Annotated in this window: 48 protein-coding genes and 1 riboswitch (2 of these 49 cut by a window edge); of the genes, 23 read left to right on the forward strand and 25 right to left on the reverse strand. The window is 69.7% G+C overall.

Features of this window, described 5'->3' with window-relative positions:
- The 3 genes from rsmA to AB8810_RS18990 form a co-directional block, all read left to right on the forward strand.
- A protein-coding gene (rsmA, locus tag AB8810_RS18980; protein WP_369914535.1) for a 16S rRNA (adenine(1518)-N(6)/adenine(1519)-N(6))-dimethyltransferase RsmA crosses the window boundary here: on the forward strand, positions 1-434 show its 3' portion. It extends 361 nt beyond the left edge of the window; only the last 434 of its 795 coding nucleotides appear in the window; the start codon falls outside the window, past its left edge; the stop codon is at positions 432-434.
- Between the two features lie 214 nt (positions 435-648).
- Positions 649-1,032, forward strand: coding sequence for a Co2+/Mg2+ efflux protein ApaG (gene apaG, locus AB8810_RS18985; RefSeq protein ID WP_145705570.1), 384 nt, complete (start codon positions 649-651; stop codon positions 1,030-1,032).
- A gap of 10 nt (positions 1,033-1,042) precedes the next feature.
- Complete coding sequence (locus AB8810_RS18990; protein ID WP_191826766.1) at positions 1,043-1,963, forward strand: symmetrical bis(5'-nucleosyl)-tetraphosphatase; 921 nt, start codon at positions 1,043-1,045, stop codon at positions 1,961-1,963.
- 133 nt (positions 1,964-2,096) lie between these two features.
- Here the strand turns inward: AB8810_RS18990 and AB8810_RS18995 are convergent, their stop codons facing one another.
- From AB8810_RS18995 to AB8810_RS19030, 8 genes are all read right to left on the reverse strand, one after another.
- Complete coding sequence (locus tag AB8810_RS18995; protein ID WP_179568270.1) at positions 2,097-2,639, reverse strand: dihydrofolate reductase; 543 nt, start codon at positions 2,637-2,639, stop codon at positions 2,097-2,099.
- A 17-nt stretch (positions 2,640-2,656) separates the two neighbouring features.
- Positions 2,657-3,451 (reverse strand): thymidylate synthase, encoded by a 795-nt coding sequence (locus tag AB8810_RS19000; RefSeq protein ID WP_179568272.1) that lies wholly within the window; start codon positions 3,449-3,451, stop codon positions 2,657-2,659.
- On the reverse strand, positions 3,448-4,329 hold the full coding sequence (lgt, locus tag AB8810_RS19005; RefSeq protein ID WP_369914536.1) for a prolipoprotein diacylglyceryl transferase: 882 nt from the start codon (positions 4,327-4,329) through the stop codon (positions 3,448-3,450). The genes AB8810_RS19000 and lgt overlap by 4 nt, the downstream gene beginning before the upstream one ends.
- A 304-nt stretch (positions 4,330-4,633) precedes the next feature.
- Positions 4,634-5,125 (reverse strand): TPM domain-containing protein, encoded by a 492-nt coding sequence (locus AB8810_RS19010; RefSeq protein ID WP_179568277.1) that lies wholly within the window; start codon positions 5,123-5,125, stop codon positions 4,634-4,636.
- Positions 5,125-6,060: a YgcG family protein gene (locus AB8810_RS19015; RefSeq protein WP_369914537.1), complete on the reverse strand. Its 936-nt coding sequence runs from the start codon at positions 6,058-6,060 to the stop codon at positions 5,125-5,127. The genes AB8810_RS19010 and AB8810_RS19015 overlap by 1 nt, the downstream gene beginning before the upstream one ends.
- Positions 6,061-6,244: 184 nt before the next feature.
- A complete protein-coding gene (locus AB8810_RS19020; RefSeq protein ID WP_369914539.1) occupies positions 6,245-6,886 on the reverse strand; it encodes a LemA family protein in 642 nt (213 codons plus the stop codon).
- Between the two features lie 76 nt (positions 6,887-6,962).
- Entirely contained in the window at positions 6,963-7,712 is a 750-nt protein-coding gene (locus tag AB8810_RS19025; RefSeq protein WP_179568283.1) for a TerC family protein, read from the reverse strand.
- 39 nt (positions 7,713-7,751) lie between these two features.
- A complete protein-coding gene (locus AB8810_RS19030) occupies positions 7,752-8,132 on the reverse strand; it encodes a diacylglycerol kinase (protein ID WP_179568285.1) in 381 nt (126 codons plus the stop codon).
- Positions 8,133-8,334: 202 nt separating this feature from the next.
- Between AB8810_RS19030 and AB8810_RS19035 the strand changes: the two genes are divergently transcribed.
- From AB8810_RS19035 to AB8810_RS19060, 6 genes are all read left to right on the forward strand, one after another.
- On the forward strand, positions 8,335-9,045 hold the full coding sequence (locus tag AB8810_RS19035; protein WP_369914540.1) for an SGNH/GDSL hydrolase family protein: 711 nt from the start codon (positions 8,335-8,337) through the stop codon (positions 9,043-9,045).
- 79 nt (positions 9,046-9,124) lie between these two features.
- A complete protein-coding gene (locus tag AB8810_RS19040) occupies positions 9,125-9,811 on the forward strand; it encodes a response regulator transcription factor (RefSeq protein WP_179568289.1) in 687 nt (228 codons plus the stop codon).
- A complete protein-coding gene (locus AB8810_RS19045; protein WP_369914541.1) occupies positions 9,789-11,261 on the forward strand; it encodes an ATP-binding protein in 1,473 nt (490 codons plus the stop codon). Before AB8810_RS19040 ends, AB8810_RS19045 begins: the two co-directional genes overlap by 23 nt.
- A 136-nt stretch (positions 11,262-11,397) precedes the next feature.
- On the forward strand, positions 11,398-14,610 hold the full coding sequence (locus AB8810_RS19050) for an efflux RND transporter permease subunit (protein ID WP_369914542.1): 3,213 nt from the start codon (positions 11,398-11,400) through the stop codon (positions 14,608-14,610).
- Entirely contained in the window at positions 14,600-15,772 is a 1,173-nt protein-coding gene (locus tag AB8810_RS19055; RefSeq protein WP_369914543.1) for an efflux RND transporter periplasmic adaptor subunit, read from the forward strand. The genes AB8810_RS19050 and AB8810_RS19055 overlap by 11 nt, the downstream gene beginning before the upstream one ends.
- Positions 15,702-17,198 (forward strand): efflux transporter outer membrane subunit, encoded by a 1,497-nt coding sequence (locus AB8810_RS19060; RefSeq protein WP_369914544.1) that lies wholly within the window; start codon positions 15,702-15,704, stop codon positions 17,196-17,198. Before AB8810_RS19055 ends, AB8810_RS19060 begins: the two co-directional genes overlap by 71 nt.
- 108 nt (positions 17,199-17,306) lie before the next feature.
- Here AB8810_RS19060 and AB8810_RS19065 read toward each other — a convergent pair whose 3' ends face one another.
- From AB8810_RS19065 to AB8810_RS19075, 3 genes are all read right to left on the reverse strand, one after another.
- Positions 17,307-18,587, reverse strand: coding sequence for a HAMP domain-containing sensor histidine kinase (locus tag AB8810_RS19065; protein ID WP_206259514.1), 1,281 nt, complete (start codon positions 18,585-18,587; stop codon positions 17,307-17,309).
- A gap of 125 nt (positions 18,588-18,712) precedes the next feature.
- Entirely contained in the window at positions 18,713-19,426 is a 714-nt protein-coding gene (locus AB8810_RS19070; RefSeq protein WP_003481607.1) for a response regulator transcription factor, read from the reverse strand.
- A 92-nt stretch (positions 19,427-19,518) separates the two neighbouring features.
- Entirely contained in the window at positions 19,519-20,184 is a 666-nt protein-coding gene (locus AB8810_RS19075; protein WP_185813826.1) for an arylesterase, read from the reverse strand.
- Between the two features lie 125 nt (positions 20,185-20,309).
- On the opposite strand from AB8810_RS19075, the gene AB8810_RS19080 reads away from it, so the two are divergent.
- The 7 genes from AB8810_RS19080 to AB8810_RS19110 all read left to right on the forward strand — a co-directional run bounded on the left by AB8810_RS19080 (position 20,310) and on the right by AB8810_RS19110 (position 27,980).
- Positions 20,310-20,912, forward strand: a complete 603-nt coding sequence (locus tag AB8810_RS19080; RefSeq protein ID WP_004426017.1) for an ABC transporter ATP-binding protein — start codon at positions 20,310-20,312, stop codon at positions 20,910-20,912.
- Positions 20,909-23,392, forward strand: coding sequence for an ABC transporter permease (locus AB8810_RS19085; RefSeq protein ID WP_369914547.1), 2,484 nt, complete (start codon positions 20,909-20,911; stop codon positions 23,390-23,392). The genes AB8810_RS19080 and AB8810_RS19085 overlap by 4 nt, the downstream gene beginning before the upstream one ends.
- Before the next feature lie 264 nt (positions 23,393-23,656).
- Complete coding sequence (locus AB8810_RS19090) at positions 23,657-24,550, forward strand: TauD/TfdA family dioxygenase (protein ID WP_179568305.1); 894 nt, start codon at positions 23,657-23,659, stop codon at positions 24,548-24,550.
- Between the two features lie 55 nt (positions 24,551-24,605).
- A complete protein-coding gene (locus AB8810_RS19095; RefSeq protein WP_369914549.1) occupies positions 24,606-25,670 on the forward strand; it encodes an ABC transporter substrate-binding protein in 1,065 nt (354 codons plus the stop codon).
- A 1-nt stretch (position 25,671) separates the two neighbouring features.
- Positions 25,672-26,535, forward strand: a complete 864-nt coding sequence (locus tag AB8810_RS19100; protein WP_369914550.1) for an ABC transporter ATP-binding protein — start codon at positions 25,672-25,674, stop codon at positions 26,533-26,535.
- Positions 26,532-27,401 carry an ABC transporter permease gene (locus AB8810_RS19105; protein WP_369914551.1) on the forward strand — a complete coding sequence of 290 codons (870 nt, stop codon included), beginning with the start codon at positions 26,532-26,534 and terminating at the stop codon, positions 27,399-27,401. Before AB8810_RS19100 ends, AB8810_RS19105 begins: the two co-directional genes overlap by 4 nt.
- Positions 27,402-27,638: 237 nt before the next feature.
- The gene (locus AB8810_RS19110; protein WP_225209910.1) at positions 27,639-27,980 is read left to right on the forward strand and encodes an endonuclease; all 342 of its coding nucleotides are present in this window, start codon (positions 27,639-27,641) and stop codon (positions 27,978-27,980) included.
- 95 nt (positions 27,981-28,075) lie between these two features.
- Here the strand turns inward: AB8810_RS19110 and AB8810_RS19115 are convergent, their stop codons facing one another.
- From AB8810_RS19115 to AB8810_RS19135, 5 genes are all read right to left on the reverse strand, one after another.
- Positions 28,076-29,005: a DUF6607 family protein gene (locus AB8810_RS19115; RefSeq protein WP_369914552.1), complete on the reverse strand. Its 930-nt coding sequence runs from the start codon at positions 29,003-29,005 to the stop codon at positions 28,076-28,078.
- Positions 29,006-29,051: 46 nt separating this feature from the next.
- Complete coding sequence (locus AB8810_RS19120) at positions 29,052-29,648, reverse strand: Hemin transport protein (protein ID WP_179568317.1); 597 nt, start codon at positions 29,646-29,648, stop codon at positions 29,052-29,054.
- A 6-nt stretch (positions 29,649-29,654) separates the two neighbouring features.
- On the reverse strand, positions 29,655-31,880 hold the full coding sequence (locus tag AB8810_RS19125) for a TonB-dependent hemoglobin/transferrin/lactoferrin family receptor (protein WP_206259523.1): 2,226 nt from the start codon (positions 31,878-31,880) through the stop codon (positions 29,655-29,657).
- Positions 31,881-32,053: 173 nt separating this feature from the next.
- Complete coding sequence (hemP, locus tag AB8810_RS19130; protein WP_179568321.1) at positions 32,054-32,254, reverse strand: hemin uptake protein HemP; 201 nt, start codon at positions 32,252-32,254, stop codon at positions 32,054-32,056.
- Between the two features lie 190 nt (positions 32,255-32,444).
- Entirely contained in the window at positions 32,445-33,416 is a 972-nt protein-coding gene (locus AB8810_RS19135) for an aldo/keto reductase (protein WP_206259524.1), read from the reverse strand.
- 201 nt (positions 33,417-33,617) lie between these two features.
- Here AB8810_RS19135 and AB8810_RS19140 point away from each other — a divergent pair, with 201 nt between their 5' ends.
- From AB8810_RS19140 to dusB, 4 genes are all read left to right on the forward strand, one after another.
- Positions 33,618-34,916, forward strand: a complete 1,299-nt coding sequence (locus AB8810_RS19140; RefSeq protein WP_191825516.1) for a NupC/NupG family nucleoside CNT transporter — start codon at positions 33,618-33,620, stop codon at positions 34,914-34,916.
- Between the two features lie 46 nt (positions 34,917-34,962).
- Positions 34,963-35,916, forward strand: a complete 954-nt coding sequence (locus AB8810_RS19145; protein WP_179569391.1) for a ribokinase — start codon at positions 34,963-34,965, stop codon at positions 35,914-35,916.
- Between the two features lie 98 nt (positions 35,917-36,014).
- Positions 36,015-36,620, forward strand: a complete 606-nt coding sequence (locus AB8810_RS19150; protein WP_369914554.1) for a DUF4893 domain-containing protein — start codon at positions 36,015-36,017, stop codon at positions 36,618-36,620.
- Between the two features lie 143 nt (positions 36,621-36,763).
- A complete protein-coding gene (dusB, locus tag AB8810_RS19155) occupies positions 36,764-37,762 on the forward strand; it encodes a tRNA dihydrouridine synthase DusB (protein ID WP_369916685.1) in 999 nt (332 codons plus the stop codon).
- Between the two features lie 203 nt (positions 37,763-37,965).
- Here the strand turns inward: dusB and AB8810_RS19160 are convergent, their stop codons facing one another.
- The 3 genes from AB8810_RS19160 to AB8810_RS19170 form a co-directional block, all read right to left on the reverse strand.
- Positions 37,966-39,039, reverse strand: a complete 1,074-nt coding sequence (locus AB8810_RS19160; protein ID WP_369914555.1) for a metal-dependent hydrolase — start codon at positions 39,037-39,039, stop codon at positions 37,966-37,968.
- Between the two features lie 582 nt (positions 39,040-39,621).
- Positions 39,622-40,431 carry a UDP-2,3-diacylglucosamine diphosphatase gene (locus AB8810_RS19165; RefSeq protein ID WP_206259888.1) on the reverse strand — a complete coding sequence of 270 codons (810 nt, stop codon included), beginning with the start codon at positions 40,429-40,431 and terminating at the stop codon, positions 39,622-39,624.
- Positions 40,428-42,146, reverse strand: coding sequence for a lysophospholipid acyltransferase family protein (locus tag AB8810_RS19170; protein ID WP_179568339.1), 1,719 nt, complete (start codon positions 42,144-42,146; stop codon positions 40,428-40,430). The genes AB8810_RS19165 and AB8810_RS19170 overlap by 4 nt, the downstream gene beginning before the upstream one ends.
- A gap of 205 nt (positions 42,147-42,351) precedes the next feature.
- Between AB8810_RS19170 and metK the strand changes: the two genes are divergently transcribed.
- Positions 42,352-43,563 (forward strand): methionine adenosyltransferase, encoded by a 1,212-nt coding sequence (metK, locus tag AB8810_RS19175; RefSeq protein WP_179568341.1) that lies wholly within the window; start codon positions 42,352-42,354, stop codon positions 43,561-43,563.
- A gap of 236 nt (positions 43,564-43,799) precedes the next feature.
- Here metK and AB8810_RS19180 read toward each other — a convergent pair whose 3' ends face one another.
- From AB8810_RS19180 to ppc, 6 genes are all read right to left on the reverse strand, one after another.
- Positions 43,800-45,041, reverse strand: a complete 1,242-nt coding sequence (locus AB8810_RS19180) for a histidine-type phosphatase (RefSeq protein WP_179568343.1) — start codon at positions 45,039-45,041, stop codon at positions 43,800-43,802.
- Between the two features lie 308 nt (positions 45,042-45,349).
- Complete coding sequence (locus AB8810_RS19185; protein WP_369914556.1) at positions 45,350-48,160, reverse strand: TonB-dependent receptor; 2,811 nt, start codon at positions 48,158-48,160, stop codon at positions 45,350-45,352.
- Positions 48,161-48,710: 550 nt separating this feature from the next.
- Positions 48,711-50,651, reverse strand: a complete 1,941-nt coding sequence (locus AB8810_RS19190; RefSeq protein ID WP_369914557.1) for an esterase/lipase family protein — start codon at positions 50,649-50,651, stop codon at positions 48,711-48,713.
- Positions 50,651-51,739, reverse strand: a complete 1,089-nt coding sequence (locus AB8810_RS19195) for a DUF4105 domain-containing protein (RefSeq protein ID WP_369914559.1) — start codon at positions 51,737-51,739, stop codon at positions 50,651-50,653. Before AB8810_RS19195 ends, AB8810_RS19190 begins: the two co-directional genes overlap by 1 nt.
- A complete protein-coding gene (locus AB8810_RS19200; RefSeq protein ID WP_179568349.1) occupies positions 51,736-52,302 on the reverse strand; it encodes a TetR/AcrR family transcriptional regulator in 567 nt (188 codons plus the stop codon). The genes AB8810_RS19195 and AB8810_RS19200 overlap by 4 nt, the downstream gene beginning before the upstream one ends.
- Before the next feature lie 114 nt (positions 52,303-52,416).
- Positions 52,417-55,134, reverse strand: a complete 2,718-nt coding sequence (ppc, locus tag AB8810_RS19205; RefSeq protein ID WP_369914560.1) for a phosphoenolpyruvate carboxylase — start codon at positions 55,132-55,134, stop codon at positions 52,417-52,419.
- Positions 55,135-55,501: 367 nt separating this feature from the next.
- Positions 55,502-55,600, forward strand: a riboswitch (S-adenosyl-L-homocysteine riboswitch).
- 35 nt (positions 55,601-55,635) lie between these two features.
- On the opposite strand from ppc, the gene ahcY reads away from it, so the two are divergent.
- Positions 55,636-57,081, forward strand: coding sequence for an adenosylhomocysteinase (gene ahcY, locus AB8810_RS19210; protein WP_145705491.1), 1,446 nt, complete (start codon positions 55,636-55,638; stop codon positions 57,079-57,081).
- Positions 57,082-57,349: 268 nt separating this feature from the next.
- Positions 57,350-57,671 carry the 5' portion of an MAPEG family protein gene (locus AB8810_RS19215; RefSeq protein ID WP_369914561.1) on the forward strand. Its footprint extends 92 nt past the window's final position, so only the first 322 of its 414 coding nucleotides appear in the window; it begins with the start codon at positions 57,350-57,352; its stop codon lies beyond the right edge, outside the window.

Below are 57,671 nucleotides of genomic sequence, written 5' to 3' on the forward strand. Positions count from 1 at the left end.
TGTTCCATGCGCTGGACCATGCCGCGGCGATCGCCGACATGCACTTCATGCTGCAGAAGGAAGTGGTCGACCGCATGGCCGCAGGGCCGGGCAGCAAGGTCTACGGCCGGCTCAGCGTGATGCTGCAGGCGTACTGCGAGGTGACCTCGCTGTTCGTGGTGCCGCCGGGCGCGTTCCGGCCGCCGCCGAAGGTGGATTCGGCGGTGGTGCGGTTGGTGCCGCATGCGCCGCAGGACATCGGCATCGCCGACCGGCGGCGTTTCGCCGACGTGGTGCGCGCGGCGTTCGGGCAGCGCCGCAAGACCTTGCGCAATGCGCTGGGCGGGGTCTGCGATGCGGCCCAGTTCGAGGCCGCCGGGGTACGCCCGGATGCCCGCGCCGAGCAGCTGGAAGTCGCCGACTTCGTGCGCCTGGCCAACGTGGCGCAGGCCTGAGCCCCGGGTCCGCGCGTCGCGGCGCGATCCGCGTCTCCGCTCCACGCGCACGCCACAGCGCAGACATCGCAACGGCGCGGGTCGCAGATCGCACTGCGCGGCCAGCCGGCGCCATGCCTCGCCACGCGCAGCGGCCGCAGCGCGCGCTGCCCGCAGTGCGCCGGTAGACGGCTCGCAGTCCATTCCTGCGCCGGCTTTGCTTACACTGTGAGGCATGAACGATGACGCCCCCTATCGGATCGAGGTCGAAGTGTCGCCCCGGTTCCTCGACGACCAATCGGCGCCGGAGGACGGACGCTACGCGTTCGCCTACACGATCCGCATCCACAACCGTGGCCGCGTCGCCGCGCGGCTGATCGCCCGGCACTGGGAAATCACCGACGGCAACGGCCGCGTGGAGCGCGTGGACGGCGACGGCGTGGTCGGCGAACAGCCGCGGCTGCGGCCCGGCGAGGACTTCCGCTACACCTCCGGGCTGATGCTGGAAACCGAGCACGGCACGATGCGCGGCCACTACGACATGGAAGCCGACGACGGCACCCATTTCGTCGCGCCGGTCGCGCCGTTCGTGCTGACCGTGCCGCGGACCCTGCACTGATGGCGCCCGCATGAGCGTGTGGGCCATCGGCGACCTGCAGGGTTGCTACGACATCACCCAGCGGCTGCTGGAAAAGATCCGCTTCGATCCGGCGGTGGACCGGCTGTGGTTCTGCGGCGACCTGGTCAACCGCGGCGGGCAGTCGCTGGAAACCCTGCGCCTGGTGCACTCGCTGCGCGCGCACAGCGAGGTGGTGCTGGGCAACCACGACCTGTCGCTGCTGGCGATCGGCGAGCGCAGCCCGGACGAGCAGCGCAAGGTCAACCCGGACCTGCAGCGCATCGTGCTGGCCGAGGACCGCGACGAACTGCTGACCTGGCTGCGCATGCAGAAGCTGCTGCACGCCGACCGCGAGCTGGGCTGGATGATGATCCACGCCGGCCTGGCGCCGAAGTGGACCACCACCCTGGCCGAGAAGCATGCGCGCGAAGTCGAGCAGCAGTTGCACGGCAGCGGCTACCGCAAGCTGTTCCGCAACATGTACGGCGACCGCCCGGCCTGGTCGCCGGGGCTGACCGGCTACGACCGCTCGCGCGCGATCATCAACCTGTTCACCCGCGCCCGCTATTGCACCCCGCGCGGGCGCATCGCGATCGAGGAGAAGGGCACCCCGGGCACCCAGGCGCAGGGCCTGTATCCGTGGTTCGAAGTGCCGGGCCGCGCCGAGCGCGACCTGAAGATCGTCTGCGGCCACTGGTCCACGCTGGGCCTGACCATCACCCAGGGCGTGCACGCGATCGACACCGGCGCGGTGTGGGGCGGCAAGCTCACCGCATTGCGCCTGGACAGCGAAGACCTGCAGGTGGTGCAGGTACCAGGGCGCCCGATCGAAGGGCCGCCACCGGTGCCGCGCGCACGGCCGCCGCGGCGCAGGTCCAGCGGTGGTCGCGGTGCGGGTGCTGCTGCGCCGCCGCCGCCCGATCAGGAATGACGATGGCTGGCGGCAGGCAAGCGGGTGACGGCCACGCAGGCTGCACGTGTAGGAGCGGCTTCAGCCGCGACAGGATCTCCCCGGTAACGTCCGGTCGCGGCTGAAGCCGCTCCTACAACACGCCGCGCCTACGCTATGGCGCGCTACGCCTGCGCCGGTAATCGACGAATTCGAACGCCAGCGCATGCTTCGCATCGGCCGCATGCGGCTGTCGCGCCACGACCTCCCACTGCGCCGGATCGAACGCCGGGAAATGCGCATCGGCGCGCTCGACCACGGTGTCCACATGGGTCAGGTACAGCATGTCGGCCTGCGGCAGGGCCAGCGCGAAGATGTCGCCGCCACCGATCACCGACAGTTCTTCCGCCCCGCTCGCCTGCGCCAGTTCGATCGCCGCCTGCAGCGAGGCGACCGCCTGCATGCCCTCGAACGGCACCTGCCCCGAGCGCGTCATCACCAGGTTCAAGCGCCCCGGCAGCGCGCGCCCCAGCGACTGCGCGGTCTTGCGCCCCATCAGCACCGGCTTGCCCAGGGTCAGCGCCTTGAAGCGCTTCAGATCGTCCGGCAGGCGCCACGGCAGGTCGTTGTCGCGGCCGATGGCGTTGGCGCGGTCGAGCGCGGCGATCAGGGTCAGTCGTGGCGCCGCAGTGGCGCTCGCCGATTCCCGATTTCCCATTCCCGATTCCCCGCCGCTCACACTGCCACCGGCGCCTTGATCGCCGGATGCGGGTCGTAGCCCTCGATCGCGATATCGTCGTAGGTGAACGCGAACAGGTCGCTGACCGCGGGATTCAGGCGCAGCGTCGGCAGCGGCCGCGGGGTGCGCGCCAGCTGTTCGCGCGCCTGCTCGTAGTGGTTCGAATACAGGTGCGCATCGCCCAGCGTGTGCACGAAATCGCCGACGCCCAGGCCGGTGGCCTGCGCCACCATGTGGGTCAGCAGCGCGTAGCTGGCGATGTTGAACGGCACGCCGAGGAAGATGTCGCCGCTGCGCTGGTACAGCTGGCAGCTGAGCTTGCCGTCGACCACGTAGAACTGGAACAGGCTGTGGCACGGCATCAGCGCCATCTGCGGCAGCTCGGCCACGTTCCAGGCGCTGATCACCAAGCGCCGCGAATCCGGATTGCGCCTGATCTCGTCCACCAGCCATTGCATCTGGTCGATCTCGCGGCCGTCGGCACCGGTCCAACGCCGCCACTGCTTGCCGTACACCGGGCCGAGTTCGCCCTGCGCGTCGGCCCACTCGTCCCAGATGCTGACCTTGTTGTCCTTGAGGTAGGCGATGTTGGTCTCGCCCTTCAGGAACCACAGCAGTTCGTGCACGATCGAGCGCAGGTGCAGCTTCTTGGTGGTCACCAGCGGGAAGCCGGCGTTGAGGTCGAAGCGCATCTGCCAGCCGAACACGCTGCGCGTGCCGGTGCCGGTGCGGTCGGATTTCTCCGCGCCGTGCTCAAGCACGTGGCGCAGCAGGTCCAGATAGGCCTTCATGGCTTGGCGTCCGCCGCCAGCGGCACCGGTTGCAGCACCGGCGCGCCGCGCGAGCGCCACAGCAGGAACAGGCCGAGCAGGATCAGCGGCGTGCTCAAGATCTGGCCCATGGTCAGCCAATGGAACGCCAGGTAGCCGATCGGCGCGTCGGGCACGCGTACGAACTCCACCGCGAAACGGAACACGCCGTACAGCAGCGCGAACATGCCGGACACCGCGTAGCGCGCGCGCGGCCGCAGCGAGAACGACCACAGCACCACGAACATCACCAGGCCCTCCAGCACCGCCTCGTACAGCTGCGACGGATGCCGCGCGAACTTGTCCAGCGCACCGCTGGCGTACTGCGCCTGGATCTGCGCCAGCGGCCAGTCCTGCAGCTCCGGCGCGCGCGGGAAGATCACGCCCCAGCCGGCGTCGGTGAACTTGCCCCACAGCTCGCCGCCGACGAAATTGCCGACGCGGCCGAAGCCCAGCCCCAGCGGCACCAGCGGCGCGACGAAATCCATGGTGTCGAAGAAATGCAGGCGCGCCTTGCGCGACCACCAGGCCGCGGCCACCAGCACGCCGATCAGGCCGCCGTGGAAGCTCATGCCGCCGTCCCAGACCTTGAAGATCAGCAGCGGGTTGGCGAGGAAATCGCCCAGCGCGTAGAACAGCATGTAGCCGATGCGCCCGCCGAGCACCACGCCGAGCATCGCGTAGAACAGCAGGTCGGAGAATCCCTCCATGTCCACGCCCGGCAGGCGGCCGGCGCGGATGCGCAGCCGGCCCAGCCACCACGCCGAGGCGAAGGCGGCCAGGTACATCAGCCCGTACCAGTGCACCTTCACCGGGCCGAGCGAGAAGGCGATGGGGTCGATCTGGTGGAGATAGGTCATGCGGGAACGTCGGCCGGAGGGCGGGGGTCGCCTATTCTGCCACTGGCGCCGGCCACCGCCGTGGTCTTGGTCGACTTGAACTGCGCCAGGCTTCATCTGCCGGCAGGCGCAAGCGTCTGCCATCGGCGCCGGCCACTGCCGTGGTCTTGGTCGACTTGGACCGCGCTAGGCTTCATCTGCCGGCAGGCGCAAGCGTCTGCCATCGGCTCCGGCCACTGCCGCGGCGCGGTCGACTCGGCGGCGCCGCGCTTCATCCGCGGATAGACGCGACCCGCACCGCAGCGGGGTCATGCCGCGGCAGCGCTCAATCCAGCAGGTGCGGCATATTCGGCAATTCATCGGGCTCGGCCTGGCCCGGCTGCGCGGGGAAATGCGTGGCCAGCAAGGCCGACACCGCCGCCACCCCGGCGATCACCGCCTGCTCGGGCTGGCCGGCGCGCATGTCGCGCTCGATCAGCGCGCAGACGTCGCGCCATTGCGCGGCGTCGACGCGCCCGCGCAGGCCACGGTCGGCCACGATCTCGATCCGGTGGTCGGCCAGCAGCAGATAGATCAGCACGCCGTTGTTGGCCTCGGTGTCCCAGGTACGCAACTGCGCGAAGGCCTGCTCGGCGCGCGTGCGCGGCGCCATACCGCGCAGCAGCGATGCCGGCGCCAGCGCCGATTCGACCGCGAACATCACCTGGCCGCGGTGCGTGCGCTCGCCGTCGGCGATCGCCGCGCCGATGCGCTCCAGGCTGGCGTTGGGAAACAACGTGCGCGCCGCCGGCGCGAACAGATGGCGCAACAGCCGCATCACCAACTCCCCGAGGCGCCACCGCCTCCCGAACTGCCGCCGCCTCCACCCCAGCCGCCTCCGCCGCCCCCTCCGAAACCACCGCCGCCGAAGCCGCCTCCGAAGCCGCCGCCGCCCCAACCACCGCCGCCACCGCCGCCGACCGAGCGGCCCGGCGAGATACCCGACAGCAGGCCCAGCACCAGCCCGATGGCCCCGGTCAGCGCGCCGACGAACAGCGACAGGCTCAGCAACAGGCCCACGCCGCCGCCGGCGAGCGCCGCCAGCACGCCGCGCAGCAGCCGCGGCGCGCGCGCGAACAGCAGTTGCGCGACGAAGGCGGCGAACAGCCCGGCGAAGAAACCCAACGGCAGCTTGCCGCCGGAGCGCCCTTCGGCCGCATGCGTGCTCACCGGCGGCGGCAACTGTTCGCCGTCGATCAGCTTGACCAGCATCGCGGTGGCCTCGGCGATGCCGCCGGCGTAGTCGCCGGCGCGGAAACGCGGCGCCAGGTACTCCTGGATGATGCGGTTGGCGGTGGCGTCGGGAATCGCGCCTTCCAGGCCATAACCGGGCTGGATGCGCACGCGCCGGTCGTCCTTGGCCACCACCAGCAGCACCCCGTCGTCCACGCCCTTGCGGCCGATCTGCCACTGGTCGAACACGCGCTGGGTGTACTGCTCGATCGTCTCCGGCGCAGTGGTCGCGACTACCAGCACCTGCAGCTGGCTGCCCTTGCGCTGCTGCAGTTGCACCGCCTGCTGCTCCAGCGCGAGGCGCTGGGTCGGCTGCAGGGTGCCGGTGGTATCGACCACCGGCGTGTCCAGCGGCGGGATCGGCGCCTCGCCGGTCGCCTGCGCCCAGGCCAGCAGCGGCAACAGCGCCAGCAGCAGCATCCCGAGCCAGGCATGCCGGCCGCGGCGCGCGGGGCGGTGGCGGGTGGTGGTATCGCGCATTGCGGACTCCTGCCGACGCAATCGCGCGGCGGCATCGAAGGGTGGACACCACAACGGTGGCGTGGCCCGGGAAGCGGCCGGCGGGCTCACGCCGCCGGCCCGGCTGCACATACCGGCTGCACGCCGCAGCGCGGGCCGGCGCGACGCGGCGCCAGCGTCGGCACCGCGATGCGCTGCAGTGCGCTTACTGCGCCGGTGCCGGCTGCGGCTGCGGCTGCGGCTGCGGCGCAGTCTGCGCCGGCTGGCCGCCGAAGTTCACCGCCGGCGCCTCGGAGATCTGCGCCTCGTTGGCCACGCTGAAGTTCGGCTTTTCCTTGTAGCCGAAGATCTTCGAGGTGATCACCTGCGGGAACGAGCGGATGTAGGTGTTGTAGTCCTGCACCGCCTGGATGTAGCGGCCGCGGGCCACGGTGATGCGGTTCTCGGTGCCTTCCAGCTGCGCCTGCAGATCGCGGAACGACTGGTCGGACTTGAGATTGGGGTAGTTCTCGGTGACCACCAGCAGCCGCGACAGGGCGCTGGACAGCTGGCCCTGCGCCTGCTGGAACTGCTGCAGCGAGGCCGCATCGTCGGCGTTGACCTGGACCTGGCCGACCCGCGCGCGCGCATTGGTCACGTCGGTCAGCACCTGGCGCTCCTGGTCGGCATAGCCCTTGACCGTGTTGACCAGGTTCGGGATCAGGTCGGCACGGCGCTTGTACTGGTTCAGCACCTCGGACCAGCCGGCCTTGACCGCCTCGTCCTTCTGCTGGATCGCGTTGTAGCCGCAACCGGACAACAGCGCCACCACGGCGGCGAGGAACAACGAGCGGGACAACAGGCGCATGGCGCTCTCCGGGGTAAAGACAAGGCGCAGCTTGCCACGCCCCCCGTGAAAACGCAGCCGCGGCGGCGTCAGCCGTTCACCACTGGCCGGCGCCGGGCACGTTGTGCGCGGCGGCGCGGCGGCGCATCAGCAGGTTCAGCCATTCCACCAGCACCGAGAAGCCCATCGCCGCGTAGATGTAGGGCTTGGGCACGTGCACGTCCAGGCCGTCCAGGATCAGCACCACGCCGATCATCAGGATGAACGCCAGCGCCAGCATCTTCACCGTCGGGTTGGCGTCGATGAAGCGGCCCAGCGGATTGGCCGCCAGCAGCATCACCGCCACCGCCAGCAGCACCGCCGCCACCATCACCGGGATGTGCTGGGCCATGCCGACCGCGGTGATCACCGAGTCCAGCGAGAACACGATGTCGATCACCGCGATCTGCGCGATCACCATCCAGAACACGCCCGAGGCCTTGCTGGTGGTCGGGTCGGCGTCTTCGCCGCCGGTGATCATCTCGCGGATCTCCATCGTGCCCTTCACCAGCAGGAACACGCCGCCGACGATCAGCACCAGGTCGCGCACCGAGATGCCCATGCCGGCGACGCTGAACAGCTCGCCCTGCATCCGCGCCAGGAACGCCAGCGACACCAGCAGCGCGATGCGGGTCAGGCACGCCACCGCGATACCGAACTTGCGCGCGGCCGGGCGTTGCGCTTCCGGCAGCTTGCCCACCGCGATGGAGATGAACACCAGGTTGTCGATGCCCAGCACGATTTCCAACGCGCTCAGCGTCAGCAGCGTCAGCCAGGTGTTGGGATCGGCGAGAAACTCGAAAGCCATGGGGTCGAATCCTTTAACGGTAAAAAAGACAGGCGGACGTCACAGCACGCGCGGCAGCAGGATCAGGCCCCAGCACAGCACGACATTGGCCAGCATCAGCAGCACCGCCGCCGAGCCCATGTCCTTGGCGCGACCGGCCAGTTCGTGGTGTTCCGGGCCATAGCGCTCGATCACCGCCTCGATCGCGGAATTGAGTAGTTCCACCGCCAGCACCAGCAGCAGCGAGCCGATCATCAGCGCCTGCTGCACCGCTCCGTCGCCCAGCCACAGCGCCAACGGCGCCAGCAGCACGAACAGGCACACTTCCAGCCGGAACGAGGATTCGTGCAGCCAGGCCGCGCGCAGACCCTGGTACGACCAGCGCAGCGCCATCAGCATCCGGCGCGGTCCGCGCGGCAGGTGCCCGAATTGGTCGGCCATGGCTCAGGCCCGGCCTGGGGAACGAAGACGCGACGGCGACGGCCGGAAGGGAACGGTCATGGGCGATGGCGAAGCGGGCTAGGCGCCAATTTTGCCACAAGCCCCCGTTCGCCGCTGAGCCGGGCCGCCGCCGGCGGCGGATTTGCCTGCGGCGCGGCGCCTGCGGCACCATCGCCGCTCCGTTGTCGTTAGGAGGTGCTTCATGCCCCGTTCGCCGCTGCGCACCGCGCTGCTCGCCACCTGCCTGTTCCTGCTGGGCCTGCAGTCGGCCCTGGCGCTCACCCTGATGCCCCCGCCGCAGATTCCGCAACAGGTCTCCAGCCCGGACTGGGAACAGGACATGCAGCGCTTCGCCCAGGCCGATGCCGCGCATCCGCCCAAGCCCGGCGGCGTGCTGTTCGTCGGCAGTTCCTCGATCCGCTTCTGGACCTCGCTGGCCAGCGATTTCCCCGGCGTGGACACGCTCAACCGCGGCTTCGGCGGCTCGGAGATCCGCGACAGCACCTGGTATGCCGACCGCATCGTGGTCCCGTACCGACCGCGCCTGGTGGTGTTCTACGCCGGCGACAACGACCTCAACAGCGGCCGCAGCCCGCAGCAGCTGCGCGACGACTTCCTGGCCTTCGTCGCGCGGGTGCGCCGCGACCTGCCCACCACCCGCATCGCCTACATCTCGATCAAGCCGAGCCCGGCGCGCGCGGCGCTGCTGCCGCAGGCGGCCGAAGCCAATGCGCTGATCCGCAAGGCCGCCGCCGGACTGAAGCGGGTGGACTTCATCGACGTGTCCACGCCGATGCTCGGCGCCGACGGGCAACCGCGCGGCGAACTGTTCGGCCCGGACCACCTGCACATGAACGCCGCCGGCTATGCGCTGTGGCGCGACACGGTGCGGCCGTACCTGCAGCGCAAATAGGAAATAGCGCCCGCCCGGCCGCCCGAAGGGCTACCCTTGGCGGGCGTTTTCCGTTATCCCCAGCGTGGAGTTGCACAGGATGCCCAGGGCCCTGGTCATCGAAGACGATGAAGTGACCGCCCGCGACATCGTCGCGGAACTCGGCGCGCATGGCTTCACCGCCGTGTGGATCGCCAACGGCCGCGACGGCCTGCAGCACGCGCTGGCCGACGGCTACGACATCATTACCCTGGACCGCATGCTGCCCGGCATGGACGGCATCGACGTCGTCTCCGAACTGCGCAAGCGCGCGGTGGAAACGCCGGTGCTGATGATCAGCGCGCTGTCGGAGGTGGACGAGCGCGTGCGCGGCCTGCGCGCCGGCGGCGACGACTACCTGACCAAGCCGTTCTCGCCCGACGAACTCGCCGCGCGCGCCGAAGTGCTGCTGCGCCGCCGTCGCAACGCGAGCGCCACGCCGGAAACCCGCCTGCGCGTGGCCGACCTCGAACTCGACCTGGTCCGCCACAACGCATTGCGCAACGGCCAGCCGCTCGCGCTGCTGCCCACCGAATTCCGCCTGCTCGAATTCCTGATGCGCAACGCCGGCCAGGTGGTGACGCGGCAGATGATCTTCGAGCACGTGTGGGGCTTCCATTTCGATCCGGGCACCAACGTGATCGACGTCCATCTCGGCCGCCTGCGCCGCAAGATCGACGGCAACGGCCAGCCGCCGCTCATCCGCACGATGCGCGGCTCGGGGTATGTGCTTGCGCCCGCTGAGTGACGCCTGGCGTTCGGCCACCTCGCGGCTGATCCTCATCTATGGGGCGCTGTTCGCGGTGTGGTGCATCGTGCTGCTCGGCGTGGTGCAGTGGGAGTCCTCGCGCTACCTGTCGAACGTGGTCGACCAGATGCTGGCCGCGCGCATCCATTACCTGGAGAACACCGATCCCAGGCGCCTGGCCGACACCGTGGCCGCGGCCAGCGCCATCGATATCCAGGGCTTCATGTGGGTGGGCCTGTTCGACGCGCAGGGGCGCCGCATCGCCGGCAACATCAACGCGGTGCCCAAGGGCATGGCCGAGGACGGGACGGTCAGCCCCATCGAGGCCAGCCTGATCGACGCCGGGCACGGCAGCCAGACCCGCGCGCGCGGCATCGCCCGGCAGCTGCCGGACGGCCGGCGCCTGGTGGTGGCCAAGGAAAGCACCGTCATCGACGGGCTCAGCGGGATCATCTGCCGCGGACTGCTGTGGGGACTGTCGTTGACCCTGCTGCCCGGCGTGCTCGGCGGCATCCTCATCGCGCGCGGCCCCGCGCGGCGCATCCGCGCCATCCAGCACGCCATGGACCCCATCCGCCAGGGCGACCTCAGCGTGCGCCTGCCGGTGTCGCGCGGCGGCGACGAGGTGGACCTGCTCGCGGCCACCGTGAACCAGACGCTCGGCGAGATCGAGCGCCTGCTCGGCGAAGTGAAGGGCGTCACCGACAACATCGCCCACGACCTGCGCACCCCGCTCACGCGCATGCGCACGCGCCTGTACCGCCTGCAGCAGCAGTTCGCCGGCCGCCCCGAAGGCGAGCAACTGGACGATTGCGTCGGCGAGATCGACACCGTGCTGACCCGGTTCCGCGCCCTGCTGCGGGTATCGGAGCTGGAAGACCGCCAGCGCAGCGCCTGCTTCGCGATGATGGACCTCGGCGCCCTGCTGAACGATGTCCATGACTTCTACGCACCGCTGGCCGAGGACCGCGGGCAGGCCTTCGAGCTGGCGCTGGAGCCATTGCCGGCCGTGCGCGGCGACCCCCATCTGCTGTTCGAGGCACTGGCCAACCTGGTCGGCAACGCCATCAAATTCACGCCAGACGGGGGAACGATCCGCCTGATCGCATTCACCGACCAGACCGGCAACGCCCGCATCGACGTCGCCGATACCGGACCCGGCATTCCGCCCGAGGAGCGCGAGGCCGTCTTCCGCCGGTTCTACCGGGGCGACCAGACGCGTGCCAAACCCGGCTGCGGACTGGGGCTGGCGATCGTCAGCGCCATCGTGCGCCTGCATGGCTATGCGCTGCGTGTGGGCGGCGACGCGCGCGGGGCGGTGTTCTCGGTGCTCTGCCCGGCCGCCGCCCCGCCGCCGGAAAGCCGCGCGGCCACCTCCTGCCGCGCGAAACCGGCCAGCCTCGACGCACTGGGCGAGAGCGTGCCGGATGCGCGCCCACTGGCGCCGTGATCGGCGGGCAAGCCCTTCAGCCATCGCGTTTTTTCGACCGCCGCCTGCGCGTCTAAATAAATCTTAACTACGCCCAGGGAAGGTCCGGGAGCAGAATCCGCCGCGACGCAACATTCGCGCACGGAACCCGCCCTCCATGATTGGCATCGTCCGGATCGCCCTGACGCGACCGTATACCTTCATCGTTCTCGCCCTGCTGATCCTGATCGTGGGACCGCTGGCCGCGTTGCGCACGCCCACGGACATCTTCCCCGACATCAGGATCCCGGTGATCGCCGTGGTCTGGCAGTACAACGGCCTGCCGCCCGAGCAGATGGCCGGGCGCGTGTCCTCGCCGTTCGAGCGCGTGCTCACCACCACGGTGAACGATGTCGAGCACATCGAGGCCAGCTCGATCCAGGGCTTCGGCATCGTCAAGATCTTCTTCCAGCCGGGCGCGGACATCCGCACCGCCAACGCACAGGTCACCGCCGTCGCGCAGACCATGCTGCGCCAGTTGCCGCAGGGCACCACGCCGCCGCTGATCCTCAACTACAACGCGTCCACGGTGCCGATCATCCAGCTGGCATTGTCGGGCGAAGGCCTCACCGAACAGAACCTGGCCGACCTCGGCCTCAACATCATCCGTCCGCAGCTCACCTCGGTGGCCGGCGCGGCGATCCCGTATCCGTTCGGCGGCAAGACCCGCCAGGTGCAGATCGATATCGATCCGCCGGCGCTGCTGGCGCGCGGGCTGTCGGCACAGGACGTGGCCAACGCCCTCGCCGCGCAGAACCTCATCACCCCGGTGGGGACGCAGAAGATCGGCAGGTACGAATACACGCTGCAATTGAACAACTCGCCGTCCGACATCGAGGAACTGGGCAATCTGCCGGTGAAGGTGGTCGACGGCGCCACGGTGTTCATCCGCGACGTGGCCCACGTCCGCGACGGTGCGCCGCCGCAGAGCAATATCGTGCACGTCGACGGCGACCGTTCGGTGCTGATGACGGTGCTGAAGAACGGTTCGGCGTCGACGCTGGCGATCATCGCCGGGGTCAAGGAGCGGGTCGCGGCGATGAAGGACGCGTTGCCGGCCGACCTCAAGATCGTCCCCATCGGCGACCAGTCGCTGTTCGTGAGCGGCGCCATCGAGGGGGTCGCGCGCGAAGGCGTGATCGCCGCAGCGCTGACCAGCCTGATGATCCTGCTGTTCCTCGGCAGCTGGCGTTCGACGCTGATCATCGCCACCTCGATCCCGCTGGCGATCCTCAGCTCGATCGCCGCGCTGTCGGCGATCGGCGAGACGCTGAACATCATGACGCTGGGCGGTCTGGCCCTGGCGGTCGGCATCCTGGTGGACGATGCCACGGTGACCATCGAGAACATCAACTGGCACCTGGAGCAGGGCAAGGACGTGGAGACGGCGATCCTGGACGGCGCGGCGCAGATCGTGACGCCCGCCTTCGTCTCGCTGCTGTGCATCTGCATCGTGTTCGTGCCGATGTTCTTCCTGCAGGGCGTGGCGCGCTTCCTATTCGTGCCGATGGCCGAGGCGGTGATGTTCGCGATGATCGCCTCGTTCGTGCTCTCGCGCACGCTGGTGCCGACGCTGGCGAAATACCTGCTGCGCCCGCATGCGCCGCATACCGACCTGCACGGCGACGGCCATGGCCAACCGCCTTCGCGCAATCCGCTGCTGCGCTTTCAGCGCGGTTTCGAGAAGCGCTTCGAGGCCCTGCGGGCCAGCTACCACGCATTGCTCGAAACCGCGTTGGTGCGACGCAGGATGTTCGTGCCCGGTTTCGTGGCCTGCGTGGCGCTGTCGTTCCTGCTGGTGCCGATGCTGGGCCGCAACTTCTTCCCGTCGGTGGATTCCGGCCAGATCCTGATGCACGTGCGTGCGCCGGTCGGCACCCGGGTGGAGGAGACGGCACGCCTGTTCGCCGACGTGACCGGCGCGGTGCGCGCGCTGATTCCGAAGGAGCAGCTCGGCAGCGTCGTCGACAACATCGGCCTGTCGTCTTCGGGCATCAACAACGCCTACAACAACACCGGCACCATCGGCTCGCAGGATGGCGACATCCAGATCGCGCTGAACGAAGGCCACGCGCCCACCGCCGACTACGTGCGCCGCTTGCGCCAGACCCTGCCGCGCCAGTTCCCCGGTGTCGTGTTCTCGTTCCCGCCGGCCGACATCATCAGCCAGATCCTGAACTTCGGTTCGCCGGCGCCGGTGGACCTGCAGATCCGCGGCCCGAACCTGGCGGCCAACTTCGGCTACGCCAACCGCCTGCTGCGCGAGATCCGCCGCGTGCCGGGCGTGGTGGACGCGCGCATCCAGCAATCGCAGGCCAGCCCCGGTTTCAACGTGAACGTGGACCGCAGTCTTGCGCAACAGGTCGGCATCACCGAGCGCGACGTCACCAGCAGCCTGGGGGTGAACCTGGCCGGTTCCAGCCAGATCGCGCCGACCTTCTGGCTGAATCCGCAGAACGGCGTGTCGTATCCGATCGTGATGCAGACGCCGCAGTACAGCCTCGACAGCCTGCCGGGCCTGGAGAACGTGCCGATCAGCCCCAGCTCGGGGAGCGGCGGCGCGCAGATCCTCGGCGGCCTGGCGACGGTGTCGCGGACCGCGACCAACGCGGTGGTCAGCCAGTACAACATCAATTCGATGGTGGAGATCTTCGCCGCCACCCAGGACCGCGACCTCGGCGCGGTCGCCGCCGACATCCAGAAGATCGTCGATGCCAACCAGAAATTCCTGCCCAAGGCGTCCAGCACCGCGCTGCTCGGCCAGGTGCAGACGATGAACAACGCGTTCTCCGGGCTCATCTTCGGCCTGCTCGGCGCGATCGTGCTGATCTACCTGTTGATCGTGGTGAACTTCCAGTCGTGGAGCGATCCGTTCGTGATCGTGACCGCGCTGCCCGCGGCGATCGCCGGCATCGTGTGGATGCTGTTCGCCACGCATACCAGCCTGTCGGTGCCGGCGCTGACCGGCGCCATCATGTGCATGGGCGTGGCCACGGCCAACGCGATCCTGGTGGTGAGCTTCTGCCGCGAGCGCCTGGCCGAGCACGGCGACGCGGCCAAGGCCGCGCTCGAGGGCGGCTTCGTCCGCTTCCGTCCGGTGCTCATGACCGCCCTGGCGATGATCATCGGCATGGCGCCGATGGCGCTGGGCATGGGCGAAGGCGGCGAGCAGAACGCGCCGCTGGGCCGCGCCGTCATCGGCGGCCTGATTTTCGCCACCACGGCCACGCTGTTCTTCGTGCCGATCGTCTTCAGCATGATCCACAGCCGTCGCGCCCATCCGTCTTCCCCCCCGGCGAACGCCTCCGGAGAGTCCCTGCATGTCGCCTGATACCCCGCACACCCGGCCACCGCGCCGCCTCCGCCTGGCCGGCATCATCGCGCTGATCGTGGTCCTGGCCATCGTCGTGGCCGGGGTCGCCACGCGCGCCAACGACGCACGCACGCTGCGCGTGTGGACCGACGACCAGGCCATGCCGACGGTGCAACTGGTGACCCCGGAGGCTGGCCAGGGCGACAGCGCGCTCAACCTCCCGGGCCGCCTGCAGGCGTATGCGCGCGCGCCGATCTACGCCCGCACCAGCGGCTACCTGAAATGGTGGAAGGCCGACATCGGCAGCAAGGTGAAGGCCGGCGACGTGCTCGCCGAGATCGAAACCCCCGACCTGGACCAGCAACTGCTCCAGGCCAGGGCCGACCTGGCCAGCGCCCGCGCCAACGCGGCACTGGCGCAGACCACCGCCAGGCGCTGGCAGGCCATGGGCAATTCCGACTCGGTTTCCAGGCAGGAAGTGGACGAGAAGAGCGGCGACTACGCGGCCAAGCGCGCGCTCGCGCAGGCCGCGCAGGCCAACGTCGAACGCATCCAGGCGCTGAAGGGCTTCGCCAAGCTGGTGGCGCCGTTCGACGGCACCGTCACCGCGCGCGAGACCGATGTCGGCGCGCTGGTCAACGCCGGCGGCAGCGGCCAGGAACTGTTCGTGGTGTCCGACACGCGCAAGCTGCGCATGTACGTGAACGTGCCGCAGAACTACGCGCCGTCGGTGCGTCCGGGCACCAGCGTGACCCTGACGGTGCCGGAGTATCCGGGCCAGACCTTCGCCGGTGTCGTCTACAGGTCGTCGGGGGCGATCAACGCCGCCTCCGGCACCACGCTGGTCCAGGTGGCCGTGGACAACCAGGACGGCAAGCTGCTTTCGGGCGGCTATGCCAGCGTCACCTTCGCGCTTGCCGCCAACGCCACGCTGCTGCGCGTGCCGGCCAGCGCGCTGGTGTTCGACGACAAGGGCCTGCGCGTGGCGGTGGTCGATGCGCACGACACCGTGGCGTTCAAGACCGTGACCATCGCCCGCGACTTCGGCAAGACCGTGCAGCTCGGCTCGGGCATCGCCGCCGGCGACCGCCTGATCGAGAGCCCGCCGGATGGCCTGGCGGAAGGCGATCGCGTGCGCATCGCTGCGCCCAAGCCGGCAGGCGAACATGCAAAGGTCTGATCGCGTCCGCGCACGGCTTGCCGCGACCGCGGTACTGGCGTCGCTGGGCCTGGCGGCCTGCTCGCTGGCGCCCACCTACCAGGCACCCGAGGTGCCGGTGGCGGCGCAGTACAGCGATTCCCGGTCGCCGTGGGTGGAAGCGCAGCCCGCCGACCGTCTCGACCGCGACGGCTGGTGGAAGGTCTACGGCGACGACCGGCTCGACCAGTTGCAGGCGCGCCTGCTGGCGAACAACGCCACGCTGGCTGCCGCGCTTGCCCATTACCAGCAGGCCGAGGCGTTCACCCAGCAGGCCCGCGCCGGGTACTTCCCGACCCTGGGCCTCGACGGCAGCGCCGCGCGCAACCGCCAATCGGATACGCGCCCGCTGCGCGGCGCCACTTCACCGGCCTACTACGACGCGTACACCGTCGGCGCCCAGCTCGACTACGAAGTGGACCTGTGGGGCCGCGTGCGCGACACCGTCGCCGCTGGCGAAGCGCAGCAGGCCGCCTCCGCCGCCGATCTCGCACAGGCGCGCCTGAGCCTGCAGGCGCAGCTCGCCGACAGCTACCTGCAACTCAACGGCTACGACCGCCAGATCCAGGTGTTGAGCGAGAGCATCGACGCGTTCGGCAAGGCCTTGCAGCTCACCCAGTCGCGTCATGCCGGGGGCATCGCCTCGGCCCTGGACGTGGCGCGCGCGCAGACGCAGTTGTCCAACGCCAAGTCGCAGCGCACGCAGGCGCAAGCGCAACGCGCGCTGGTGCTGCACGGCATCGCGGCGCTCGTCGGCGATTCCGCGTCCAGCTTCCAGCTCGCGGCCAACACCGTGCAGGTGCCGGTGCCGACAATCCCGCTGCAGGTGCCTTCGACGCTGTTGCAGCGTCGCCCGGACATCGCCGCCGCGGAGCGGCGTACCGCAGCGGCGAACGCCCAGGTGGGCATCGCGCGCGCCGCGTTCTTCCCGCAACTGACCATCGACGGGCAAGGCGGGTGGCAGAGCGATCGCTGGGGCAGCATCGCCACCGCGCCCAACCGGTTCTGGGCCATCGGCCCCAGCCTGCTGCTGAACGTGTTCGATGGTGGTCGCCGCAAGGCAGGCGTGAAAGCGGCGCAGGCCGCGACCGCCGAGGCCGGCGCGAAATACCGCGACGTGGTGCTCACTGCCTTCGCCCAGGTCGAGGACAACCTCAGCTTGCTGCACGACCTGGGCACGGCGTTGACCGATCAGCGCGCGGCGGCCGATGCCGCGCAGCGCTCGGTCGACCTGTCGCTCAATCATTACCGCGAGGGAGCGGTCGGCTACCTCGAGGTGGTGCAGGCGCAGACAGCCGAACTCGATGCGCGGCGCAGCGTCATCGATCTGGAAACCCGGCAGTTGCGGGCCAGCGTCGCCTTGATCCGCGCGCTGGGTGGCGGCTGGGAGGCAGGCGAAAAAACCTGACGTGGCGTCGATCGCGCCCGGGAACATCCTGCCTTGTCGCCGGCGTGGGCCTGCAATGGCGATCGTCCCGGCAAACGCCCCGCCGAAGGCGAGTCACGCCAGCGCCGGTCACTTGGCCGGATCGAACCTGACCGTGGCGGTGGTACCGCCGCCTTCCGTGCTTTCCAGCCCGATCCGCCAGCCGAAGCGCTCGCACAGCCGGCGCACGATCGACAGCCCCAGCCCGGTGCCCTGCGGGCGGTCGGGCTCGGCACGGAAAAACGGCTCGAACGCGCGCTGCAGCGCTTCGTGCGACATGCCGATGCCGGTATCGCGGATGCTGATCCGGTCGCTGCCGATCTCGACCACGATGCTGCCGGCATCGGTATAGCTGCAGGCGTTGCGCAGCAGGTTGCTGACCACCACGTGCAGCACCCGCGGCGGCGCGTGCAGGCGCGTGGCGGCCAGCACGCTGACGCTCAGCGTCACCGGCTTGCCGGTCAACAGCTCGCGCGCGTTCTCTGCCTCGTACTCGACCACGTCGGCGACCTCGAAGGTCTCGCTCTGCGGCACCACGTCCGCCTCGCGCGCCAGGATCAGGAACGCGTCGATCACCGCCTCCATGTCGCGGCCGGCGCGCTGGATGCGCTGCAGGCTGCGGCCCAGCCGCGGCGGCAGGTCGGGATCGGTCATCGCGATGTCGCTGGCGACGCGGATCACGGTCAGCGGCGTGCGCAATTCGTGGCTGGCGTCGCGGGTGAAGTTGCGCTCGCGCGACACGTGGTCGGTCACGCGCAGGGCCAGCGCATGCAGCGCGGCGGCCAGTTGCCGCGATTCGCCCTGCACGTCGGCCGGCAGGTTTTCCGGCGCCAGGTCGGCGGTGGACGGATGCCGCGGGTCCCATTGCGACACGCGCCGCGCCAGCCAGTTCACCGGCGACAGCAGGCGCCGCGAGGCGCGATGGGTCAGCCACCCCACCACCACCACCGCGACCAGGGTCAGCAGCGCCGGCACGATGCCGAACCAGAACGCCAGGCGCTGCGCCTGCGCGCGCAGGAACACCAGGTACAGGCGCCCGGCCTTGGTGTCGTCGACCAGGACCATCTCGCCGCCGGGGCGGTTCTCGTGCAGGCCGGGCTCCAGGCCGCGCAGATTCGCCGGCACCGCCGCATCCGATTGCCCGGCGGGCACCAGGTAGCCGTGCAAGGTGTGGCTGTTCGGCGGCGGCTGCGAGGGAGACTGCGCGTACAGGCGCCAATAGTGCGCGGCTTCCTGCCGCATCACCGACCCCACCAGCGAGTGCTGCACGACCGCCACCACCAGGTAACTGCCCAACGCGACGATGCAGCCAGCGAACAGGATCCGGGCGATCAGGGCAAGGCGGATTTTGCGCGGCAAACCGTGCGGCATTACAGCTTCCGTGTGACGTCGCCGCGATTATAAGAGGGCGAATGGTGAATCCGCCGTGCAAGCAGGCCCCGTTGTCGGGGCCTGCTGCGTAACGAACGCCGGCTCTTAACGAAAGCCGGCGCTGCTCAGCTCATCGGCTGGGCGATGTCGGCGATGCGGTAGCCGGCGCTCTGCACGGTGTGCAGCAACGGCCGGTCGAACGGCTTGTCGATGATCTTGCGCAGGTTGTACAGATGGCTGCGCAGCGTGTCCGAATCGGGCAGGCCGTTGCCCCAGATCTCGCGCTCGATCTCCTGGCGGGTGACCACGCGCGGCGATTCGCGCATCAGGATGGTCAGCAGGCGCAGGCCGATCGGCGACAGCTGCAGCTCGGTGCCGGCACGGGTCGCCCGCATGCTCACCGGATCCAGCACCAGATCGGCCACCTTCAGCACTTCCGAACCCACCTGGCGGCGCTCGCGGCGGATCAACGCACGCAGCCGCGCTTCCAGTTCCTGGATCGCGAACGGCTTGGTCAGATAATCGTCGGCGCCGAAGCCCAGGCCGGTGAGCTTGTCGTCGAGCGTGTCGCGCGCGGTCAGCATCAGCACCGGCGTGGACTTGCGCGCGTCGTTGCGCAAACGGCGACACACCTCGATGCCGTCCAGGCGCGGCAGCATCAGGTCCAGCACCACCACGTCGTAGCTGTTCTCCGCCGCCAGGCGATAGCCGTCCAGGCCATCGCAGGCGTAATCCACTTCGAATCCGCGGCCTTCCAGGTATTCGCCGATCATTTCGGAGATGTTGCGGTTGTCCTCGACGACCAGAACGAGTCCGGAGGTTTCCTTGGTCTGACGCATAGAGCTTCCTCAGTCTTCAGCTTTGTGAAACATGCCGGAAGCGAAGTGGTGATGGCGTGAAGAGCGCTTCATCTGCCTGACCGGCGCAAGAATCACCCCCCGATCAAGGGTTTGAGCTTGGGCCACACATTGTCCAGCACCTTCGGCTGGCCGGCGGCGGTGGGATGCAGGCCGTCGTCCTGCATCAGCGCCGGGTTCAGCGCCACGCCCTCCAGCAGGAACGGCAGCAACCCGGTCTGGTACTGTTTGGCCAGGTCGGCGTAGACCGCACGCAGCCGCTGCCGGTAGGCCGGTCCGTAGTTCGGCGGCACATCGATCCCCAGCAACAAGACCTTCGCGCCGGCATTACGGCTGAGCACGATCATCTTCTCCAGATTGCCGCGCAGCTCCGCCGGGGTCAGCCCGCGCAGCGCGTCGTTGCCGCCGAGCTCGATCACCACCACCGCCGGCCGGTGCTTCTGCAGCAGCGCCGGCAGCCGGGTCAGCGCGCCGGAAGAGGTCTCGCCGCTGATGCTGGCATTGACTACGGCCGGTGGCGCCTGCATCTGTTGTTGCAGGCGGCGCTCCAGCAGCGCCACCCAGCCGGACTGGACCGGGATGTTGTGCGCAGCGCTGAGGCTGTCGCCGACCACCAGCACCGGCCCCGTCGCACCTTTGGCACAGGCGATGGCGGGCAGCAGCAGACACCATGCCAGACAGGCCAGGAGCCAGGCGCTGCGCGTCCAGGCAGGCGTTCCTTTCGTATCGTTGCCACGCATCCGGAGATTTCCTCATCGACAGTCTGGCCCCCACTCCCCGCACCGGCATCGCGATCGACGTGCGCAATGTCGGCAAATCCGTCAGCGGACCGGAGGGCACGGTCCACATTCTCGACAACGTCGGATTGACCATCGGTGAAGGCGACAGCGTCGCCATCGTCGGCGCTTCCGGTTCCGGCAAGACTACCCTGCTCGGCCTGCTCGCCGGCCTGGACCTGCCGACGCGCGGCGAGATCGTGCTCGCCGGGCAGTCGCTCAACGCGCTGGACGAGGAAGCGCGCGCCGCGCTGCGCGCGCGCGAGGTCGGCTTCGTGTTCCAGAGCTTCCACCTGCTGCCGTCGCTGACCGCCGCCGAAAACATCGCATTGCCGCTGGAACTGGCCGGGCGCGAGGACCCGGCGCGGGTGCGCGAGGTGCTGGAGGCGGTCGGCCTGACTGCGCGGGCGCGGCACTACCCGCGGCAGCTGTCCGGCGGCGAGCAGCAGCGCGTGGCGCTGGCGCGCGCGTTCGTGGCGCGGCCGCGGATCCTGTTCGCCGACGAACCCACCGGCAGCCTCGACCAGGCCACCGGCCAGCAGATCAGCGACCTGCTGTTCGCGCTCAACGCCGGCAGCGACACCACCCTGGTCCTGGTCACCCACGACCTGCGCCTGGCGCAACGTTGCGAACACCGCTACCGGCTCGACCGCGGGCGCCTGCGCCAGGCCGAAGCGGTGGCCGACGCATGAACGTGCTGCGCCACGCCGCACGCGCGCTGCGCCGCGAGCTGTTCGCCGGCGACCTGCTGACCGTGTTCGCCGCGCTGGTATTGGGCGTGGCGGTGATGACCGCGGTCGGCACCCTGGTCGATCGCGTCACCCTGGCGCTGACCGGCAGCGCCGCCGAGGTGATCGGCGGCGACCTCGGCGTGACCGGGCGCCAGGACATCCCCGCCGCGTTCGCCGAACAGGCGCAGCGCCGCGGCGTGCGCCACACGCGCCTGGTCAGCTTTCCCAGCGTGCTGTTCCATGGCGATGCCAGCCAGATGGCCAACATCAAGGCGGTCGACGTCGGCTATCCGTTGCGTGGCGAGTTGCTGGTCGCACGCGACACCGCCGGCGCCGGCAGCGAGCGCGCCGGCCCGCCGCCGCGCGGCCAGGCCTACGCCGATCCGCGCCTGCTCGAAGCGCTGGGGCTGAAGCTCGGCGACGACCTGGAATTCGGTGCCGGCACGCTGCGCGTGACCCGGGTGCTGCGCGCCGAGCCGGACGCTTCCGGCGAACTGATGCAGCTGTCGCCGCCGCTGCTGGTCAACCGCGCCGACGTCGATGCCGCCGGCCTGCTCGGCCCCGGCAGCCGCGCCTCGTACCGGCTGATGTTCGCCGGCGCGCCGGGCGAGATCGCCGCGTTGCGCGAATGGCTGCAGCCGCGCGCCAAGGCGTTCCGCCTGGTCGGCATCGAGGACACCCAACGCGGGGTGCGCGGCGCGTTCGACCGCGCCGGCCGCTTCCTCGCCCTGACCGCGCTGCTGGCGGTGCTGCTGGCCGGCGTCGCCACCGCGCTGGCGGCCAACCGCTTCGCGCTGCGCCGTATCGACAGCGTGGCGGTGCTGCGCTGCCTGGGCGCGCGCCAGCGCGACATCCTCGGCGCGCTGGCGCTGCAGTTGCTGCTGCTGGCGATCCCGGCCTGCGCGCTCGGCGTGGGCCTGGGCATGCTGGCGCAGATCGGCCTGGTCGAAGCGTTGGGCAGCCTGATCCCGAACCGGCTGCCGCTGCCGCAGGCGACCCCGGCGCTGGCCGGCGCCGGCATCGGCCTGTTGCTGCTGCTCGGCTTCGGCCTGCCGCCGCTGCTGCGGCTGCGCGACGTGCCGCCGATGCGCGTGCTCAACCGCAGCTTCGCCGCGCTGCCGCCGACCTCGCTGCTGGTCTACGCCGCCGCGCTGGTCGCCACTGTGGTGCTGGCGGTGTACGCCACCGGCGATGGCGTGCTCGCGGCCTGGGTGCTGGGCGGGCTGACCCTGCTGGCCGCGCTCGCCGCAGCGGTCGGCGGCCTGTTGCTGGCCCTGCTGCGGCGGCTGCAGTCGCGCCTGCGCGGGCCGTGGAAGCTGGGCCTGGCGGCGCTGACCCGGCGCCGCGCGCTGAGCGTGGTGCAGCTGGTCGGGCTGTCGCTGTCGCTGTGCGCGCTGCTGCTGCTGGCAGTGATCGGCCCGGGCCTGCTCGGCCAATGGCGCGACCGGCTGCCGGCGGACACGCCGAACTACTTCCTGATGAACATCCAGCCCGACCAGGCCGAGCACGTGCTCGGCACGCTGCGCGGACTCGGCGTCACCGACGCGGCGGTGGAGCCGTTCAGCACCGGCAAGCTGGTGGCGATCAACGGCAAGCCGCCGCAGCGCCAGGAGCAGGGCCCGGAGGATGACGGCGATGGTGTCGATCGCCCGATCAACTTCTCCTGGCGGCACGCATTCCCCGCCGCCAATCGCCTGCTGTCGGGCCGTTTCTGGGCCGCCGACAGCACCGCGGCGGAAGCGTCGGTGGAGGAAGCCTGGGCGCAGCGCTACGGCCTCAAGCTCGGCGACCGCATCACCCTGCTGCTCGGCGAGCAGCAGCGCAGCTTCACCGTCACCAGCGTGCGCAAGGCCGACTGGGATTCGTTCCGGGTCAATTTCTTCCTGTTGCTCAACGCCGGTGCGGTGCAGGACGCGCCGTACAACCTGATCTCCGCGTTCCACCTGCCGCGCGGTTCCGCAGCGCAGTTGAGCGGCCTCAGCCGCACCTATCCGAACGTGTCGCTGCTGGACATCGACGCGATCCTGGGGCGGGTGCGCGAGGTGATCGACCAGGTGGCGCAGGCGGTGCAACTGGTGATGGGCTTCAGCCTGCTGGCGGGCGTGCTGGTGTTGCTGGCGGCGCTGCAGGCCACCGCCGGCGAGCGCCGCTACGACAGTGCGGTGCTGCGCACGCTGGGCGCGCGCCGTGGCCAATTGCGCGGCGCGGTGCTGGTGGAATTCGGCGCGCTCGGCCTGCTCGCGGCGATCCTGGCGGTCGGCGCGGCGGCGGGGATCGGCGTGGTGGTGGCGAAACAGGCGTTCCAGCTGACGCTGTCGCCGCCGTGGCCGGCGCTGCTGCTGGGCGGGGTCGGCGGCGTGCTGCTGAGCCTGCTCGCCGGCTGGTCGGGCACGCGCCGCATCCTGCGCACGCCGCCGGCGCTGGCGCTGCGCGAGAACTGAGCGCAGCGCGACCCGGCATGCGTGTGCGTGGCAAGGACCCAGGCGTCGGCTAACGCGCGCTCGCGGCCGACGGCGACGATGTGCACCGCCGATCGAGATCGGCGGTGCACTACGAATCCCCAATCCCGCGCAAGCAACATATGCCGGTTGCGTATAAGCACCATCCGAATCGTTGCTTCAGCGCACGCCTGACCCTGCCTACAGTGCAATCGATGCCGCGTGCCGTGCGCGCGGCGCTGCATCTTTCGCAGACGAGGTCAGACGATGGCACGCGCCTCCACCGCAACACGGCCTGCCCCCGCGACATCGGCAGTCCGCATCGAACCGTTCGCTGCGCCGCTGGGCGCGCAGGTGCTGGGCCTGGACCTGTCGCAGCCGCTGGACGCGGCCACGTTCGCGCTGCTGCATCGCGCGCATCTGCACTATCACGTGCTGGTGTTCCGCGATCAGCGCATCACCCCGGCACAGCAAGTGGCCTTCAGCCGCCGCTTCGGCCCGTTGCAGATCCATGTGCTGCGCCAGTTCCAGCTGCGCGAGCAGCCGGAAGTGCTGGTGGTGTCCAACATCAAGGAGAACGGCCAGCCGATCGGGCTGGGCGACGCCGGGCACTACTGGCACTCGGACCTGTCGTACAAGCCGACCCCGAGCCTGGGCTCGATGCTGCTGGCGCAGGAGTTGCCGGCCGAGGGCGGCGACACCCTGTTCGCCAACCAGCACCTGGCCTGGGACACGCTGCCGCCGGAACTGCAGCGCGCGGTCGACGGCCGCCTGGCCGAGCACAGCTACCTGGCCAAGTACGAAGCGCTGCGTGCGCGCAATCCGTGGCGGCCGCCGCTGACCCAGGCGCAGATCGACGAGGTGGCGCCGGTGCGCCATCCGATCGTGCGCACCCATCCGGAAACCGGGCGCCGCGCGCTGTTCGTCAGCGAACACTTCACCACCCGCATCGTCGGCCTGCCGCAGGACGAAAGCGACGCGCTGCTGCAGGCCCTGTTCGCCCATAGCAGCGCCGATCCGCTGGTCTACCGGCATCGCTGGCAGGCGCACGACATGGTGTTCTGGGACAACCGCGCGGTCACCCACCTGGCCGGCGGCACCCCGGACCATCTGCGCCGGCGCCTGCACCGCACCACCATCGAAGGCGACGTGCCGTTCTAGCCCGGCAACAGCGCATTGCCCCGCCACTCCGCCCTTCCCCGCAACGGAGCGACGCATGACCGCTTTCGATTCACCTGCTGTTTCCCTGGCCGCAGCGCGGTCCGCTGCCGCGCCGCAGCGCAGGCCGCTCTGGTGCGCCGCCGCGCTGCTGGCGATCGCACTGCTGCACAGTCTGCCGGCGCACGCCGAAGGCCGGCTGCGCATCGCCAAGCAGTACGGCATCGTCTACCTGCTGCTGGACGTGGCCCAGCAGCAGAAGCTGATCGAGAAGCACGGCAAGGCCGCCGGCATCGACATCGCGGTGGAAACCGTGCAGCTGTCCGGCGGCGCCGCCGCCAACGATGCGTTGCTGTCCGGCTCGATCGACGTGGCCGGCGCCGGGGTCGGCCCGCTGTTCACGCTGTGGGACCGCACCCGCGGGCGCCAGAACGTGCGCGGCGTGGCCTCGCTGGGCAACTTTCCCTACTACCTGATCAGCAACGATCCGCGGATCAGGACCCTGGACGACTTCGGCCCGCGCGACCGCATCGCGGTGCCGGCGGTCGGCGTGTCGGTGCAATCGCGGCTGCTGCAGCACGCCTCGGCGCAGCGCTGGGGCGAGAAGGCCTACAACCGGCTGGATACGCAGCAGGTGGCGTTGCCGCATCCCGACGCGGCCGCGGCGATCATCCGCGGCGGCACCGAGATCACCGCGCACTTCGCCAGCCCGCCGTTCCAGGAGCAGGAACTGGCGCGCAATCCGAAGGCGCACATCGTGCTGGACTCGTACGCGATCGAAGGCGGCCCGACCTCGGCCACGGTGCTGTACGCCACCGAGAAATTCCGCCGCGACAATCCCAAGACCTACCAGGCCTTCGTCGCCGCGCTGGCCGAGGCCGCCAGCTTCGTGCAGCGCCAGCCGGAACAGGCGGCGGACCTGTTCGTGCGCGCCAACGGCGGCAAGATCGACCGCGCGCTGGTGCTGCGCATCCTCAAGGACCCGAAGGTGCAGTTCAAGACCGCACCGCAGAACACGCTTAAGCTCGGCCAGTTCCTGTACCGGATCGGCGCGATCAAGCAGGCGCCCGGCGCGGTCAATGAGTATTTCTTCGACAGCGCGCAGGTCGCCGGAGGCAGCTGAGATGAGCGCATTCGCACTGACGCCGGCGCCGCTGCTGCAGGTCGAGCGGGTCAGCCTGGAATACGCCACGGGACAGCGTGTGGTGCGTGCCACGCACCAGGTCAGCTTCGACGTGTACGCCGGCGACCGCCTGGTCCTGCTAGGCCCGTCCGGATGCGGCAAATCGACCCTGCTCAAGGCCATCGCCGGCTTCGTCGCACCGAGCGAGGGGCAGATCCGCCTGGACGGACAGACGCTGCGCGCGCCGGGACCGGACCGGGTGGTGGTGTTCCAGGAGTTCGACCAGTTGGCGCCATGGAAGACGGTGCGCCAGAACGTCGCCTTCGGCCTGCGCGCGGCGCGCAAGCTGGGGCGTCGCGAAGCGGCCGAGCGCGCGGACCACTACCTGCAGAAGGTCGGGTTGTCCGCGTTCGCCGATGCCTATCCGCACACCTTGTCCGGCGGCATGAAGCAGCGCGTGGCGATCGCGCGGGCGCTGGCGATGCAGCCGCGCGTGCTGCTGATGGACGAGCCGTTCGCCGCGCTCGACGCGCTGACCCGCCAGCGCATGCAGGAACAGGTGCTGGAACTGTGGGACGAGTTGCGCTTCACCCTGCTGTTCGTGACCCATTCGATCGACGAGGCCTTGCTGGTCGGCAACCGCGTGGTGCTGCTGTCGCCGCATCCGGGCCAAGTCCGCGCCGAACTCAATAGCCATGGCTTCGGCCCGGCCAGTCTCGGCAGTGCGCCGTTCCAGCAGGCCGCGCAACGCATTCACCGGCTGCTGTTCGACCCGCCCGGCGGCGACGCCTCTGCCTCCGAGGCGGCCGCCGGCAACGTGGCGCCGTTGCGCCGGCGCGCGCCGCTGCGCGAGGTCGCGCCGTGAGCGCCGCCGCGCCGCTGCGGCCGCCGATCCGCGCCGAGTACGAGCGCCCGGTCGTTGCCTACGTCGCGACCGCATCGCCGTTGGCGCTGCCGCAGCGGCGGCTGCCGGACTGGCTGCGCCAGGCGCTGATCCTGCTCGCGCTGGCCGGATTGTGGGAAGCGGCCGCGTACTGGCTCGACGACGACCTGCTGCTGCCGGGCTTCGTGCAGACCGCACGCGCATTCGCCGACGGGCTGTGGTCGGGCGAACTGCCGGGCCGCGTCGGCGCCTCGCTGCGCCTGCTGGCGCAAGGCTATGCGCTGGGCGTGGTGCTGGCCTTCGCGCTGACCGCGCTGGCGGTCTCGACCCGGATCGGCCGCGACCTGCTGGGCACGCTGACCGCGATGTTCAATCCGCTGCCGGCGATCGCCCTGCTGCCGCTGGCGCTGCTGTGGTTCGGCCTGGGCAACGGCAGCCTGGTGTTCGTGCTGGTGCACGCGGTGGTGTGGCCGCTGGCGCTGAACACCTACGCCGGCTTCCAGGGCGTGCCGGAGACATTGCGCATGGCCGGGCGCAATTATGGATTGCGCGGGCTGCGCTACGTCGTCGCGATCCTGGTGCCGGCCGCGCTGCCGGCGATCCTGTCCGGCCTGAAGATCGCCTGGGCCTTCGCCTGGCGCACGCTGATCGCCGCCGAACTGGTGTTCGGCGCCACCTCCGGCCAGGGCGGCCTGGGCTGGTACATCTTCCAGAACCGCAACGAGCTGTACACCGACCGCGTGTTCGCCGGGCTGGCGATGGTGATTCTGCTCGGCCTGCTGGTGGAAGGCGCCGGCTTCCGCGTGCTGGAGCGGCTCACCGTGCGCCGCTGGGGCATGCAGCGCTGAGACGCTGGGCGGCACATGCCCGCTGCGCGCAGCGGGCGCGGAACTTGACGGCCGCCCCTCGCCTTCGCCGAGCATCGCGGCGACTGCCACTGCCGCTTCGTGCACAGATCGGCCCGCGCCCGGTCAGCATCGGCGAGCACGAGCACCATGCCGGCAAGCGACAGTCCATCGCACAGCGCGTCCGCCCCAGCGAACGCGGTCGTCGCACGCAACGGCGTGCCGTACCTGGCCTGCATCATGGCCGAGACCCGCAGCGGCCCGTACTACATCGCCACCGCACCGACGCCGCAGGCGCTCGATGGCTTGGGCAAGACCCTGCGCGAGCGCAACAGCGTGCGCGGGCAAACCGAAGATCCGGTCGCGATCCTTGCGGTGTGGTACGAGGAGTGCGAGAACGAAGTGGCCGCCTTGCTCCGCGCCGCGGAGATCTCCCGGCTAAGCCATTGCTGGCAGCGCGGCCTGATCGAGTCGTTCAACCCGCAGTGGCTCGACCTCAGCGGGCTATCGGTCGGTTTTCCATGGATCTTCACCCTGCCCGAGCGCAAGGGGTTGAGCTACCACCTGGTGACCGACCTGTAGCCCGGCGCCGCGGCGCGCTGCCTGCGCCTGGCAAAAAAAGGGAAGGCGCCAGTCCCGGCCGCCTTCCCACCCTGGCGCTGCGCCGGCAGCGGCGTTCAACGCTCGGCGGGCGCCGGCTCCACCCACTGCGCGAACACCGCGGCGATTTTGGCATCGGCCACCGGCTTGCCCTGCTGCACCGCCTCGGCCTGCTCGAACAGCGGCATGATCATCGCCATGCCGTCGAGCTTGGTCTTCAGGTGCACGCCCGGCGGCTTGCCGAGGAAGGCGTCCCAGTGCGCGCGCACCTTGGCCCAGTAGCCTTGCGTCGCCTTCCAGTAGGCGTAGGCCGGCGTGAAGTCGACCTCGTCGGTCTTGACGTAGTCGTTGAAGCCGAATTCGCGCGCGATCGGCTGCTGGCTGCCGTCGGGCTTGCGCAGCACCTTGGTGTTGAACTGCTCGTGGGTCCAGCCGGCCGGGGTCAGCGTGTGCCGGTTGATCACCGCCAGCGCGTTGTAGTCGCTGCGCTTGGTGTATTCGCGGCGCGGCAACGGACGCCAGCTCAGGTCGCTGGTCCAGGTCGGGTGGCCGTCGGCGTAGTCCCAGCGGCCGGTGCCGCAGTAGCGCGGCGCGTCGCTGACTTCGTACACGCATTGGGTCCAGGCGCCGCGGGTCGCGGCAGCGGCGAGCGGGCGCACCTGCCAGGTCTGGTCGGCGCTGAATTCGAAACGCTGCGGCGCCTCGTAGCTCCAGTCCTGGCGCCAGTGCTTGGTCACGTGGCCGCTCTTGGTGTCGACCAGCAGATGCTGCAGCACCACCTTGCGCGGGCTGTCCTCGACCACGATCACCACTTCGTTGGCGCCGCTGCGCATCGCCGGCGCGCGCTCGTACCCGGGCTTGAGCAGGACGGTCTCGTCGAAGGCGAAATCCACCATGTACTCGCCTTGCATCGCCAGGATGCTGGTGCGGTCGCGTTGCGGATCGGCGTCCTGGGCGTGGGCCAGGCCGGTAGCGGCGAGCAGGAGCAGCAGAAGCGGTGATTTCATCGTCGTGGTCGGTCGCGGTAGCTGAGGAAGAAAGGAGAACTGCGCCCTACAGACGCAGCAGCGGCCACGGCCGTTGCGGATCGTGGCGCGCGGCCGCCAGGCCGGCGCGGGCGCAGCAGCAGTCGTCGACCAGCACTTCGCCCTCGGCCGCCTCCAGCCGCGCGATGCGCCGGGCGATGCTGGCGCCCAGCGGCGACACGCTGGCGACGCTGGCCGCCAGTTCGCCGTCGCTGGCGTGCAGGCGCAGCGCCCGCGCGCGCCAGCTGTCGCCGCTCAGGCGGCCGGCCACGCGTCGCCACAGGCGTTCGGCGACGCCGGCATCGGCGCTGCCGCTGTGCACCGCGGGCAACGCGGACAGCAAGGCGTCCCAGGCGACGAAATCGCTGTCCGGCAGCAGGTACAGGCGCCAGCAGCAGCGTTCCTGGCGATCGTAGAAACACAGGCTTTCGAGCAATCCGTCGCTGTCCACGCCGAGCTGCGCGCCGACGCGCAGCGCATGGTTCCAGCCCATCAGTTCCGTGCCCAGCTGCGCGCGGTACAGGCACAGCACGGTGCCCAGCGCCGCCAGCTGCGCCGGGCGCGGCAGCGGCGCGGATGCGGCGATCCGGGTCGCGTCGGTGGTCGCTGGCGCCGCCTTGCCCATGCGCCGCTACCAGTCCAGCGCCAGGCTGACCGAGACGTTGCGTCCGGCGCCGGTGTAGCGGTCCAGCACCGCGCTGCTGGCCAGGGTCGCGCTGGGCAGGGTGTTCCAGTCGATGTAGCGGCGATCGGCCAGGTTGAACACGCCGACGTTGAGCCGCGCGCCGGGGGTGAAGTTCCAGTGCGCCAGCAGGTCCAGCGTCGCATAGCCGGACGGCGTGTAGTACGTCGCCGACGCCGGGCGTTTCTTCTTCGCCACGAAGGTGCCGACCAGTTGCGCGCCCCAGGTCTCGCGGTCGTAGGCCAGGCCGAGCACGCCGCGCAGCGGATCGATCGAGTTCAGCGGCGTGGCGTCGGTCTTGTTGTCGCCACGCGCATAGGCGGCGCTGGAATGCAGCGACCAACCGGCCCAGCGCGCGGACAGCGCGCCGAAATCGACGCCGGCCTTGGCCTCCACGCCCTTGATCACCACGTGGTCGACGTTGCGCGACTGGTACAGCATCAGGCCGTCGGCGTTGTAGCCGACGAAGCTGTAGGACTCGATGAAGTCGCGATAGTCGTTGTAGTAGCCGCTCAGGCCGAAATACCCGGCTGCCGCGGTGTAGCGCAGGCCCAGCTCGGCGCCCTTGCTGGTCTCCGGCTTCAGGTCCGGATTGGCGATGGCGGTATAGCCGAACTGCAGGTTGGTGAAGCCGATGTTGACGTCGTTGTAGGGCGGCGCGCGGAAGCCGTGCGCGTAGTTGGCGTACAGCGACCACGCATCGTCGATGCGCCAGATCGCGCCGAGCTTGGGCGAGACGTTGCTGTCGGTGACCTTCTCCGCGGCCACGCCGGGGTTGTCGACCGCGAAGATCGCATCGACCTGCGGCGACAGCCGGTAGTAGTCCACGCGCAGGCCCGGAATCAGGCTGAAGCGGCCGTCGGCCAGGCGCATCTCGTCCTGCAGGTAGGCGCCGGCCTTGGTGGTCTCGGTGACCGGGAAATCGCGCACCGGGAACGTCTCCACGCCCACGGTCTTGCTGATCGCGCCGGTGGTCAGGTTCTGCGCGTAGCCATCGCGCTTTTCGTGGGTGTCGCTCCACGACAGGTCGATGCCGTAGCTGAAATCGTGGACCACGCGGCCCTGGTCCACCTGCTTGTGCAGGTTGGCCTGCAGCCCGTACAGGCGCTGGTCGAAGTCGTGCTCCATGTGCCGCAGGGTGTTGTTGCTGCGCCGCTCGTCGGTGCGTTGCAGGCTTTCGCTGTCCTGCCGGTACAGCTGCCACTGCAGGTCGTCGGCGAGCAGCGTGTCGAGCTGGTCCACTTCGTGGGTCAGCGACACGCGGGCGCGGGTCTGGTGGTCGCGGCCGCGCTGCGACAGGATGCTGGAGGTGACGTTGCTCAGCGCATCGATGCTGGAGTAGTCCTCGTTGCCCTCCACGGTCAGCTTGAAGCGCTGGTTCGCGCTCGGCGCGTACACCAGCTTGCTGAGCAGGCTGCGGCCGTCGCTGCTGAGCGGATTGGGCGCGGTGCGCGCCGCGCCGGTGCTGCGGTTGTCGCCCTGGGTCTCGCTTTCCTGGCCCTGGCGGTGGCTGACCGCGGCCATGCCGCTCCAGCGCTCGCCGCCGAACGCGACCAGCGCGCCGGCGAACAGGCCGTTCCATTCGCTTTCGTAGCCGAATTTCAGGCCCACGTAGCTGTTCTTGCCCGGCGCCAGGTAGTCGGCCGGGTCCTTGGTCACGTAGGCGACCACGCCGCCGAGCGCATCGGAGCCGTACAGCGAGCTGGCCGGGCCGCGCACGATCTCGACGCGCTTGAGCGTTTCCATATCGACGAAGTTGCGGTTGGCGTTGAGATAGCTGCCGAAGCTGAAGGTGTCCGCGACCGGGATGCCGTCGGTCAGCATCAGCACGCGGTTGCCGTCCAGGCCGCGGATGCGGATGCCGCCGATGCCGCTGAAGCGGCCACTGTTGCCGGTGACCGAGACGCCGGGGCTGTAGCGCAGCAGGTCTTTCAGGTCGTAGACCAGTTCCTGGTCCATCTGCTCGCGATCGATGACATCGACGCTGCTGGGGACATCGACGATGGCGCGCTGGGTGCGCGTGGCGGTGACCTGCAGGCGGTCGAAGTCGCGCGGCGTGGCGGAACTGGATGCATCGACGGCATCGACGGCATCGGTGGCGTCGACGGGTGCGGCATGCGCGCAGGCGGCCAGGGCCAGCCACAGCGCGCCGGTGAGCGGAGCGGTACGGATCATGGAAGTCATCGGTGGGTCGCGAAAAAGTCCCGGCCACGCCGGCGCGAGCCGGCGCAAGGGCCGAGGAGAGAAACGGTCGCGACTGCGGGCGGCCGCAGCGGACCCATCGGGTCCGGCCAGGTGGCGGCAGTGTCGAGCGGGTGGCCTGGCCGCGCGCTGCGCGGCCGGCCGGCTTACTTGGTCAGGATCAGCTTGTCGTTGCTGGTATGGCGCAGGCGATACACGCGGTCGCCATGCTGGATCAGCACTTCGCGGCGCCCCTTGAGCAGCGCTTCGCTGCCGATCGTCTCTTCGACCGGGACCGCGCGCGGCAGCGCACGCTCGCGCAGGCTCAGGGTTTCGGGGTGACGCAACAGGACGGGTTGAGCGGTCATGGTCGGGCTCCGTACACAGGGGTCGATACGGATGATAATGATTCTCAATAATTAAGCAAGAGCTGTTCTCGTTTGCGGCGATTCAAGCTGCAAATAGGAAATCGAACTTCGACAGTCCCGACGAATCGACCATTGCGCACGGCTCTCGCGAGCCGTGCGCACACGCACTTCGCGCCGAAGCGGCGCCGGCTCAGGCCACCGCCGCCTCGACCTGCGCCCACCACGCCGGATCCTCGCGCGCGGCCAACGGCAGCGCCTCGAAGTTCTGCAGCAACTGGGCGACGCGGCTGGCGCCGAGGATCACCGTGGACACGTGCGGGTTGCGCAGGCACCAGGCGATCGCCAGCGCCGCCGGCGCCACGCCTTCGGCGGCCGCCAGGGCGGTGAAACGGCGTGCGCGCTCCACGCGGCGCTGCGCGGGCGGCCCGATCACCTCCTCGTGCAGCCAGGCATTGCCGGCCTGGCCCAGGCGCGAGGCCGGATCGATGCCGTCGTTGTACTTGCCGGTCAGCAGGCCCGAGGCCAGCGGCGACCAGATCGTGGTGCCCAGGCCGAGTTCGGCGTACAGCGGCGCGTATTCGTGCTCCACGCGCTGGCGGTGCAGCAGGTTGTACTGCGGCTGCTCCATCGACGGCCCCTGCAGGCCGAGCGCCTGCGCCACCTGCGCCGCTTCGCGGATGCGTTCGGCCGGCCATTCGGAGGTGCCCCAGTACAGCACCTTGCCCTGCCGGACCAGCGCGTCCATCGCGCGCACGGTTTCCTCCACCGGCGTGTCGGCGTCGGGACGATGGCAGTAGTACAGGTCCAGATAGTCCACCCGCAGCCGCTTCAGCGCGGCATGGCAGGCGTCGGTGACGTGCTTGCGCGACAGCCCGCGCTGGGTCGGGCGCGGTGCGTCGACCGCGCCGAAGTACACCTTGCTGGACACGCAATAGCCGTCGCGCGGCAGCCGCAGGTCGGCGATCACATCGCCCATCACCTGCTCGGCGCGGCCCCGCGCGTAGACCTCGGCGTTGTCGAAGAAGTTGACTCCGTGGTCCCAGGCGGCGGCGATCAGGTTGCGCGCTTCGTCGCGGCCGATCTGTCCGCCGAAGTTGATCCAGGCGCCGAACGACAGCGCCGACAGCTGCAGGCCGGTGGCGCCAAGGCGGCGGTAGTGCATGCGAATTCCTCCTGCGGTGCGAGCCGGCGAACGTGGCCGGCGGGCGGCCGCACAGTGTAGCGAGGCGAGCGGCACGCGCCCGCACTCCACGCATTGCCTTGATCGGCAACCGATTTCCGGCGCTGAACGGGGTTTGCCTTGCCGCCCGTCACCCCCTGCACTACGCTCCCTCTCTTTGGTCCGGCGATCCAGGGGAAGCAGATGGTCGAGGGTTTGGGGAGGATCGGCTTCGGCCTGTTCGGGTTGGCGGTGCTGATCGGGATCACCTGGTTGTTCTCGAACAACAAGCGCGCGGTGGATTGGAAGCTGGTCGCGACCGGCCTGATGCTGCAGATCGGCTTCGCCTCGCTGGTGCTGCTGGTGCCGGGCGGGCGCGAGGTCTTCAACTGGCTGGGACAGCTGTTCGTGAAGGTGCTGAGCTTCGTCAACGAAGGCTCCAACTTCATCTTCGGCAGCCTGATGGACACCACCAGCAACGGCTTCATCTTCGCCTTCCAGGTGCTGCCGACGATCATCTTCTTCTCCGCGCTGATGGGCGTGCTCTACCACCTGGGGGTGATGCAGGCGGTGGTGCGGGTGATGGCCTGGGCGATCACCAAGGTGATGCGCGTGTCCGGCGCGGAGACCACCAGCGTCTGCGCCAGCGTGTTCATCGGCCAGACCGAGGCGCCGCTGACGGTGCGCCCGTACATTCCGAAGATGACCGAGTCCGAATTGCTGACGATGATGATCGGCGGCATGGCCCACATCGCCGGCGGCGTGCTCGCCGCCTACGTGGGCATGCTCGGCGGCAGCGATCCGGAGCAGCAGGCGTTCTACGCCAAGCACCTGCTGGCGGCGAGCATCATGGCGGCGCCGGCGACGCTGGTGGTGGCCAAGCTGCTGATCCCGGAGACCGGCACGCCGCTGACCCGCGGCACGGTCAAGATGGAAGTGGAGAAGACCACCAGCAACATCATCGACGCGGCCGCCGCCGGCGCCGGCGACGGCCTGCGCCTGGCGCTGAACATCGGCGCGATGCTGCTGGCGTTCATCGCGCTGATCGCGCTGGTCAACGCGCCGCTGACCTGGTTCGGCGACGTCACCGGCCTGGCCGCGGCGATCGGCCGCCCGACCAACCTGTCCACCATCTTCGGCTACCTGCTGGCGCCGATCGCCTGGGTGATCGGCACGCCGTGGGCGGACGCGACCACGGTCGGCTCGCTGATCGGGCAGAAGGTCGTGATCAACGAGTTCGTCGCCTACAGCGAGCTGTCGAAAATCGTCAAGGGCGAGATCCCCGGCATGCAGCTGAGCGAGGAAGGCCGGCTGATCGCCACCTACGCGCTGTGCGGCTTCGCCAACTTCAGCTCGATCGCGATCCAGATCGGCGGCATCGGCGGGCTGGCCCCGGAGCGGCGCCAGGACCTGGCGCGGTTCGGCCTGCGCGCGGTGCTCGGCGGTTCGATCGCCACCTTCATGACCGCCACCATCGCCGGCGTGCTGTCGCACTTCGGCTGATGCGATTCCCCTTTCCCCAGTACTTGTTGAGAAGCAGCACATGCCTATGAGTTCGGTCATCGTCGTCGGTTCGTTCAATGTCGACCACGTCTGGCGCTGCGAGACCCTGCCCGCCCCCGGCGCGACCATCGCCGGCCGCTACAGCACCGGCCCCGGCGGCAAGGGCTTCAACCAGGCGGTGGCGGCGGCGCGCGCCGGCGCCCGCACCACCTTCGTGTGTGCGCTCGGCGACGATGCCGGCGGCGCGATGGCGCGCGCGCTGGCGGCGCAGGACGGCATCGATCTGGCCGCCGAGGCCAGCACCGAGCCGACCGGCACCGGCGGCATCTACGTCGACGGCCACGGCCGCAACACCATCGTCATCGGCGCCGGCGCCAACGCCGCGTTGAGCCTGGGCTTCGTGCAGGCGCAACGCGCGCTGCTGGGCTCGGCGCGGGTGCTGCTGGCGCAGCTGGAATCGCCGATCGAGACCATCGAGGCGACCCTGGCGCTGGCGCGCGAGACCGGCCTGACCACGGTCCTCAACGCGGCGCCGGCCAATGCGCAGACCAGCATCGGCCTGCTCAAGCTGGCCGACGTACTGACCCCGAACGAAACCGAGTTCGCCGCGCTGCTGACGCGCCATGTCGGCGAGCGCGTGGATGCCGACGACGTCGCCGCCACCGATGGCGGCAGCCTGCACGCGCTGTGCCGCAAGCTGCTGCCGGGCGGCACCGTGGTGGTGACGCTGGGCGCGGTGGGCGCGTTCATCTCGCACCCCGAAGAGCGCCAGCGCGGCGACACGCAGCCGTATTACCGCATCGGCGCCGAGGCCGCGCAGACCGTGGACACCACCGGTGCCGGCGATGCGTTCAACGGCGCGCTGGCGGCTTCGCTGGCGCAATCGCCGAACGCCAGCTTCGCCACCCATGTGCGCTTCGCCAACCACTACGCGGCGCGTTCGACCGAAGCCGAAGGCGCTGCCGCGTCGATGCCGCGACTGGTGCCCGACGCCGGCTGAGCCGTCCGCGCCGATCGCGGCCTCCGTTGCCGCGCACCCAGACCACCGACCCACCGCCCGGCGCCGCGCCGGGCCTGCATCCCGACAAGGAGTTTTCGATGCCGCGTTTTTCCGCCCTCTCGTTCGGCGCGCTGTGCGCGCTGCTTGCCCCGCTGTCCGCCCTCGCCGCGCAGCGCTGCGACTGGAACAGCACTGCCGCCGACGCCGACCGCGCCGCGGTGACCGTCTCCGCCGACAGCCTGCAACAGGCGATCGCGGCGCACTACGACGACGCCGACCAGGAAGACGGCGCGGCCCTGGCGCGCACGCTGCTGCAGCGCGCGCAGTCGCCGCAGCTGCCGGGCAAGCTGGAAGGCCGCTGGAAGGTGCGCTCGATCCAGGTCGACCAGCGCTTCGCCTATGCCTACCCCTACTTCAAGGCCGAGATCGCGCGCGATCCCTGCGGCTATCGCCTGAGCAAGACCAGCGGCTCGCAGCGCCGCAGCGGCACGCTGTATCCGCTGGCCAAGGACAGCCGCGAGTTCGCGTTCCTCGGCGCCAGCACGGTCAACGACGATCCGCAGGGCCATTACGCGCCCGGCAACGTCTCGGACGGCACCAATGGCAACAGCGTCGGACGCCTGGTGGCGCTGGGACCCGACGAACTGCTGCTGATCCTGGACGGCAACGCCAAGGGCTTCGAGCTGTACCAGCTGATCCGCTGAATCCGCGACCTGCGGCCGGGTCGCGCGCGCGCGATCCGGTCGGCGCACGCGCTCGGGCCTGTCCCAGCCAGGTCGCCGCGCTTGCCGCCGCCAACATGGCTGTCCGAGTTGGCAGCGGCCGCGGCGGCGGCGACAATGGCCGCATGCGCATCGGCCCCTACACGATCGAACCGAAGGTGATCCTGGCGCCGATGGCCGGGGTCACCGACAAGCCGTTCCGGCTGCTGTGCAAGCACCTGGGTGCCGGCCTGGCGGTGTCGGAGATGACCATTTCCGATCCGCGCTTGTGGCAGACCCGCAAATCGCTGCAGCGCATGGACCATGCCGGCGAACCGGACCCGGTCAGCGTGCAGATCGCCGGCACCGAGCCGCAGCGGCTGGCCGAGGCGGCGCGCTACAACGCCGACCACGGCGCGCAGCTGATCGACATCAACATGGGCTGCCCGGCGAAGAAGGTGTGCAACGCCTGGGCCGGCTCGGCGCTGATGCGCGACGAGGCGCTGGTGGCGCGCATCCTCAGCGCGGTGGTGAACGCCTCGCCGGTGCCGGTGACGCTGAAGATCCGCACCGGCTGGGACTGCGACCACCGCAACGGCCCAGCCATCGCGCGCATCGCCGAGGACTGCGGCATCGCCGCGCTGGCCGTGCACGGCCGCACCCGCGACCAGCACTACAGCGGCCAGGCCGAATACGCCACGATCGCGCAGATCAAGGCCGCATTGCGCATCCCGGTGATCGCCAACGGCGACATCGATTCGCCGCACAAGGCCGCGCAGGTGCTGGCCGCGACCGGCGCCGACGCGGTGATGGTCGGCCGCGCCGCGCAGGGCCGGCCGTGGATCTTCGGCGAGATCGCGCACTATCTGGCGACCGGCGAACTGCTGCCGGCGCCGGCGCTGCCGTTCGTACGCGACACCCTGCTCGGCCACCTGCGGGCGCTGCACGATTTCTACGGCGAAGCGCAGGGCGTGCGCATCGCGCGCAAGCACCTGGGCTGGTACGCCAAGGATCGTCCCGAGAACGCGGCGTTCCGCGCGGTGGTCAATCGCGCCGAGAGCGCCGATGCGCAACTGCGGCTGACGGCCGATTACTTCGATGCGCTCATCGCCGGCGTGTCGCCCGACTTGCCCGCCGCGGCCTGAGCGGCGCGACGCAGCACCACGCCAGGCGTTCGCAGCGGGTTCCTTTCCCAACTGTGCGGCTTTGCCCGCAACCACGCAGGCGCGGCGGCTGGAACTAGCGCGCCCGCGCGGCGGCGTGCCCGTTCGGCCAGATCGACCACAGCGCCACGCGGACAGCAGGCATCCGCACGCGGACCGGGAGGCGGCGGCGATCCCCTAGCCGCTCAGTGCAGCTCGGACTGTGCTGGCGCGCCGACCGGTGTCGTCGCTGCCGGCTCGGTCCAGATCCGCCGCCACATCCGCGCCAGCGCCGCGCCGATCTGCCCGCGCGCCACCGGGGCGCGATACGCGGCCTGCAGCTGGCGCGGCGCGATCGCCTGCCAGCCACCGCCGTGCTGCCGCGCCACCGCGAAGTTGAAGTTGTAGTCCGGCTCCAGGCCCATGCGCAGGTCGCTGAGCACCAGTTCGCCGTCCTTGACCTGGGCGCGCATGAAACCGCGGTTGAACCAGGCCAGCCGCTGCACCGCCGGCAAGGCGCGCACTTCGCCCAGCGCCTGGGTGTTGGACGGATAGCCCTGGAAGCGCATCGGCCCGCGGTCGGCGACCAGCGAGCGCTCGCCGATCACATAGCCGCTCGGCGTCATCGCCACCACCCGCCACAACAGCGTGTTGAACGGCATCGGCACCGAGAAGCGCGGCGCGTGCTGCAGGCCCATCGCCGCCAGCGCGCGATCGGCCTGGCGATCGACCAGGTGCTTGGCCAGCAGCGACCAGCCCAGGTAGGCGCTGCTCAGGATCAGCCCGGCCAGCAGCGCCTGCTGCGCCAAGCGCCGTGCGCGCGCCCACCAGGCGATGGCGCAGGCCAGGAGCAGCCACAGCGTGTAGCCCGGATCGATGATGAACACGCTGGACCACATCGTCGGCGGCGGCCGCAACGGCCACCACAGCTGCGTGCCGTAGACGGTGAACGCGTCGAGCAGCGGATGGGTGATCAGCGCCAGCTGGATCGCCCAGAACCAGCGCCGCGGCGCTGCGGCCACACGGCCATGGCCGAAGCGTCGGTACAGCCACCAGATCAGCCAGCCGAGCAGCGGCAGCACGAACAGCGAATGGCTGAAGCTGCGGTGCACGGTCATCAGCGTGACCGGGTCGCGAGTCAGCGGCAGCAGGAGCAGCGAATCGAGGTCGGGCGCGGTGCCGAGCGCGGCGCCGGCCAGCAGCGCGGCGCGGCGATGCGCCGCGGGGGCGATGGCGGCGGCGACGGCGGCGCCGAGCACGATCTGGGAGAGGGAATCCATCGGCCGATGCTAGCAGGCACGGCCGTCGCGGCCATGTGCGCGGGCTTGGTCGCCGCCGGTGGTCGCGCCGCAGGTCGCGCGGCGGCGGCATGGCGTGCCGGTGTTTGCAGGCGGGCTTCAGTCTCCGACGGTATCCGGACTCGGCAAATTCACTGCTTCGTTCGTCGCGACTGAAGTCGCTCCCACAGGGAATTGCTGCATACCGGCTGGGTGCACTGCAGGAGGGGCTTCAGCCCCGACAGACCGGTTCCGAAGCCGGCGGGTCCACGGCTTCGTTCGTCGCGGCTGAAGCCGCTCCTACAAGAGCGTGCATCGTGCCGGCTGGATGCACTGTAGGAGGGGCTTCAGCCCCGACAGATCGGTTCCGAAGCCGGCGGGTCTACGGCTTCGTTCGTCGCGGCTGAAGCCGCTCCTACAAGAGCGTGCATCGCCGTGCTGGCTGGATGCACTGCAGGAGGGGCTTCAGCCCCGACAGACCGGTTCCGAAGCCGGTAGGTCCGCTGGCTCCGTTCGTCGCGGCTGACGCCGCTCCTGCTGATGAAGCCGGCCTGCTTGGAGGGGATCCTCGCCGCAGGCCCGCGATCACGCCGCCTGCGGCAGGCGCAACACGCGCGGCGCCAAGGTCTCGAGCACCTGACCGGTATGCGACAGCAGCTGCAGCCGACCCTGGTGGTCTTCGCTCAGCGCGGTCAGGCTCTCGACCCAGTCACCGTCGTTGGCGTAGACCAGGCCGTCGCGCTCGAACAGGCCGGCGCGGTGCACATGGCCGCAGACCACGCCGTCCAGGCCGCGGCGGCGCGCATCGTCCAGCCCGGCGTCGACGAAGCGCTCGATGTAGCGCTCGGCGGCGCTGCTCTGCCGCTTCAGGTAGTCGGCCAGCGACCAGTAGCGCATGCCGAAACGGCGGCGCACGCGGTTGGTCAACTGGTTGCCGGTGAGGATGCGGTAGTACAGCCAGTCGCCGAACTTCTCCTGCAGGCCGCCGAACTGGGTGACCGCGTCGTAGTCGTCGCCATGCACCACCAGCAACCGGCGGCCATCGGCGGTCACGTGCACCGCGCGCCGGCGCACCTGCATCGCCGGCAGCGCCAGGCCGCAGAAGCGGCGGATCGGGCGATCGTGGTTGCCGGGCACGTAGATCAGTTCGGTGCCGCCGCGCGCCAGCGCGTGCAGCGCATCGATCACGCGCTGGTGCGCCGCGCCCCACACCGCGCGGCGCTGCGCCATCCACCAGAAATCGACGATGTCGCCGACCAGATACAGCTGCTTGCACTGCAGGCCGCCGAGGAAATCGGCCAGTTCGCGCGCATGGCAGTGCGGCGCGCCCAGGTGCACGTCGGACACGAACACCGCCCGACGCGGGGGCACAGACAAGCTGCTCACATTGTTCATGCCATCACCTCAGCTTCGCTACGTGGCCGTTCCAGGTAGCGCACGCGCTTCTTGCTGCGAATGCGCTGCAGATCCAGTTCGATCAGGCCATCGACCGCGTCGTTGAACGCCGGATCGACGCCGAAGGCGAGGAAGCGTGCGCCGCCCGGCTCGCACAGCTCGGTGTATTGCTTGTAGAGCATCGGCACCGCCGCGCCGAGCGCGTCCAGGTTGCCCTTGAGCACCTTGAACGCGGTGTCCGCGTCCAGCGCGTCGAACGCCGGCGGCGCCTGCGAATAGTCGAACGGCCGCGCCGAGGCGGCTTCGCCCAGCGCATCGCCGTAGTAGCGCGCGTAGTAGGCCACGATCTGCTCGCGCGCCTGCCGCGGCAGCGCCGCGCTGATCGAGACCGCGCCGTACAAATAGCGCACCTGCGGGTAGTCGCGCAGGTAGGCGCCGATGCCCTGCCACAGGTAGTCGATGCTGCGGCTGCCCCAGTAGTCGGGCACCACGAAGCTGCGGCCCAGCTCCATGCCGGCGGCGATGCGCGGCAGCAGCGCTTCGCCGTAGCGGAACAGCCCGGCGGTGTAGAAGCCGGCCAGGCCGCGCTCGGCCAGCACCGGCGCGCCGCGGGCCACGCGGTAGGCGCCGACCACGCGCGCGGCGGCGCCGTCCCACAGCACGATGTGCTCGTACCAGGTGTCGTAGTCGTCCAGGTCCAGGCGCCGGCCGGTGCCCTCGCCGACCGCGCGGAAGGTCAGCTCGCGCAGGCGGCCGATCTCGCGCAGCAGCGCCGAGCCGGCACGCAGCCGGCCCACGCGGATCTGCTTGCCGTCCACGGTCTGGCCCAGGCTGCGCAGCGTGGCGAGTTCCGCCGCCACCGCGGCCGGATCCTCCGCCGCGACCAAGGGTTCCTCGCTCGGCGCGGGCACGTCGGCGCCGGCACGGCCCAGCGCATACAGCTCGCGGCGCAGGCCGCGCATCAGTTCGGCGTCGGACTGCCCCTGCGGCAGCACGCGGGCGCGGCCCAGGCTCAGCGCGATGCGCCGCTCGCGGCGGGCGAACATCTCCCGCGCCAGCAACGCGGTGCCGGCCGGCTTGAACAGTGCCGAGGCGCCATAGAACAGCGCCGAGTTGCGCGCATGGATGCGCACCGGCAGCACTGGGGTGGCGGTGCGCAGCGCGAAGCGGGTGAAGCCGCGGCGCCAGCGCCCGTCGGCCACCCCGCCCCAGCCCAGCCGCGACACTTCGCCGGCCGGGAACACGATCACGCACTGCTCCTGCTCCAGCGCCTGCTCGATCGCGCGCACGCTGGCCGGCGACGGCGCGCCGCCGAGGATGCGCACCGGCAGCAGCAGCTCGCGCAGGCCTTCCAGCGCCCACAGGAAGTCGTTGGCGACGATCTTCACGTCGCGCCGCACCTGGCCCACGCAATCCAGCAGCGCCAGAGCGTCCAGCGCGCCGGACGGATGGTTGGCGACGATCAGCAGGCGCCCGCGTGCCGGAATGCACTCTGCTGGGGTCGGCGCGACCACGTAGCGCGCCTGCAGGAAATCCATCCCGGCCTGGACCAGGGCGAAGCCGCGCAGTTCGTGACTGGCGTCGAGGAACGCCTCCAGCGCGTCCAGGCCCGACCATTTCTGCAGGCCGCGCAACAGCGGCCGCACCAGCCGCGAGCGGCGCCCGGCGAACCAGTGCGGGTAGCGATCCTGCAGACGACGTTCGAGTGCGAGCACGGCAAGCCCCCTTGCTGACTGCGCACAGCTTCGGCCCCCGCGGCGACACCGATCTTGCAATATGACTACGGCAAAGTGACGCCCGCGGTCCCGCCGGCTGACCGGTTAACCTTGCCCAACGGCGGCGGGGCCACAATGCACAGCACCGCGCGCCCGTGTATCATGCGCGTCCATCTTTTCATCCGAATACAAGGATATAGCCGCGATGTCCAGCTATCTCTTCACCTCCGAGTCGGTCTCCGAAGGCCACCCGGACAAGATCGCCGATCAGATTTCCGATGCGGTGCTCGACGCGATCCTGACCCAGGACAAGCGCGCGCGCGTGGCCTGCGAAACGCTGGTCAAGACCGGCGTGGCGATCGTCGCCGGCGAAATCACCACCAGCGCCTGGATCGACCTGGAAGCGCTGACCCGCAAGGTGATCCTGGACATCGGCTACAACAGCTCCGACGTCGGCTTCGACGGCGAGACCTGCGGCGTGCTCAACCTGATCGGCAAGCAGTCGCCGGACATCAACCAGGGCGTGGACCGCAAGAAGCCGGAAGAACAGGGCGCCGGCGACCAGGGCCTGATGTTCGGCTACGCCACCCGCGAGACCGACAGCTTCATGCCGGCGGCGATCCACCTGTCGCACCGCCTGGTCGAGCAGCAGGCCAAGATCCGCAAGAAGAAGAACTCGCCGCTGGCGTGGCTGCGCCCGGACGCCAAGAGCCAGGTCACCCTGCGCTACGAAGACGGCGTGGCGACCGCGATCGACGCGGTGGTGCTGTCCACCCAGCACGACCCGGACATCAAGCAGAAGCACCTGGTCGAAGCCGTGCGCGAAGAAATCCTCAAGCCGGTGCTGCCGGCCAAGTGGCTGCACAAGGGCACCAAGTTCCACATCAACCCGACCGGCAAGTTCGTGATCGGCGGGCCGGTCGGCGACTGCGGCCTGACCGGGCGCAAGATCATCGTCGACACCTACGGCGGCTGGGCGCGCCACGGCGGCGGCGCGTTCTCCGGCAAGGACCCGTCCAAGGTCGACCGTTCCGCCGCCTACGCGGCGCGCTACGTGGCCAAGAACGTGGTCGCCGCCGGCCTGGCCGACCGCTGCGAAGTGCAGGTCTCCTACGCCATCGGCGTGGCCGAGCCGACCTCGATCTCGGTCACCACCTTCGGCACCGGCAAGATCGCCGACGACAAGATCGAGAAGCTGATCCGCAAGCACTTCGACCTGCGTCCGTTCGGCATCATCCAGATGCTCGACCTGATCCACCCGATGTACCAGCAGACCGCCTCGTACGGCCACTTCGGCCGCACCCCGAAGGCGTTCACCTACACCGACGGCACCGGCGCGCAGCACAACGCCACCTCGTTCTCGTGGGAAAAGACCGACCGCGCCGACGCGCTGCGCGCGGACGCGAAGCTGAAGTAAGCCGACGCTTCGGCGCTTGCACGAAAACGGGCCGCATCGCGGCCCGTTTTTTTTTGTTCGCCTCGACGTCGTGACAGAACGCGTATCGCCCCCTGTAGGAGCGGCTTCAGCCGCGACCGGGCGTTACCGGAAGCGCCCCGCTCGCGGCTGAAGCCGCTCCTACAACAAGCGGCGGCAACTCTATTCCGGCAGGCGACACGCCTCCTCACACCAAGGCAAACCGCGGGAATGCCCTCTCACCCGCGCCGCTGCAACGAGTCCTGCAACACCTTCTGGAACTGCTGCAGCGTGCACAGCTGGGTCTTGGCGTCGCTGCAGCCCGGCACGTGCAGGGTCTGCAGCAGCGGCGGCTTGCGCAGGCTCAGCGGGGTCAACTCGCGCAGCTGGTCCAGCGATTGCGCCTGGTAGCGCAGGCGCACGTAGCGCTGGCCGCTGCGCGTGTCGCGCAGTTGCTCGAGCACCAGCGCGCCGCCCGGCGGCGAGTCGTCGCGGCCGAAGCCGGGCAGATGGAAGTGCAGGTCGAGCAAGCCGCTGAGCGCGGCGATGTGGGTATCGCTGGCGACCAGCACGCTCAGCTTCGGCGCCTCCGCCACGCCCAGCGTGTCCAGCACCCGCCGCGCCAGCGGCGCGCCGGCGCGCGCGGCCATGTACTGCGGCCGCGCGTAGATCTCGAACAGCAGCGCATGCAGACGCGACACCACGCCGATGCGTTCGCGGGTGGCGCGGCCCCAGCCGACCTGGTCCAGCGGCAGGCCTTCGGCGTATTGCAGGATGAATACCTCGGCGGTGCCGGAGGTCAGGTCCAGCGGGCCATGCATGGCGATGCCGCGGCCGTTGCCGCTGGCGCTCAGCGACGACGGCATGCGCGCGAAATCGCAGTCCTTGGCGCTGCAGCCGAGGATCTGCCGCATCGTGCGCAGTTCCTTCGCGTAGGGCGCGAGCACCGCGCCGGGACCGCCGGTCTGGCGCTGGATCGACGCCACCGCGGCGTCCGCGTCGAAGTCCACCGCACCGGCCTCGACCGGGCGGAACAGCGGATCGTCGCTGCCTTGCGGCTGATGCCCGGCCTGCAGTCCGCAGCCCGGGGCCAGGGTCTCGGCCAGGATCTGCGCGCTGGCGATGGTGCGCTGGTCGGTATTGGCGTAGACGCTGACCGCGCCGTCGGCAGGGCAGCCGGCGGCCGGCAGCACGCCGTCGCGGACCAGCCATTGCCGGGTGTAGTCGCCGCTCAGCTGCACGGCCACGCGGCCATGCGCGGTGAGCAGGCTCGCCGGCGTGTTCCACACCGGCCACGGACGGTCGGCCAACGCCGCCGCCGCGGCTTCGCCATCCAGCGGCGCACGCACGCCGTGACGGAACAGCATCACCACCTGCTCGACCTGCAGTGACGGCGCAGACGCTTCGCGCGCGGGCCGCGCTTGCGCGCCGGCGGTTGCCGCCAGCACTGTCAACAGCATCCACCGCATCCGCTTGCTCATCGTCGTTCCAGAAAAAAGGGGAAAGAAATCACTCACTGCGCGGCATCCATCGCACTGCATGCCGGTGCGATTGCAGCGCAGGTCCATGGCGATCGCGTGTCGGTCGCCGCACTGCGGCTGGCCGGACACACCCGCAACTCATCGCTGTCGCAACATTGCGCTGCGGACACCGACGCCAGCTACTAGCGCCGGCTCACTGGCGATCATGCGCGCGCGCCACGCGCCCAACGACCGCATGCATGCCGACGCGCGCCGCGACGACATGCCGCGACGCGCGAGGAAAGCCGGCCCATGCACAGGCCGTTGGCTCAGAACGTGTACTTCACGGTCAGCAGGCTGGTGCGCCCGGCATCGACGATGTCCGAGATCGCGGTGCTGTTGCGGCCCACATGCGCCCAGTAGCTCAGGCGATTGGTCAGGTTGGCCACCGACAGGTCGGCGCGCAGGTGCTCGTTCACCGCATAGCCCACGTGCAGATCGACGCGGGTGATCGGCTTCACCCACAGGTCGTCCCAGCTGGCGCCCTGGTCCAGGTAGTCGTAGACCGACACGTATTCGCCCGAGTAGTGGTAGCTCAGGTTCACCGACAGCGGCCCCTTCTCGTAGAACAGCTCGGCGTTGGCCATCAGGTCCGGCGCGTTCTGGATGCGCTCGTCGTGGAAGCCGGTCATGCCCAGGTCGACGCGGGTGGACTGGCGGGTGACGTTGGCGCCGATGCCGAAGCCGTCCAGCGGCGCCGGCATGCCCTGCAGGGTCTGCCGCACCGCCGCTTCCACGCCCAGCACCTTGCCGTCGCCGCCGTTCTGCGGACGCACGTAGCGCACGCTGCCGCTGGTGCTCGCCCCGGCATTTGCCGCATCCGAGCCGTTCTCGTAGATGTAGTCGGACAGGCGCTTGTAGTAGCCGGCCAGCATCGCGTGGCCGCCGACGCCGTTGTCCCACTCGCCGGACAGGTCGACATTGACCGCCTTGATCGGCTTCAGATCCGGATTGCCTTCGGTAATGGTGGTGATGCCGTCGCTGGACACGCTGTAGCTGGAACCGCCGCCGAGCTGCACGAACGCCGGGCGCGTGTAGCTGGTCCACACCGAGGCGCGGTACACCGCGTTGGCGTTGCTGGGGCGATAGTTCAGGAACACGCTGGGCAGCGGCACGTCGTAGGTGGTGTGGTTGTTCTGGAAGTAGCCGGCCAGCTCGTTGCCGCTGCTGTCCTTGGGCATCGTCCAGTAGGTGTTGCGGATGCTGGTCTGTTCGAAGCGCAGGCCGGGGATGATCTCCAGGTCGCCGGTCTTGAACGTCGCCATCGCATAGGCCGCGGCCACCGCCTCGGTACCGCGCATGGTGTCGCAGTTCTGATTGTTGACCGCCAGGCTGCCGCAGGTGTCGAAGCTGCTCGCGGTCAGGTACTTGGCGATCGAGGCCTTCAGCGCCGAATTGCTCAGCTTGACCGTCGGGTAGTCGTACTTGCCGGGATACACAGAGTCGTAACTGCCGCTGACCAGGCCGGTGTTCTCCAGCAGCGTGCCGTCGGTGAACTTGGCGGTGGTCCAGTCGCGCTCGGTGAACTCGCGCGAGCTGTCCACGTACTTCACGCCGAACTGCAGGCTGCTCAGCGCGCCCTCGTCGAAGTCGTAGCGCGCGTCGAACTTGGCGCCGCCCTTCTTCTGCCCGCTGTAGGACTTGGTCAGCTGGCCGTGGCGGCGCGCGTACAGGCTGCCGATGTCGTCGGCCTGGTTCTGCATCGCGGTGGTCAGCTGCGGCACCGGGAAGCCTTCGCTGTCGTAGCTGATGAAGCTGTTGGCGCCGTACGGGAACTGGGTGGAGCTGTACTGATCCACGCGCGCAGAGACTTCGATGTGGTCCGGGCGATCGTTGTCGCCGAAGCTGTAGAACAGGTTCGGCGACAGCGTCCAGTTGCCGAGCTGCTTGTCGCCGCCGAACTGGAACGTGGCCAGGTCGGCCACTTCCGGATTGGTCTCGTACCAGTAGCGCACCGCGACGCGGTTGATCTGCGGCTGGTACACGCCGGTGCTGCCGATCTGGGTGTAGCTGACGCTGGCCGGCACGAACTGCGTATAGCCGGTGTTCTGCTCGGTCTTGGCGTAGGCGTAGGTCGCCCGCGCGTACAGCTGCAGGGTCGGGTCGACATGCCAGTCGAAGGAGACGTTGCCGCCGTAGCGCTTGGTGTCGCCGCCGGAATAGCCGATGTTGGTGCCGGTGGACTGCAGCGAATCTTCCGCGTCGTAGCCGGCGGCCAGCGCGCCCTTGGCGGTGGTGCGGGAGAATTCCCACGAACCGTCGTTGCGCGCGGCGGAGGCGCTGGCCACTTCGCTGTTCACGTAGTGGCGCTCGTCGTAGTAGGCGCTGGCGTAGATGCCGAACTGGTGCTCGCTGCCGAACTTGGCGTGGAACTCGCCGGCCGCGCCCTTGCCCAGGCCGCTCTCGTCGTAGTCGCGGGCGCGGCTTTCCATGCGCCCGCTGGCGGTGATGCTGCCGCCGATCGCGTCGCTGTAGTCGAAACCGCTGGGGGTGCGGTAGTCGATGGTGCCGCCGATCGCATCGCCGTCCATCGCCGCGGTGGAGGTCTTGTTCAACACGATGGTCTGCAGGCCGGACGGCGGCAGCAGGCTCAGCTGCACGCTGCGGCTGTACGGCATGCCCTGGGCGACGTTGACGCCGTTGATCAGGTTGACGTTGTATTCGGCGTTGAGGCCGCGCACCGAGGCGAACATGCCCTCGCCGCGCGCGGCGCCGTCGACGCCGCCGAAATACGACTGCCCGGTGTTGACCACGTTGACGCCCGGCAACAGGCCCAGCGCCTCGGCGATGTTGTGCACGGCGGTGTACTTCAGGTCGTCGGCCGACAGCACGTTGGCGGTGTTGCTGGCCGCCATCTGCATGTCGGCGGCGGTGTAGCGGTTCGCCGCGACGGTCACGGTCGACAGGGTCTGCGCATTGCCCTTGGCGGCGGCCGGCGCGGTGTCGTCGCCGGCGGTGTTCTGCGCCTGCTCCTGTGCGGGGTCTTCGGCATGGGCGGCGGCGGCGAGGGCCAGGCTCAGGGCCAGGGCGATGGATCCGGCAAGCCGGTGCGGCCTGGCGCGGTGCGATGCGTGGTTCATGGAAATTCCATCAGGACGTGGGGTGGTGTCCCGGCACGCGACGACGCCGCGGCCGGAGAAGGCAAAGCGCTGCCCGTATCGCCGGCGCGAAGCCGGCAACTGGGCGAACATCTGGGGGAGTTCCGTGTCGGAGCTGGACCGTGCGAACTGACGGTCCGTTAACAACTGCGGCGCATTGTGTGCGTCGATGTTTGCAGATGCGTGACGGAGTTCATAGGTGAACGGAAATGCGATACGTCAGTGATGCATACGCGTGCGTATCGCAAGTGCGCATGGCTGCGGCGCTTTTGCCGCGGACATCCGGCGCGCCATAACGCCACCGCAGGAGCGGCTTCAGCCGCGACGAACGACGCGGCGGGCCTGACGGCGACGGAGACTGTCGCGGCTGAAGCCGCTCCTACAGTGCACCCAGATGGCGTCGCGTACGCCCTTGGGAGCGACGCCAGGTGACATTCGCCATCGGTCGCAACGAGGTTTACCGATAGTGCGCGTCGCGACTGAAGGCGCTCCCACGGAGGGATCTAACCGGGTGCCTATCGACTCCGCCGCATCACTCCGACGCGATCTGCGCATGCAGGATGCGGCGGATCTCCAGGATCGCCTGCGGCGTCTCCTGCACGCTGTGTCCGGAGGTGATCACCAGTTCCGATTCAGCGCCATCCAGGTGCGCGCTGCGGTAGGGCACCAGCCCATCGTCGGCGACGGCCAGCGGCAGCGCCGGGTTGCGCCGGGCGATGATCGAGTTGTAGCGCACGGCTGGCGAAATCGGCAGCTCGGCGGCCGCACGCACGAACGGATCGGTATCGCGCAGATTGTCGATGCCGTTGGGCAGGCGCTGCGGCACGCCGTCCTGGCCGGCGATGTCCTGCATCACCTCGGTGAAGCGCTGCAGCAAGGTCACCGGCAAGCGGATCAGTCCGCCGACCAGGCGCCCGATGCTGCCCTCGGCGATGGCGGTGCCGCGGTGCGGCGCGGCGATGAAGATGGCGCGGTCCACCTGCGGCAGCGGCGCGAAGCGCAACAGCGGCTGCAGGCGATCGCGGATCCGCGCGCCGCGTTCGCCGCTCAGGTCGCGGCCGGCGAGCAACGCGTTCCAGATGCGCTCGCCGGAACTGCTGACCAGCAGCCGCGCGATCACTCCCCCCATGCTGTGGCCGATCAGCACCATATGCTGCGAGGCCGGCGCCTGCCCCTGCGGATCGAAATTGTGCAGGGTCTGCTGCAGCAAGGTTTCGATCTGCGCGCGGTTCCAGGCGATCGGCATGTTGGTCGGGTAGTAGACCTGCCAGATCTTGTAGTGGCGGCGCAGTTGCTCGTCGCCCATGATCTCGTTGGCGACGTTGACCCAGGCCTCGGGGCTGCTGCCCAGGCCGTGCAGCATCAGCACGATGCGCCGGTTCGGGTCGTAGGGCTGCATCAGGTACAGGTGCGGCTGCTCGATGCCGTGTTCGCGCCCCAGCATCGAGCGCAACGACTGCTTGGCGAAACCCGAACGCGCCAGCCACAGGCCGTAGGCGGCGGTGAAATTGGCCGCCAGCGGCAGCCGCTGGCCGTGCACGACGACCTCGTTGTCGCGATACGGATCGTAGGGCGCGATCACCACGCTGCGCGTGTCCAGCACCTGCGCCAGGCTGTCGCCGTCGAAGCGCAGCAGCACGGTGGTCGGCGCGTACGACAGTTCGCTGTAGCCGGCGGTATCGGCGACCGCTTGCCCTGGCTTCGCAGCAGCCATGATCGCGGTCGGATCGCCGACCTGCGCCGGCGACACTTCCGCCACCAGTTCGGCTCCGAAGCCATCGCGGCGATAGGTGCTGCGCAGGCCGTCGAAACGCAGCGAGGCGGCAGGCACCATCGCATTCGGCCGCGCCACGCCGCCCGGCAGGCGGAAACTGTCCAGCTGCGCGCGCACTTGCCAGCCGGCGGCAGCCAGCGTGTCGTCGTCGCGCAATTCGCCGCTGGCGCTGCGCGCGCGCCAACGTTCGAACATCGCGCCGACCACGTGCTGCACCGCGTAGTTGTAGTAATCGCGCACCTGCGTCTGCCGGTCCTCGAAGGCGCGCGCGCTGGCCGGGCGTTCGGTATAGAACAGGTAGGCATAGGCGTAGCGCGCGGTTTCCAGCCATGCCTGCAAGGCTGCATCGTCGAGTGCGACGTTGCCCTTGGGCGTACGCGTCGTCGCCGCGCGCAACCACAGCTCCGACAAGGTCGCCAGGCGGCGTTCCTCGTCCAGTCCCTGCACCGTGCGCAGTTGCGCGGCGCAGGCGGGGATGTCGGCCTCGCAGGGCTTGCGCTCGATCGCGACCACGCGCAGCGTTTCCTGGCTGGCGTCGCTGAGTTCGCCGGTGCTGAGCACGTCGCCGCGCTTGGTCGCGATGTAGTCGCCGGCCGCGCGCGACTGCACGGTGACCATGGCGCAGCCGGACCCGGCGAGCAGGCCCACCGCCAGCAGCGCGCGCGCCGCCAGCTGCCGCACCGCGCGCGCGGCGCGCATCAGCGCGGCGCTCCGGGCGGTTCTTCGCCGGGGATGCCTTCGCGGATGCGCTGCGAAAAGTCGGCGCCGGCGCCGGCCTGGCGTGCGCGCTCGCCGATGCGCCCGCGCGCCTGCAGCGTGGCCAGCGCGTAGCCCGGCACGAAGCCGTGCTGCGCATAGACATAGGACGGCAGATAGCCGGACAGCAGCAGGCGGTAATCCAGCGGCAGTTGCGGTTCGAACTTGCGCACCAGCTCGAACACGATGGTGGTGCAATTGCTGGTGGCGGTGTTGTAGAACTTCGGCGTGCGCTGCAGCTGCTGCGCCTGCGCCACGTAGCCCATGAACAGCTGGCGCAACTGCGCGCGCGGAATGTTCAGCCGGTACAGATAGACGTCTTCGCCGCGCACGTTGCTGCGCACCGCGAGGATGTCGCGCTCGTCGGCGGCGATCATCGCCTGCTCGAAATTGCGGAAGAACCCGGCCAGCGCGGAGAACGATTCGCCACGCTCCTTGCGGATCTCCAGCGAGAACACCACCCGGCGGCCGTCGTCGAAGCCGAACGAGACCAGGGTGTGGGCGATCGCCGGCCCCATCCAGTAGGACAGCGCCAGGTCCGCCGAGGCCAGCCGGTCCAGGTCGTACTGGCGGGTTTCCCAACGCGGCGTGTAGTCGCTGTCGCTGCGCCAGGCGAAATTGCGCACGTTGTGCAGGGTGACGAGGTGGCCTTCGACCTGCGGCTGCAGCGGCTGCGCCACGTCGTCGGCCCAGTCGCGGTTCTGCTCGGGCAACAGCTGCGACCAGCCGAACACCAGGCCGGCGCAGGCGACGGCGAAGATCCACGGCAGCACGCGGTAGTCGCGGGGATGGCGCAGGCCCCACAGCGCGGCGCCGCCCATCGCCAGCCACAGCAACGCCGAGGCGTAGCGCACCAGGCTGCCGGTATGCGGCAGGTAGGCCAGGAACAGCGCGCCCCAGACGCCGGCCAGCACGATCGCCAGCGCCACCGTTGCGCGCAACAGGCGTGCCGGCCAACCCCGCTGCGCGGCGTTGCGCGCCGCAATCGCGGCGACGGCGCGGCCCTGCCCTCGCCCGCGACGCAGGCTCATAGCGTCGCCGCCGCCGCGGGCGTGGCCAGCGCATGGCACAGCAGCCGGCAACCGCGCAGCGCCAAGGCCTTGCGTTCGGCTTCGTCGCTGCCGCGTTGGCAGGCGCCGAGCATGTCCATCAACAAGGTGAGGTCGTCGCCGTCCAGACCCTGGCGGCACAGGCCGGCGTCGGTGGCGCGCTGCAGGAACGGCAGCAGGATCGCCATCAGCCGCGCATGCGCCACCTCGATCTGCGGATGGTCGCGCGGCATCGAGCGCCAGCAATCGGCCAGCGGCGCGGACATCGCGATGTGCTCGGCGACATCGCGCAGCAGCAGGAACAGGCCGTCGGGGCGCTCGCCGATATCCCGCGCGCAGCATTCCAGCCCGTCCAGGGCGCGCTGCAGGAGCGCGATCATCAGGTCGGTGCGGTCGGCGAAATTGCGGTACAGCGTGGCCCGGCCCACGCCGGAGCGTTCGACCACCAACTCCAGCGGCGCGAGCACGCCGTGCTCGCAGAATACTTCGTCGGCCGCATCGAGCAGCAGGCGGCGACGTTGGGCGGCATCGGCACGGAGATCCATGCCGGGATTATCGGACAATTTTGTCCACTTGCAAGCGCGGTGCCGGCCGGACCGCGTCCGGCGGCCCGGCGGCGATGCTGGAAGCACGGCCACCGGGTCCGGTCCGGCCGCTGCTCAGCCGGTGTTCTGCACGCCTTGCGAGACGCCGTTGACGCAGGCCACCAACGCGCGCAGCAGGTCCTCGTCCTCGCCATCGGTGGCCCGCCAGCGCTGCAGCAGGTCCACCTGCAACACGCTGATCGGATCGATGTAGGGATTGCGCAGGCGGATCGACAACGCCAGCCGCGGGTCGTGCTGCAGCAGCGACGCCTGCCCGGTCAGCGATTTCACCCAGCCCTTGGTCAGCGCGAGTTCGTCGCGAATGCGCGGGAAGAAACGCTCGTGCAGCGGCCCGGCCAGGCGCGAGAACATCTCGGCGATGTTGAGGTCGCCCTTGGACAGCACCATCGCGATGTCGTCGAGGAAGGTGCGGAAGAACGGCCAATCGGCGGCCATCTCGCGCAGCGTGTCCTCGTGGCCGGCCTCCACCGCCGCGCGCAGGCCGCTGCCGACGCCGTACCAGCCCGGGATCACCGCCCGCGCCTGGCTCCAGGCGAATACCCACGGGATCGCGCGCAGGTTGTCCAGCGCCGCATCCTGGCCCAGCCGCCGCGACGGCCGCGAGCCCAGGGTCATCCGCTCGATCACGTCGATCGGCGTGGCCAGGCGGAAATAGCGCATGAACTCGGCATCGCCGACGAAGCTGCGGTAGGCGCGGGTGCTGTGCTCGGCGACGATGTCCATCACTGGCCGCCACGCGTCCTCGCGCGCGTCCAGCGCACGCGGACGCATGCTCGACAGCAGCACCGCGCCGGTCATCTGCTCCAGCGAGCGCAGCGCCAGCGCGCGGATGCCGTACTTGCGGTGGATCACCTCGCCCTGCTCGGTCACCCGCAGGCGGCCGTCGACGCTGCCGCGCGGCGCCGCTTCCAGCGCGCGCGTGGTCTTGCCGCCGCCGCGCACGATCGAACCGCCGCGGCCATGGAAGAAGGTCAGGCGGATGCCGAGGTCGGCGGCCGCATCGAGCAGTTCCACCTGCGCGCGCTGCAGGCCCCAGCGCGAGGCGGCGATGCCGCCGTCCTTGCCGCTGTCCGAGTAGCCGAGCATCACCATCTGCACGTCGTTGCGCGCGGCCAGGTGGCGCCGGTAGACCGGGTCGGCGAGCAGGTCGCGCAACGTGTCGGTGCCGCCGCGCAGATCGTCCACCGTCTCGAACAGCGGCACGATGTCCAAAGGCACCGCGCCTTGCGCATCGACCAGGCTGCCGCGCCGCGCCAGCGCCAGCACGGTCAGCACGTCGGCGCGGTTGTGCGCCATGCTGATGATGTAGCTGCCCAGCGCATCGGCGCCATGCCGCGCGCGCGCGTCGGCGAGCGCGGCGAACACCGCGTCCAGGCGTGCGTTGCCGGCATCCTCGGGGGCGGCCGGCAGGATCCGCTCGCCGCCGGCATAGGCGCCGAGCACGCTGGCACGGTCCTGCGCCGAACGTGCGTCCCACTCGTCCTCGCCCAGCGCCGCGGCGACCGCGCGCGCGTGCACGCTGGACTCCTGGCGCACGTCCAGCCGCGCCAGGTGGAAGCCGAAGCTGCGCACCCGCCACAGCAGCCGGCGCACCGCGAACCAGCCCGCGTGCAGGCCCTTGTTGGCCTGCAGGCTGTCGAGGATCAACTGCAGGTCCTGCTCCAGTTCGGTCGGCGTGGCGTAGGCGCCCGGCGCGTCGTCCAGCGTCGCCTGCAGGCGTGCGCGCATCAGGTCGTTGAGCAGGCGGTACGGCATGTCGCCATGCCGCGGCCGCGAGCGCGCCGCGGCCTCGGGCAGCAGGTGCCGGTAGCGTTCCAGCTGCGCCAGCAGCGCATCGCTGACCGCCACCAGCGTGGTCGACTGGCTGAGCAGGCTGGCCAGCTGCCACAGTTCCTTCAGGTAGCGATCCAGCACCGCGCGCCGTTGCGCGTCGAGCGTGGCGGTGATGGTGCCGGCATCCACGTTCGGATTGCCGTCCATGTCGCCGCCGACCCAGGTGCCGAACCGCAGCAGCCGCGGCAGCGGCACCGGCTCGCCGTAGGTTTCCTCGATCGCGTGCTCCAGGGTCTCGTACATCACCGGGACCACCCGGTACAGCACCTGGGTCAGGTAGAAGCCGACATGCTCGCGCTCGTCTTCCACCGTCGGCCGCACTGGCGAGGAATCGGCGGTCTGCCACGAGGCGGTCAGCGCCATGCGGAAGCGCGCCGCATCGGTGGCGCGCTCGCCGGGGGTGCGCATGCCGTCGAGGTTGTCGACCAGGCTGGCGACCATCAACTGTTCTTTCTCCAGCAGCGCGCGGCGCACGGCCTCGGTCGGGTGCGCGGTGAACACCGGCTCCACGTCGATGCGCGGCAGCCATTCGCCCAGTTCCTGCGCGCTCACGCCCTGCGCCTTGAGCCGGCGCAGCGCGTCGTGCAGGCCGTCCGGCTGCGGCGTGTCGGCGCTGTTGCGCTGGTAGTCGCGGCGGCGGCGGATGCGGTGCACGCGCTCGGCGATGTTGACCACCTGGAAGTAGGTGCTGAAGGCGCGCACCAGCGCCTCGGCGTCGCGCGGCGTGCGGCCGTAGAGCTGCTCGCTCAGCGACGACGGCGGCGCATCGCTCTCGCGGCGCGCGATCGCGGTGGTGCGGATGGTTTCGATCTCGTCGAGGAACTCCGCAGACACCTGCTCGGCGAGCAGGTCGCCGACCAGCGCCCCCAGTCGGCGGACGTCGTCGCGCAAGGGGATGTCGGGCGTGGCAAACACGATGCTGCTGCGGTACTCGTTCATCGGAAACGCATGGCTCGGCTGTGGGGGCGCCGCAAGACTAACCCAAAAGTATTAGTCCCTCGCCCGGCGTGGTAACGGTTACAAAGCGAACCATCGTGGGCCGGCGCAGGCGCCCCCTGCGGGAGCGATCTCGGTCGCGAGGCTTTCCAGAGAAGCCTCGTCGCGACTGAAGTCGCCCCACGGGGGGAGGCCTGGCGACACCAGGAGCACGCACCAGCGAATCGAAAGACTGGCTCCGGGGGGCGCACTGGCCGGCAGGCCGCGGCGCGGCCGTGGTCGCCGAACCGAGCCTTGGGCGTGCGCCACGTCCCAGGGCCACCGCCCCATTCAAGTGCCTCACGCCGCAGCCGCTATAATTGGGTGTTCCTCCGCCGAGGGGCGCTGCGACCGTGTCGAGGTGGGTTTCCCGACTCCAGACACGGCCAGGCTCGGCGGCAGGCTTGAGCGACAACGGCGCCCGGACCTTCGCGAGTTTTCTCGCCATTGACCGGAGCACTACCGATGAACGCTGTACGCAAGAGCTTTTCCACCGAGGGCGACTACAAGGTCGCCGACATCTCCCTGGCCGATTGGGGCCGCAAGGAACTGGACATCGCCGAGCACGAGATGCCGGGCCTGATGTCGATCCGCCGCCAGTACGCCGCCGCCAAGCCGCTGGCCGGCGTGCGCGTGACCGGCTCGCTGCACATGACCATCCAGACCGCGGTGCTGATCGAGACGCTGAAGGACATCGGCGCCGACGTGCGCTGGGCCTCGTGCAACATCTTCTCCACCCAGGACCACGCCGCCGCGGCGATCGCCGTCACCGGCACTCCGGTGTTCGCCTGGAAGGGCGAGAGCCTGGAGGAATACTGGGACTGCACCCTCGACGCGCTGACCTTCACCCTGGCCGACGGCACCCAGACCGGCCCGGAGCTGGTGGTGGACGACGGCGGCGACGTCACCCTGCTGATCCACAAGGGCTACGAGCTGGAGAACGGTTCCAAGTGGGTGGACGAACCCGCGTCCTCGCACGAAGAGCAGGTGATCAAGGACCTGCTCAAGCGCGTGGCGGTCGAGCGCCCCGGTTACTGGACCCGCGTGGTCAAGGACTGGAAGGGCGTGTCCGAGGAAACCACCACCGGCGTGCACCGCCTGTACCAGCTGGCCGAGGCCGGCACCCTGCTGGTGCCGTCAATCAACGTCAACGACTCGGTGACCAAGAGCAAGTTCGACAACCTGTACGGCTGCCGCGAGTCGCTGGCCGACGGCCTCAAGCGCGCGATGGACGTGATGCTGGCCGGAAAGGTCGCGGTGGTCTGCGGCTACGGCGATGTCGGCAAGGGGTCCGCGCACAGCCTGCGCGCCTACGGCGCCCGCGTCATCGTCACCGAGATCGACCCGATCTGCGCGCTGCAGGCAGCGATGGAAGGCTTCGAGGTCAACACCGTCGAAGACAGCCTGGGCCAGGCCGACATCTACGTCACCACCACCGGCAACAAGGACATCATCCGCATCGAGCACCTGACGCAGATGAAGGACCAGGCCATCGTCTGCAACATCGGTCACTTCGACAACGAGATCCAGGTCGAGGCGCTGTACAAGTATCCGGGCGTGCAGAAGATCAACATCAAGCCGCAGGTGGACAAGTTCGTGTTCCCGAACGGCAACGCGATCTTCCTGCTGGCCGAAGGCCGCCTGGTCAACCTCGGCTGTGCCACCGGCCACCCCAGCTTCGTGATGTCCAACAGCTTCGCCAACCAGACCCTGGCGCAGATCGACCTGTGGCAGAACAAGGACAGCTACGAAAAGCAGGTCTACCGCCTGCCGAAGAAGCTGGACGAGGAAGTGGCGCGCCTGCACCTGGAAAAGATCGGCGTGAAGCTGACCAAGCTCAGCGACGACCAGGCCGCCTACCTCGGCGTGTCGGTCGACGGGCCGTACAAGCCGGAGCATTACCGGTACTGAGTGGTTGGCGGGTTTAACCGTCTAACGCAAGAACTGAAGGAACGGGCGCCGAGAGGCGCCCGTTTTTCGTTGTGGCGCGAATCGGCGCCTGACCGTGCAATTGAGCCAAACCGTTTCGCAACTCCGCCCAACTCAAGCGCCAGGCGATCGATGCTTTCTGGTGCTATCCGATCTCTGCAGCCTGGTCCCCAGTATTGCGACCAGCCCGTCTTCGCGGAGCGCTAAACTTCGGCAGAGGGCCGCTCAAGGCCGCAGTTCGAGGAACACGATGCCCTACGCCTTGATTCTTCCAATGACTGCGCAAGTCGCACTTACTGCATGTCTCTACGTACTGCTCACTGTCGCTCGCGCTCCCGCAGTGTGGGGGATCGGCCGCCATGCAGACGGCGGCAATCCCTGGGCCGCTACCGAACCACGCATCGGTGCCAACCTGTCCAATCAATTCGAGTGGCCACTGTTCTTCCACGTTGGTTGCCTGATTCTTCTCCAGCTTCATGCGGCCACCTCGGCTGCCGTGGCTCTTGCCTGGATCTTTGTGCTGGGCCGCATCCTGCACAGCGCCGTGCAGATTTTCACCGCGAACGTCAGGC

The sequence above is a fragment of the Xanthomonas sp. NCPPB 3005 genome (assembly GCF_041228095.2).
Lineage (GTDB): Bacteria > Pseudomonadota > Gammaproteobacteria > Xanthomonadales > Xanthomonadaceae > Xanthomonas_A > Xanthomonas_A bonasiae.

Bases quoted from the DNA above. Each gene is read 5' to 3' on its own strand.
- hemP (WP_179568321.1), bottom strand. From the start codon at position 32,254: ATGACCGCTCAACCCGTCCTGTTGCGTCACCCCGAAACCCTGAGCCTG.
- ahcY (WP_145705491.1), top strand. From the start codon at position 55,636: ATGAACGCTGTACGCAAGAGCTTTTCCACCGAGGGCGACTACAAGGTC.
- AB8810_RS19115 (WP_369914552.1), bottom strand. From the start codon at position 29,005: ATGAAATCACCGCTTCTGCTGCTCCTGCTCGCCGCTACCGGCCTGGCC.
- AB8810_RS19125 (WP_206259523.1), bottom strand. From the start codon at position 31,880: ATGATCCGTACCGCTCCGCTCACCGGCGCGCTGTGGCTGGCCCTGGCC.
- AB8810_RS19065 (WP_206259514.1), bottom strand. From the start codon at position 18,587: ATGCCGCACGGTTTGCCGCGCAAAATCCGCCTTGCCCTGATCGCCCGG.
- AB8810_RS19035 (WP_369914540.1), top strand. From the start codon at position 8,335: ATGCCCCGTTCGCCGCTGCGCACCGCGCTGCTCGCCACCTGCCTGTTC.
- AB8810_RS19025 (WP_179568283.1), bottom strand. From the start codon at position 7,712: ATGGCTTTCGAGTTTCTCGCCGATCCCAACACCTGGCTGACGCTGCTG.
- dusB (WP_369916685.1), top strand. From the start codon at position 36,764: ATGCGCATCGGCCCCTACACGATCGAACCGAAGGTGATCCTGGCGCCG.
- ppc (WP_369914560.1), bottom strand. From the start codon at position 55,134: ATGAACGAGTACCGCAGCAGCATCGTGTTTGCCACGCCCGACATCCCC.
- AB8810_RS19180 (WP_179568343.1), bottom strand. From the start codon at position 45,041: ATGAGCAAGCGGATGCGGTGGATGCTGTTGACAGTGCTGGCGGCAACC.
- AB8810_RS19160 (WP_369914555.1), bottom strand. From the start codon at position 39,039: ATGGATTCCCTCTCCCAGATCGTGCTCGGCGCCGCCGTCGCCGCCGCC.
- AB8810_RS19120 (WP_179568317.1), bottom strand. From the start codon at position 29,648: ATGGGCAAGGCGGCGCCAGCGACCACCGACGCGACCCGGATCGCCGCA.
- AB8810_RS19145 (WP_179569391.1), top strand. From the start codon at position 34,963: ATGAGTTCGGTCATCGTCGTCGGTTCGTTCAATGTCGACCACGTCTGG.
- AB8810_RS19110 (WP_225209910.1), top strand. From the start codon at position 27,639: ATGGCCGAGACCCGCAGCGGCCCGTACTACATCGCCACCGCACCGACG.
- AB8810_RS18995 (WP_179568270.1), bottom strand. From the start codon at position 2,639: ATGGGAAATCGGGAATCGGCGAGCGCCACTGCGGCGCCACGACTGACC.
- AB8810_RS19085 (WP_369914547.1), top strand. From the start codon at position 20,909: ATGAACGTGCTGCGCCACGCCGCACGCGCGCTGCGCCGCGAGCTGTTC.
- AB8810_RS19185 (WP_369914556.1), bottom strand. From the start codon at position 48,160: ATGAACCACGCATCGCACCGCGCCAGGCCGCACCGGCTTGCCGGATCC.
- apaG (WP_145705570.1), top strand. From the start codon at position 649: ATGAACGATGACGCCCCCTATCGGATCGAGGTCGAAGTGTCGCCCCGG.
- AB8810_RS19195 (WP_369914559.1), bottom strand. From the start codon at position 51,739: ATGAGCCTGCGTCGCGGGCGAGGGCAGGGCCGCGCCGTCGCCGCGATT.
- AB8810_RS19030 (WP_179568285.1), bottom strand. From the start codon at position 8,132: ATGGCCGACCAATTCGGGCACCTGCCGCGCGGACCGCGCCGGATGCTG.
- AB8810_RS19060 (WP_369914544.1), top strand. From the start codon at position 15,702: ATGGCCTGGCGGAAGGCGATCGCGTGCGCATCGCTGCGCCCAAGCCGG.
- AB8810_RS19020 (WP_369914539.1), bottom strand. From the start codon at position 6,886: ATGCGCCTGTTGTCCCGCTCGTTGTTCCTCGCCGCCGTGGTGGCGCTG.
- AB8810_RS19165 (WP_206259888.1), bottom strand. From the start codon at position 40,431: ATGAACAATGTGAGCAGCTTGTCTGTGCCCCCGCGTCGGGCGGTGTTC.
- AB8810_RS19070 (WP_003481607.1), bottom strand. From the start codon at position 19,426: ATGCGTCAGACCAAGGAAACCTCCGGACTCGTTCTGGTCGTCGAGGAC.
- AB8810_RS19200 (WP_179568349.1), bottom strand. From the start codon at position 52,302: ATGGATCTCCGTGCCGATGCCGCCCAACGTCGCCGCCTGCTGCTCGAT.
- metK (WP_179568341.1), top strand. From the start codon at position 42,352: ATGTCCAGCTATCTCTTCACCTCCGAGTCGGTCTCCGAAGGCCACCCG.
- lgt (WP_369914536.1), bottom strand. From the start codon at position 4,329: ATGACCTATCTCCACCAGATCGACCCCATCGCCTTCTCGCTCGGCCCG.
- AB8810_RS19190 (WP_369914557.1), bottom strand. From the start codon at position 50,651: ATGCGCGCCGCGCGCGCGGTGCGGCAGCTGGCGGCGCGCGCGCTGCTG.
- AB8810_RS19045 (WP_369914541.1), top strand. From the start codon at position 9,789: ATGTGCTTGCGCCCGCTGAGTGACGCCTGGCGTTCGGCCACCTCGCGG.
- AB8810_RS18990 (WP_191826766.1), top strand. From the start codon at position 1,043: ATGAGCGTGTGGGCCATCGGCGACCTGCAGGGTTGCTACGACATCACC.
- AB8810_RS19040 (WP_179568289.1), top strand. From the start codon at position 9,125: ATGCCCAGGGCCCTGGTCATCGAAGACGATGAAGTGACCGCCCGCGAC.
- AB8810_RS19000 (WP_179568272.1), bottom strand. From the start codon at position 3,451: ATGAAGGCCTATCTGGACCTGCTGCGCCACGTGCTTGAGCACGGCGCG.
- AB8810_RS19135 (WP_206259524.1), bottom strand. From the start codon at position 33,416: ATGCACTACCGCCGCCTTGGCGCCACCGGCCTGCAGCTGTCGGCGCTG.
- AB8810_RS19050 (WP_369914542.1), top strand. From the start codon at position 11,398: ATGATTGGCATCGTCCGGATCGCCCTGACGCGACCGTATACCTTCATC.
- AB8810_RS19075 (WP_185813826.1), bottom strand. From the start codon at position 20,184: ATGCGTGGCAACGATACGAAAGGAACGCCTGCCTGGACGCGCAGCGCC.
- AB8810_RS19140 (WP_191825516.1), top strand. From the start codon at position 33,618: ATGGTCGAGGGTTTGGGGAGGATCGGCTTCGGCCTGTTCGGGTTGGCG.
- AB8810_RS19100 (WP_369914550.1), top strand. From the start codon at position 25,672: ATGAGCGCATTCGCACTGACGCCGGCGCCGCTGCTGCAGGTCGAGCGG.
- AB8810_RS19090 (WP_179568305.1), top strand. From the start codon at position 23,657: ATGGCACGCGCCTCCACCGCAACACGGCCTGCCCCCGCGACATCGGCA.
- AB8810_RS19015 (WP_369914537.1), bottom strand. From the start codon at position 6,060: ATGCGCGATACCACCACCCGCCACCGCCCCGCGCGCCGCGGCCGGCAT.
- AB8810_RS19010 (WP_179568277.1), bottom strand. From the start codon at position 5,125: ATGCGGCTGTTGCGCCATCTGTTCGCGCCGGCGGCGCGCACGTTGTTT.
- AB8810_RS19055 (WP_369914543.1), top strand. From the start codon at position 14,600: ATGTCGCCTGATACCCCGCACACCCGGCCACCGCGCCGCCTCCGCCTG.
- AB8810_RS19150 (WP_369914554.1), top strand. From the start codon at position 36,015: ATGCCGCGTTTTTCCGCCCTCTCGTTCGGCGCGCTGTGCGCGCTGCTT.
- AB8810_RS19095 (WP_369914549.1), top strand. From the start codon at position 24,606: ATGACCGCTTTCGATTCACCTGCTGTTTCCCTGGCCGCAGCGCGGTCC.